At 33.7% G+C, this 57671-nt stretch carries 47 protein-coding genes and 1 pseudogene (1 of these 48 running past the window's edge); 17 read left to right on the top strand and 31 right to left on the bottom strand.

The window, feature by feature from the left end:
- A pseudogene (locus LPB88_RS00005) lies at window positions 1-132 on the top strand (HlyD family secretion protein); the annotation flags it as partial.
- A gap of 42 nt (window positions 133-174) precedes the next feature.
- The gene (locus tag LPB88_RS00010) at window positions 175-1815 is read left to right on the top strand and encodes a S41 family peptidase (protein ID WP_230711756.1); all 1641 of its coding nucleotides are present in this window, start codon (window positions 175-177) and stop codon (window positions 1813-1815) included.
- 70 nt (window positions 1816-1885) lie between these two features.
- Here the strand turns inward: LPB88_RS00010 and LPB88_RS00015 are convergent, their stop codons facing one another.
- The 3 genes from LPB88_RS00015 to LPB88_RS00025 all read right to left on the bottom strand — a co-directional run bounded on the left by LPB88_RS00015 (window position 1886) and on the right by LPB88_RS00025 (window position 3796).
- The gene (locus LPB88_RS00015; RefSeq protein ID WP_230711757.1) at window positions 1886-2593 is read right to left on the bottom strand and encodes a tRNA1(Val) (adenine(37)-N6)-methyltransferase; all 708 of its coding nucleotides are present in this window, start codon (window positions 2591-2593) and stop codon (window positions 1886-1888) included.
- Between the two features lie 90 nt (window positions 2594-2683).
- Window positions 2684-3208 carry a ribosome maturation factor RimM gene (rimM, locus tag LPB88_RS00020; protein WP_230711758.1) on the bottom strand — a complete coding sequence of 175 codons (525 nt, stop codon included), beginning with the start codon at window positions 3206-3208 and terminating at the stop codon, window positions 2684-2686.
- Between the two features lie 15 nt (window positions 3209-3223).
- Window positions 3224-3796 carry a 30S ribosomal protein S16 gene (locus LPB88_RS00025; RefSeq protein WP_089350004.1) on the bottom strand — a complete coding sequence of 191 codons (573 nt, stop codon included), beginning with the start codon at window positions 3794-3796 and terminating at the stop codon, window positions 3224-3226.
- 197 nt (window positions 3797-3993) lie between these two features.
- Between LPB88_RS00025 and LPB88_RS00030 the strand changes: the two genes are divergently transcribed.
- Together LPB88_RS00030 and LPB88_RS00035 are read left to right on the top strand one after the other, a co-directional pair.
- On the top strand, window positions 3994-4485 hold the full coding sequence (locus LPB88_RS00030) for a DUF6252 family protein (protein WP_230711759.1): 492 nt from the start codon (window positions 3994-3996) through the stop codon (window positions 4483-4485).
- 131 nt (window positions 4486-4616) lie between these two features.
- A complete protein-coding gene (locus tag LPB88_RS00035) occupies window positions 4617-4976 on the top strand; it encodes an RNA-binding protein (protein WP_089350002.1) in 360 nt (119 codons plus the stop codon).
- 140 nt (window positions 4977-5116) lie between these two features.
- On the opposite strand, the gene leuB is transcribed toward LPB88_RS00035, so the two are convergent.
- The 5 genes from leuB to leuC all read right to left on the bottom strand — a co-directional run bounded on the left by leuB (window position 5117) and on the right by leuC (window position 10882).
- Window positions 5117-6178: a 3-isopropylmalate dehydrogenase gene (gene leuB / locus LPB88_RS00040; protein WP_230711760.1), complete on the bottom strand. Its 1062-nt coding sequence runs from the start codon at window positions 6176-6178 to the stop codon at window positions 5117-5119.
- 121 nt (window positions 6179-6299) lie between these two features.
- A complete protein-coding gene (locus LPB88_RS00045) occupies window positions 6300-7820 on the bottom strand; it encodes an alpha-isopropylmalate synthase regulatory domain-containing protein (RefSeq protein ID WP_230711761.1) in 1521 nt (506 codons plus the stop codon).
- A gap of 43 nt (window positions 7821-7863) precedes the next feature.
- Window positions 7864-8652 (bottom strand): methyltransferase domain-containing protein, encoded by a 789-nt coding sequence (locus LPB88_RS00050; protein WP_230711762.1) that lies wholly within the window; start codon window positions 8650-8652, stop codon window positions 7864-7866.
- A gap of 133 nt (window positions 8653-8785) precedes the next feature.
- Window positions 8786-9382 (bottom strand): 3-isopropylmalate dehydratase small subunit, encoded by a 597-nt coding sequence (gene leuD, locus LPB88_RS00055; RefSeq protein ID WP_230711763.1) that lies wholly within the window; start codon window positions 9380-9382, stop codon window positions 8786-8788.
- 105 nt (window positions 9383-9487) lie between these two features.
- Window positions 9488-10882, bottom strand: a complete 1395-nt coding sequence (leuC, locus tag LPB88_RS00060; RefSeq protein WP_230711764.1) for a 3-isopropylmalate dehydratase large subunit — start codon at window positions 10880-10882, stop codon at window positions 9488-9490.
- A gap of 665 nt (window positions 10883-11547) precedes the next feature.
- On the opposite strand from leuC, the gene dnaE reads away from it, so the two are divergent.
- Together dnaE and LPB88_RS00070 are read left to right on the top strand one after the other, a co-directional pair.
- A complete protein-coding gene (dnaE, locus tag LPB88_RS00065; RefSeq protein WP_230711765.1) occupies window positions 11548-16086 on the top strand; it encodes a DNA polymerase III subunit alpha in 4539 nt (1512 codons plus the stop codon).
- Window positions 16087-16263: 177 nt separating this feature from the next.
- On the top strand, window positions 16264-17229 hold the full coding sequence (locus LPB88_RS00070) for an outer membrane beta-barrel protein (RefSeq protein ID WP_230711766.1): 966 nt from the start codon (window positions 16264-16266) through the stop codon (window positions 17227-17229).
- Between the two features lie 91 nt (window positions 17230-17320).
- Here the strand turns inward: LPB88_RS00070 and LPB88_RS00075 are convergent, their stop codons facing one another.
- The 4 genes from LPB88_RS00075 to LPB88_RS00090 all read right to left on the bottom strand — a co-directional run bounded on the left by LPB88_RS00075 (window position 17321) and on the right by LPB88_RS00090 (window position 23679).
- On the bottom strand, window positions 17321-18313 hold the full coding sequence (locus LPB88_RS00075) for a Gfo/Idh/MocA family protein (RefSeq protein ID WP_230711767.1): 993 nt from the start codon (window positions 18311-18313) through the stop codon (window positions 17321-17323).
- Window positions 18314-18618: 305 nt separating this feature from the next.
- Window positions 18619-20727, bottom strand: coding sequence for a prolyl oligopeptidase family protein (locus LPB88_RS00080; RefSeq protein ID WP_230711768.1), 2109 nt, complete (start codon window positions 20725-20727; stop codon window positions 18619-18621).
- A gap of 233 nt (window positions 20728-20960) precedes the next feature.
- Window positions 20961-23168 (bottom strand): TonB-dependent receptor, encoded by a 2208-nt coding sequence (locus tag LPB88_RS00085; RefSeq protein ID WP_230711769.1) that lies wholly within the window; start codon window positions 23166-23168, stop codon window positions 20961-20963.
- A gap of 157 nt (window positions 23169-23325) precedes the next feature.
- Entirely contained in the window at window positions 23326-23679 is a 354-nt protein-coding gene (locus tag LPB88_RS00090) for a hypothetical protein (protein ID WP_230711770.1), read from the bottom strand.
- 222 nt (window positions 23680-23901) lie between these two features.
- Between LPB88_RS00090 and LPB88_RS00095 the strand changes: the two genes are divergently transcribed.
- Entirely contained in the window at window positions 23902-24609 is a 708-nt protein-coding gene (locus tag LPB88_RS00095; RefSeq protein ID WP_230712177.1) for a porin family protein, read from the top strand.
- On the opposite strand, the gene LPB88_RS00100 is transcribed toward LPB88_RS00095, so the two are convergent.
- The gene (locus tag LPB88_RS00100) at window positions 24604-25209 is read right to left on the bottom strand and encodes a hypothetical protein (protein WP_230711771.1); all 606 of its coding nucleotides are present in this window, start codon (window positions 25207-25209) and stop codon (window positions 24604-24606) included. The two genes, LPB88_RS00095 and LPB88_RS00100, sit on opposite strands and share 6 nt — an antisense overlap.
- Before the next feature lie 268 nt (window positions 25210-25477).
- Between LPB88_RS00100 and LPB88_RS00105 the strand changes: the two genes are divergently transcribed.
- From LPB88_RS00105 to LPB88_RS00125, 5 genes are all read left to right on the top strand, one after another.
- Window positions 25478-27949 carry a bifunctional UDP-N-acetylmuramoyl-tripeptide:D-alanyl-D-alanine ligase/alanine racemase gene (locus LPB88_RS00105; RefSeq protein ID WP_230711772.1) on the top strand — a complete coding sequence of 824 codons (2472 nt, stop codon included), beginning with the start codon at window positions 25478-25480 and terminating at the stop codon, window positions 27947-27949.
- A gap of 69 nt (window positions 27950-28018) precedes the next feature.
- Window positions 28019-28393, top strand: a complete 375-nt coding sequence (gene mscL, locus LPB88_RS00110) for a large conductance mechanosensitive channel protein MscL (protein WP_230711773.1) — start codon at window positions 28019-28021, stop codon at window positions 28391-28393.
- Between the two features lie 169 nt (window positions 28394-28562).
- Window positions 28563-29552, top strand: a complete 990-nt coding sequence (locus LPB88_RS00115; RefSeq protein ID WP_230711774.1) for an aspartate-semialdehyde dehydrogenase — start codon at window positions 28563-28565, stop codon at window positions 29550-29552.
- 132 nt (window positions 29553-29684) lie between these two features.
- Complete coding sequence (locus LPB88_RS00120) at window positions 29685-30092, top strand: immunity 22 family protein (RefSeq protein ID WP_230711775.1); 408 nt, start codon at window positions 29685-29687, stop codon at window positions 30090-30092.
- A gap of 59 nt (window positions 30093-30151) precedes the next feature.
- Complete coding sequence (locus tag LPB88_RS00125) at window positions 30152-30649, top strand: SMI1/KNR4 family protein (protein ID WP_230711776.1); 498 nt, start codon at window positions 30152-30154, stop codon at window positions 30647-30649.
- A gap of 86 nt (window positions 30650-30735) precedes the next feature.
- Here the strand turns inward: LPB88_RS00125 and LPB88_RS00130 are convergent, their stop codons facing one another.
- The 4 genes from LPB88_RS00130 to LPB88_RS00145 all read right to left on the bottom strand — a co-directional run bounded on the left by LPB88_RS00130 (window position 30736) and on the right by LPB88_RS00145 (window position 33306).
- Window positions 30736-31053: a 2Fe-2S iron-sulfur cluster-binding protein gene (locus LPB88_RS00130; RefSeq protein ID WP_099710409.1), complete on the bottom strand. Its 318-nt coding sequence runs from the start codon at window positions 31051-31053 to the stop codon at window positions 30736-30738.
- Window positions 31054-31114: 61 nt separating this feature from the next.
- A complete protein-coding gene (locus LPB88_RS00135; RefSeq protein ID WP_230711777.1) occupies window positions 31115-31600 on the bottom strand; it encodes a hypothetical protein in 486 nt (161 codons plus the stop codon).
- 216 nt (window positions 31601-31816) lie between these two features.
- Window positions 31817-32056 (bottom strand): NifU family protein, encoded by a 240-nt coding sequence (locus LPB88_RS00140; protein ID WP_089349979.1) that lies wholly within the window; start codon window positions 32054-32056, stop codon window positions 31817-31819.
- 119 nt (window positions 32057-32175) lie between these two features.
- A complete protein-coding gene (locus tag LPB88_RS00145) occupies window positions 32176-33306 on the bottom strand; it encodes an Mrp/NBP35 family ATP-binding protein (RefSeq protein WP_230711778.1) in 1131 nt (376 codons plus the stop codon).
- A 424-nt stretch (window positions 33307-33730) separates the two neighbouring features.
- On the opposite strand from LPB88_RS00145, the gene LPB88_RS00150 reads away from it, so the two are divergent.
- Window positions 33731-35350, top strand: a complete 1620-nt coding sequence (locus LPB88_RS00150; RefSeq protein WP_230711779.1) for a murein L,D-transpeptidase — start codon at window positions 33731-33733, stop codon at window positions 35348-35350.
- A 109-nt stretch (window positions 35351-35459) separates the two neighbouring features.
- On the opposite strand, the gene LPB88_RS00155 is transcribed toward LPB88_RS00150, so the two are convergent.
- The 3 genes from LPB88_RS00155 to LPB88_RS00165 form a co-directional block, all read right to left on the bottom strand.
- A complete protein-coding gene (locus tag LPB88_RS00155; protein WP_230711780.1) occupies window positions 35460-37886 on the bottom strand; it encodes an ABC transporter permease in 2427 nt (808 codons plus the stop codon).
- A 111-nt stretch (window positions 37887-37997) separates the two neighbouring features.
- On the bottom strand, window positions 37998-38705 hold the full coding sequence (locus LPB88_RS00160; protein WP_230711782.1) for an ABC transporter ATP-binding protein: 708 nt from the start codon (window positions 38703-38705) through the stop codon (window positions 37998-38000).
- A 181-nt stretch (window positions 38706-38886) separates the two neighbouring features.
- Window positions 38887-40140, bottom strand: a complete 1254-nt coding sequence (locus tag LPB88_RS00165) for an efflux RND transporter periplasmic adaptor subunit (RefSeq protein WP_230711783.1) — start codon at window positions 40138-40140, stop codon at window positions 38887-38889.
- Window positions 40141-40297: 157 nt separating this feature from the next.
- Between LPB88_RS00165 and LPB88_RS00170 the strand changes: the two genes are divergently transcribed.
- Both LPB88_RS00170 and LPB88_RS00175 read left to right on the top strand, forming a co-directional pair.
- On the top strand, window positions 40298-41644 hold the full coding sequence (locus tag LPB88_RS00170) for a sigma-54 dependent transcriptional regulator (RefSeq protein ID WP_230711784.1): 1347 nt from the start codon (window positions 40298-40300) through the stop codon (window positions 41642-41644).
- Window positions 41645-41841: 197 nt separating this feature from the next.
- On the top strand, window positions 41842-43167 hold the full coding sequence (locus LPB88_RS00175; protein ID WP_230711785.1) for a PAS domain-containing sensor histidine kinase: 1326 nt from the start codon (window positions 41842-41844) through the stop codon (window positions 43165-43167).
- Between the two features lie 182 nt (window positions 43168-43349).
- Here the strand turns inward: LPB88_RS00175 and LPB88_RS00180 are convergent, their stop codons facing one another.
- The 5 genes from LPB88_RS00180 to LPB88_RS00200 all read right to left on the bottom strand — a co-directional run bounded on the left by LPB88_RS00180 (window position 43350) and on the right by LPB88_RS00200 (window position 47467).
- On the bottom strand, window positions 43350-43676 hold the full coding sequence (locus LPB88_RS00180; protein ID WP_230711786.1) for an MGMT family protein: 327 nt from the start codon (window positions 43674-43676) through the stop codon (window positions 43350-43352).
- Between the two features lie 135 nt (window positions 43677-43811).
- Window positions 43812-44447 carry a LysE family transporter gene (locus LPB88_RS00185; protein ID WP_230711788.1) on the bottom strand — a complete coding sequence of 212 codons (636 nt, stop codon included), beginning with the start codon at window positions 44445-44447 and terminating at the stop codon, window positions 43812-43814.
- 41 nt (window positions 44448-44488) lie between these two features.
- Window positions 44489-45166, bottom strand: a complete 678-nt coding sequence (gene trmB, locus LPB88_RS00190; RefSeq protein ID WP_089350263.1) for a tRNA (guanosine(46)-N7)-methyltransferase TrmB — start codon at window positions 45164-45166, stop codon at window positions 44489-44491.
- A 164-nt stretch (window positions 45167-45330) separates the two neighbouring features.
- Entirely contained in the window at window positions 45331-46713 is a 1383-nt protein-coding gene (locus tag LPB88_RS00195) for an ammonium transporter (RefSeq protein ID WP_089349969.1), read from the bottom strand.
- A gap of 262 nt (window positions 46714-46975) precedes the next feature.
- Complete coding sequence (locus tag LPB88_RS00200) at window positions 46976-47467, bottom strand: nuclear transport factor 2 family protein (RefSeq protein ID WP_230711789.1); 492 nt, start codon at window positions 47465-47467, stop codon at window positions 46976-46978.
- A gap of 277 nt (window positions 47468-47744) precedes the next feature.
- Between LPB88_RS00200 and LPB88_RS00205 the strand changes: the two genes are divergently transcribed.
- On the top strand, window positions 47745-48410 hold the full coding sequence (locus tag LPB88_RS00205) for a hypothetical protein (RefSeq protein WP_230711791.1): 666 nt from the start codon (window positions 47745-47747) through the stop codon (window positions 48408-48410).
- A gap of 334 nt (window positions 48411-48744) precedes the next feature.
- On the opposite strand, the gene wrbA is transcribed toward LPB88_RS00205, so the two are convergent.
- On the bottom strand, window positions 48745-49905 hold the full coding sequence (wrbA, locus tag LPB88_RS00210) for an NAD(P)H:quinone oxidoreductase (protein ID WP_230711792.1): 1161 nt from the start codon (window positions 49903-49905) through the stop codon (window positions 48745-48747).
- A 458-nt stretch (window positions 49906-50363) separates the two neighbouring features.
- On the opposite strand from wrbA, the gene LPB88_RS00215 reads away from it, so the two are divergent.
- A complete protein-coding gene (locus LPB88_RS00215; protein WP_230711793.1) occupies window positions 50364-51020 on the top strand; it encodes an NAD(P)H-binding protein in 657 nt (218 codons plus the stop codon).
- 55 nt (window positions 51021-51075) lie between these two features.
- Here the strand turns inward: LPB88_RS00215 and LPB88_RS00220 are convergent, their stop codons facing one another.
- The 5 genes from LPB88_RS00220 to LPB88_RS00240 all read right to left on the bottom strand — a co-directional run.
- The gene (locus tag LPB88_RS00220) at window positions 51076-51390 is read right to left on the bottom strand and encodes an HPF/RaiA family ribosome-associated protein (RefSeq protein ID WP_089349964.1); all 315 of its coding nucleotides are present in this window, start codon (window positions 51388-51390) and stop codon (window positions 51076-51078) included.
- 422 nt (window positions 51391-51812) lie between these two features.
- Window positions 51813-54962, bottom strand: coding sequence for a DEAD/DEAH box helicase (locus LPB88_RS00225; protein ID WP_230711795.1), 3150 nt, complete (start codon window positions 54960-54962; stop codon window positions 51813-51815).
- Window positions 54959-55354, bottom strand: coding sequence for a (deoxy)nucleoside triphosphate pyrophosphohydrolase (locus LPB88_RS00230; protein ID WP_255673667.1), 396 nt, complete (start codon window positions 55352-55354; stop codon window positions 54959-54961). Before LPB88_RS00230 ends, LPB88_RS00225 begins: the two co-directional genes overlap by 4 nt.
- Before the next feature lie 95 nt (window positions 55355-55449).
- A complete protein-coding gene (locus LPB88_RS00235) occupies window positions 55450-55920 on the bottom strand; it encodes a hypothetical protein (protein WP_230711796.1) in 471 nt (156 codons plus the stop codon).
- Between the two features lie 478 nt (window positions 55921-56398).
- Window positions 56399-57671 carry the 3' portion of an AsmA-like C-terminal region-containing protein gene (locus LPB88_RS00240; protein WP_230711797.1) on the bottom strand. 1187 nt of this gene lie beyond the right edge of the window, so 1273 of the gene's 2460 nt are visible here — the last part of the coding sequence; the start codon falls outside the window, past its right edge; the stop codon is at window positions 56399-56401.

Here is a 57671-nt window from a genome sequence, read left to right on the forward strand (position 1 = left end):
TTGGAAACTTCCTATAAAAAACAAATTGTATTTCAGCAGGAAATGAAAGGGAGCGCCGAAATTGTAACCGAAGATTTACGATTGATAGAGAGAATTTTGTATCAGTTTAAAAGTATTTTCGAGCAAGTTTAAAATTAACCATAACTATTTAACTAACCATAACCGTTTTTTCGAATGAAGAAAATTTTTCTTTTAGTTCTTGTTTTATTATTTCAAATTTCTTTTTCAAAACCAATAACCGAAACCCAAAAATTAGCCGCAACCTGCAAAATTTGGGGCTTTCTAAAATATTATCATCCAAATGTGGCTGACGGGAGCAAAAATTGGGATGAACAATTATTTCAGGTTTTACCAAAAATTGAAGAAGCGCAATCGGCAGAAGCATTTTCTTTAGTGATCGAAAACTGGATTACTTCACTAGGAGAGGTAAAAGCATATAAAACTGAAAAACCTGCTTCAAAAGTAAATTACTTTGATAAAAATTTCGATTTGTTGTGGATCTCAAAGAATGATTTATTCTCAAAATCACTTTCAAAAAAACTAAAATTTATTGAAGAAAACAGAATTCAGGGAAAGCAATATTATTATACATCAGATCCTTATATAAAAGTTCAAAACGAAGTTAAATATCCTGATTTCAAATGGACAGATAAGAATCTTCGATTATTAGCCTTGTTTAGATATTGGAATCAAATGGAATATTTTTTTCCTTACAAATATAAAATGGATCAAAAATGGGATGCTGTTTTAACCGAAATGCTTCCAAAATTTGTAACTACTGAATCAGAGATGGATTTTGTTTTGGCAATGCGTGAAATTTCAATAAAATTAGACGACACTCATGCTTCTACTTCTACAAATAAGCTTTATGATTATTTTGGAGATAAATTTGTTGCTTTTGATGTTGCATTTATTGACAACAAGGCTGTTGTTGTCAAGTTTAAAAATGATTCATTGGCTAAAAATGACGATGTTAGAGTTGGAGATGTCATCACAAAAGTAAATGGAAAAACCGTTGCTGATTTAATTAATCAAAATCTTAAATATGCGGAAGGATCAAACGAACCTGCAATTTTAAAAAATATTTATTGGGCTGTTTTTAATGGAAAAACAGAGTCGATCGAAATTGAATTTAGCAGAGAAAACAAGACTTCAGGAAAAACAATTAAAAGATATAAATATCGTGATTTAAGGATTCAATTTCCAGATAAAGAAAAATGGAAACTTTTGAAAAACAACATCGGATATATTGATGTTGAATCAATTAACGAAAAAGAACTTCCTGGTGTTATGAAGCAATTTAAGAACACAACAGCTATTATTTATGATGCGAGACATTATCCTCAGGAACCTAATATTGAAGAAGCTCTTGCAGAATATTTATATCCGGAAAATAAAGCTTATGCAAAATTTATTGATGTGGATTTAACTTATCCCGGACGTTTTATTTGGAGAGAGGATCAAAAAACAGGCAAAACAAATCCGGATTATTATAAAGGCAAGGTAATCATTCTGGAAAATGAATTTACTCAAAGTCACGGAGAACATTTGGTAATGTGCTTGCAGGCTGCTCCAAATGCGACAGTTATTGGAAGCCAAACAGCAGGTGCTGATGGTGGAGTTTGCAAATATGAAATTATAAAAGGGTACAATACAGTATTTACCGGTTTTGGTATCTTTTATCCAAATGGAAAAGAAACACAACGTATTGGTATTGTTCCTGATATTGAGATAAAACCAACTATTTTAGGTATTCAACAAGGTAAAGATGAGGCTTTGGAGCGAGCGATTCTTTTTGTTAAGAATGGAGAATAATTAATATTTAAAAAATAACGGATTTTTAAGGTAACCTTTGACAAAGTTCTAAACTTTGTCAAAGATGCTTTTACATCTTCAAATAAAATTCTTTCGTCAATTCAATATATTCGGGAGTATAAACGTGTCTGTCGATTTCGATAATTAATTCATCGATTTCAATTTCAGAGGTTTCATTTCGGCTAAAAGCCAATAAACTGCGTTTGATTTCAGATTTTGGAGTTCCTTTTACTCTTGTAATTTTGGTTGGATATAATTCTGATTCTTTAGCTAAAGCGATAAAATTTTCTTCTTCTTTAAATGGAATAATTAAAGCAAATATTCCGTTTTCAGAAAGTAGTAAATCGGCAGCTTCTATTAATTCCTCAAATGGCATTGCATCTTGAAAACGTGCTAAATCACGTTGCTCATTATCTGTTTTATAATCTTCAGCATAGAATGGAGGATTAGAAACAATCAAATCGTATTCGTCTTCCGGTTCTTCAATAAACTCATCTAAACCGGCATGAAAACAGAATAAACGATCTCCCCAAGGTGAGTTTTCAAAGTTTTCTACAGCTTGTTCATAGGCATCTTCGTCAATTTCAAGAGCGTCAATTTGTTGAGCATGAGTTCGTTGAGAAAGCATTAGAGCAATAATCCCGGTTCCTGCACCAACATCTAAAATACTAAACGGATTGTGATTTATCGGAGCCCAGGCGCCAAGTAAAACACCATCGGTTCCTATTTTCATAGCGGTTTTGTCTTGTTTTACAGAAAATTGCTTAAACTGAAACATTTTGATTTATGATTATAGGTTAATAATTGGGTTTTTTAGAAATTAAATATAATCTAAAAATCCAACAATCTAAGAAGTCTAAAAACCTAATTAAAGGTACATTTCAACAAGCCCTTCTGGCAAATTCATAATTACCTTTTTATTCTCACGATCAATTTTTACAAGGAAATGGTCGATCATCGGAATTAACATTTCGACTTCGCCATTCAAAACTTCAAAAAGAGGTTGGGCTGTAGTATCGTTTACGGCAACAATTTTCCCAAAAACACCTACTCGTTGATCTTCAATTTCAAAACCTATTACTTCGTGGAAATAAAATTTGTTACCGGAAAGTTTTGGTAACATATTTAAAGGAAGATAAATTGCATTGCCCATAATAGCATCTGCATCTTCTTCGGTATTCATATCTTCAAAACGAATTCTAAGAAAGTCGTTTTTGTGTAGCGAGCTTTTTTCAATAAAAAAAGGAACCAAGTGTTTGTTGCATTCAACAAACACTGATTCCAAGTTTTCGTATAACTCAGGTTCGTCCGTGTCTAAATAAGCCAGAACTTCACCTTTGAAACTAAATTTTTTAGCGATTTTACCTAAATAAAAACATTCTTCTTTACGCATTCTCGCTAAATATAATTATGCTTCAGTTGTTTCGTTATTTTCTTCAGCAGCAGGAGCTTCTTCAGTAGCAGCTTCCGCTTCAACTTCAGCAACTTCTTCTTCAACTGCAGGAGTTGCAGCAGCGATAGCGTCAGCTTCAGCCTGAGCTGCAGCAGCTAAACGTTTAGCGTTAACTTCTTGTTCTGCTTTAAAAGCTTTAGCTTTTGCATCAGCTTGCGCTTTTGTTAAACCGTCTTTTTTAGCATCAACTTTTCCAGCTTTAGCTTCTAACCAAGCAGCTAATTTTGCATCAGCTTGCTCTTGAGTTAAAGCACCTTTACGAATACCTCCATCAAGGTGGTGTTTCAATAAAGCACCTTTGTAAGAAAGAATTGCTTTAGCAGTATCAGTTGGTTGTGCACCATTGTGTAACCATTTAACTGCACTATCAAGGTTTAAGTCGATAGTTGCTGGGTTTGTGTTTGGATTGTAAGTACCGATTTTCTCTAAGTATTTACCATCTCTTTTTGAGCGTGCATCTGCAGCTACAACCCAGTAAAAAGGTTTTCCTTTTTTACCGTGTCTTTGTAATCTAATTTTTACTGACATAATCGTATGATTAAATTTTGAGGTACTCGACCTCTGTTAATTAAGGGCGCAAAGATATAATTTTTTTGTGAATAATGCGTTTCAAACTTTATTAATTATGTCGAAAATAGATTTTTGTTCATTTTTTGCCGTTTTTAACTCCGTTTTTTAAATTATATATCTTAAATGCGGTATTTTTGCTCCAAATTCATTCTAATATGAAAAAATATTTTTACTTAATATCATTTGTCTTATTACTAACATCTTGCACTGAAGATGTGAAATTCAATAATCCGGCGTTTCAAAGTTTAAAAGACAATGTTTTTTGGAGAGCTAATGCTTATAAAGCTTATAGTGGAGATGGCGGCACTATGATTATAGAAGGTTCTTTGGGATATGAAAAAGTATTATTGCAAACAGCATCTCCAATGAAAGGGACTTATCTTCTTGGTGTTAATGATGCTTCGAAAGCGATTTATTCTAATACGTTTCCTGCTCAGTTTGTAGCATTTTCTACAGGTACAAAAGGAGTAGACGGACAGATTGTTATTACAGAATATAATTTAGAAAATAAGACAATTTCCGGGACATTTAAGTTTAATGCTATAAACGAAAACATAAATGATACTGAAAATCCAAAGATCACTTTTACCGAGGGTGTTTTTTATAAAGTTCCAATTCAGTTTAGTGAGATAACGAATCATTTGTAATTTCATTTGCGATGGATTGATTTTGTTACTTTTTGATTTTTTAAATCAAAATAAAAACATAAATAAACTAATATATAGTAGATTAGAGAAAAATAAGACTACATTTGCTACATTATTATAAATAAGTACATATGAACATTTTTGTTGGAAGCCTTCCATTCAGTATTGAGGAAGCAGATTTAAGAGAGTCTTTCGAGGCTTACGGAGCAGTAGATTCAGTTAAAATCATTACTGATAAATTTACAGGAAGAAGCAAAGGTTTTGGTTTTGTTGAGATGCCAAACGACGCTGAAGCTCAAAAAGCAATTGATGAATTGAACGGAGCTACTGTTCAAGGTCGTGCAATTGTTGTTAATAAATCTGAGCCAAAGCCTGAAGGTGAAAGAAGAAGCTTCAACAATAACAGCCGTGGTGGAGATTCACGCGGAGGTTATGGTGGAGGAAACAACCGTGGTGGAAATGACCGTGGTGGTAACAGAGGAGGATATTAATATTTTTTTCTAAATATATAAAAGGGATCAATGTAAATTGATCCCTTTTTTTATGCCGTAAATTTTGTTTCAGGTTTTATTTGTTTCAAGTTTCAAGTTGGAAAACCTGAAACTTGAAACCTGAAACAAACAAAAATTAACTATAAGTTAGCTACAAGCCAATCTCCAACTTCGCTGGTTTTGTAAGCTTTAGTTCCTTTTGCAGCTAAATCTTCTGTAACTATTCCTTGCTCTAATGATTTGTTTACAACGGCTCTGATAGCTTCGGCTTCGTCTTTTAGTCCAAAAGCATCTTCGAACATCATTGCCGCAGATAAAATAGTTGCCAACGGATTTGCAATATTTAATCCTGTTGCCTGAGGGTAAGATCCGTGGATTGGTTCGTATAACGAAGTATGTTCTCCAACAGAAGCAGAAGGCATTAATCCCATAGAACCAGAAATTACAGAAGCTTCATCAGTTAAGATATCTCCAAATAAGTTTTCTGTAATCAATACATCATAAGAGTTTGGCCATTGAACCAAACGCATCGCAACAGCATCAACAAACTCGTAAGAAACAGTAACTTCCGGATAATCTTTTTCCATTGCCTGAACCGTTTCTCTCCACAAACGTGAAGTTTCCAGAACGTTAGCTTTATCAACGCAACATAATTTTTTGCTACGAGTCATCGCTAATTCAAAACCTTTTTTAGCCAAACGTTGAACTTCGGCTCTTGTGTAAACACAGTTGTCAAAAGCAGTTTCTCCGTCGTCTCTTCTTCCTTTTTCTCCAAAGTAGATTCCACCTGTTAATTCTCTTAAGAAAACCAAATCAGTTCCTTCGATTCTTTCTCTTTTTAAAGGAGAATTGTCAATTAAAGAAGGAAATGTAAAGGTCGGGCGTACGTTAGCGAACAATCCTAATTTTTTACGCATCAACAATAATCCCTGCTCCGGACGAACTGGTGCGCTTGGATCGTTATCATATTTCGGGTGACCAATTGCTCCAAATAAAACAGCATCAGCAGCCATACAAATTTCGTGAGTTTCGTCAGGATAAGGAACTCCAACGGCATCGATAGCACATGCTCCTGTAAGAGCCGGTGTCCAGGTTATTTCGTGATTGAATTTTTTTGCAATAGCATCAGATACTTTTACAGCTTCATTAATTACCTCAGGACCAATTCCGTCTCCTGCTAAAAGGGCTATGTTAAATTTCATTTTTTTTTAAGTATTTTGTTTGTTATTTAGGTTCAAAGAGGTAAAGGTTCAAAGGCTCAAAGTTTAAGGTAACAAAGAGAAAACCTTTGTGCCTTTGTTACTCTGAACCTTTGTCCCTATATTAAGGAATCACATTCAACATTTTTTGGGTTGCGATAATAGCTGCAACCGTTTGATCTGAATCTAATCCTCTTGTTTTAAATTCTTTTCCGTTGTTTGTCCAGGTTATGATGGTTTCGCATAATGCATCAGAGCTACTTCCTGGTGGAATTCTAACAGCATAATCAATCAATTTTGGGAGTGTTAGTTTTTTACTTTTATAAATTTTGGATAATGCATTCATAAAAGCATCAAACTGACCGTCGCCTTGTGCATTTTCTTCGATGATTTCGTCATCAATTTTTAGAAGTAAAGTTGTAGACGGACGCATTCCTTTTGAGTGCATTAATACATACGACTCAATTGTAATTTTATCTTGATAAGTATGACTGTCCAAAACATCTGAAATAATGTATGGAAGGTCTTCTTTGGTAACGGTTTCTTTTTTGTCGCCCAATTCGATAATTCTTTGGGTAACCAATTTCAAATCTTCCTGATTTAATTTTAAACCTAATTCCTGAAGATTTTTTTCGATATTGGCTTTACCTGAAGTTTTTCCTAAGGCGTATTTTCTTTTTCTCCCGAAACGTTCCGGAAGTAAATCATTAAAATATAAATTGTTTTTATTATCACCGTCAGCATGGATTCCAGCAGTTTGTGTAAAAACATTGTCACCAACAATTGGCTTGTTGGCAGGAATTCTATATCCTGTAAAGGTTTCGACCAGTTTGCTTACCGTATAAAGAGAAGTTTCTTTAATATTGATACTAACTTCTGGTAAATAATCATTTATAACAGCAACCGTGCTTTCAAGTGGTGCGTTTCCTGCTCGTTCTCCCATTCCGTTTACGGTAACGTGAAGCCCGTTTATGCCTGCTTTTACGGCTTCCATAACATTTGCGATACTTAAATCGTAATCGTTATGAGCATGAAAATCAAAATGAATTTGAGGATATCGAGCTCTTATTTTTGAAAGAAATTCAAAAGTTAAAGATGGAATTAAAACGCCTAAAGTATCAGGAAGTAAAATTCTTTTAACCGGTTGAGTGGCTAAGAAATCCAGAAATTGAAAAACATATTCAGGAGAATTTCGCATTCCGTTGCTCCAGTCTTCCAGGTAAACATTCGTTTCAATATTATTTTCTTTCGCTAAAGCAATGATTTGTGCAATTTCAGCAAAGTGTTGCTCTGGAGTTTTCTTTAATTGATGTGTCAAGTGATTCATTGAACCTTTGGTCAACAAATTTTGAACTTTAGCTCCAGCTTTTTTCATCCATTCTATTGAAACGCCTCCGTCTACAAACGAAAGTACTTCAATACGATTAATATAACCTTTCTCGGTTGCCCAAGTTGTAATGCCTTTTACTGCTTGAAATTCTCCTTCGCTTACGCGAGCCGAAGCAATTTCGATCCTATCAATATTTAATTCCTCCAACAACAATTGCGCAATGGTTAGTTTTTCTGCAGCAGAAAATGATACTCCAGAGGTTTGTTCACCATCACGGAGCGTCGTATCCATTATTTCAATTTTTCTTTTTTCCATATTGATTTTCTATATTTCTTTAAAAAGTGAATTATAGTTATTTTTATATTTTTCCTCTTACTTCGTTTAGCTTCATAGTCATCGAAAGGGCTGAATTTTCTATCCAGTCATTGTATTCTTCGATTGCCTTCAATCTTAATTCATCTTCTAAATAACCTTCCTCGACCATTTGTCTGGATCCGGCAACTTTGGACCAAATACCTATTTTCGATTTAAAATCAGCATCTGCCTGAAGGTAAGCTTCATCTGAATTTATTTTTTCGATAGAATGAAAACCTGCTTCTTTTAATAACAGAGGTAAATCTTCTCCTATTTTATTGTTCATTCCGGCATCTGCCCGCCATTTCAAAAAAGTTTTATAAAACTCCTGCATGCTTTCTGGCGGCAACGGATTCCAGATTAAATTGGTGTGATCATAATCCAGAATTGATATTTGACCGTTTGGCTTCAATAATGATTTCATTTTTATTAAAGCTTCTTTTGGGTTGCTTAACCATTGCAATGTTCTGGCTGAAACAATTAAATCAAATTTTATATCCGGGTTGTAATCAAATAAATCAACAGCAATTAATTCTAAATTAGCAACTGATTGATAAGATTCCTGACCGCTTTTTATAAAGCTTTCTGTATTGTCAATGGCAATAACTTTTCCGTTTGGGCCAATATTATTTGCAATGTCTTTTGAAATTGAACCTGTTCCGCAGCCAATATCTAAAACGGTTATTCCGGGTTGTAAAATCTGAGTCAGATTTCTATAATTTTTGGCTAAACTTCTATCGTTGAATATTTTTGTTGCATTTTCGTCTCTTTCAATATGTTTATTGCCTTTCATTTACAATAGGATTATTTAAAACTTATTTTTTTGTCGGATTAATTTCTGAAATATTCTTTCGATCGATTTCATTTAGAAAGACCCGACAAGCTTTGAAACCTGTCGGGCCTAATAGACTGAATGAGATTTCTTTTTAGTAAGGAAGTTTATCGGCGAAAGCCACAATATCTTCTTTAATATTTTGTAAATAATCAATGTCATCAAAGCCATTAATCATATTGTTCTTTTTGTATCCGTTAATCGCAAAAGATTCTGATTGACCAGTTGACAATAAAGTAATCGTTTGGTTTGGCAAGTTGATTTCTAATTCAGTTTTAGGATCAGCTTCTATTGCTTTAAAAATGGTATCAGCAAATTCAGGGCTAACCTGAACTGGAAGAACACCAATATTTAAACAGTTTCCTTTGAAGATATCTGCAAAGAAACTAGAAACTACAGCTCTAAAACCGTAATCGTAAACTGCCCACGCAGCGTGTTCTCTTGAAGATCCTGAACCGAAGTTTTTTCCTCCAACAAGGATTTTTCCGCTATAAGTTGAATTGTTTAAAACGAAATCAGCTTTTGGAGAATCGTCTCCATTATATCTCCAGTCTCTAAAAAGATTGTCTCCAAAGCCTTCACGTTTTGTCGCTTTCAGGAAACGAGCCGGAATAATTTGATCTGTATCTACGTTCTCAATTGGCAGTGGCACTGCACTGCTGGTAAGTATATTAAATTTATCGTATGCCATTGTTTTTTGCTTTAGGCTGTAGGCTGTAAGCTTTAGGCTTTTCCTACAGAGTATTTATGTAATGTGTTTTTTGCTTAAAGCCTATTGCTTATAGCGTAAAGCTTCTTAAAAAAGCTCTCTCGGATCTGTTAGTTTTCCTGTAACGGCAGCAGCAGCAGCCATAATCGGGCTTGCTAATAATGTTCTTGAACCAGGACCCTGACGACCTTCAAAGTTTCTGTTTGATGTACTTACTGCATATTTTCCGGCTGGAACTTTATCATCGTTCATTGCCAAACATGCTGAACATCCAGGCTGACGTAATACAAAACCAGCTTCTGTAAGAATATCCAAAATACCTTCTTCTTTAATCTGAGCTTCAACAACGTGAGAACCCGGAACTAGCCAAGCGGTAACATTATCTGCTTTTTTTCTTCCTTTTACAATTTCGGCGAAAGCCCTAAAATCTTCAATACGACCGTTTGTACAACTTCCTAAGAAAACATAATCAATTGGTTTTCCAATCATAACATCGTCTTCCTGGAAGCCCATGTAAGCAAGCGATTTTTTATACGTTTCCTCACCACCTTCAACTTGATTGGCGTTCGGAATATGTTTTGAGATACCAATTCCCATTCCAGGGTTAGTACCATAAGTAATCATTGGTTCAATGTCTGAAGCTTTGATGTTTAATTCGGCATCAAAAACAGCATCATCATCCGTTTTTAGAGTTTTCCAGTATTCAACAGCTTTTGTCCACGCTTCACCTTTAGGAGCATATAAACGTCCTTCAAGGAAATCAAAAGTAGTTTGGTCAGGAGCAATCATTCCACCACGAGCACCCATTTCGATACTTAGGTTACAAACGGTCATACGGCCTTCCATAGTCATATTTTCGAAAACATCTCCGGCGTATTCAACAAAATAACCAGTTCCTCCAGAAGTAGTTAATTGAGCAATAATATAAAGAGCGACGTCTTTTGGACCAACACCTTTACTTAATTGGCCGTTTACGTTGATACGCATTTTCTTTGGTTTTGGCTGCATAATACATTGTGTAGAAAGCACCATTTCAACCTCAGAAGTTCCAATACCAAAAGCAATCGCTCCAAAAGCACCGTGAGTAGACGTGTGAGAATCTCCACAAACAATAGTAGCACCTGGCAAAGTAATTCCGTTTTCAGGACCAACTACGTGTACAATTCCATTTTTAATGTGACCTAATCCCCAGTGCGAAATTCCGTATTCGGCAGCATTATCTTCAAGAGCCTTAAGCTGATTTGCTGATAGTGCATCTTCAACTGGTAAATGTTGGTTTATGGTTGGTGTATTGTGATCTGCAGTTGCAAAAGTACGTTCTGGGTATAAAACCTTAACGCCTCTGGCTTTTAATCCTAAAAAAGCAACAGGACTCGTAACTTCATGAATGAAATGACGGTCAATAAAAAACACATCTGGTCCATCTTCAATTTTACGCACTACATGTGAATCCCATACTTTGTCAAATAATGTCTTACTCATTTTTTATTTTTTTTAATTGTAATTTCTATAATCACAGCAATTCCTGATAATAGCAAAACAAAATTAGAAAAAGATACAAAGTGGTCAATTTCAATATTTCATTATATACGATACCCAAACTAAAATACAAATTGCGATTCGCTTTTTATAAAGTCAGTTTGGTTATAAAATGAGCCCTAAATTGCTTTTGCTTTTCTTTTTTTGCTTAATTTTTATCTAATTGCTTTTAATTTTAATAGTTTGCAAATTTACCTCATAATCACTATAAAATATAAGATTTCATTCGAAAAAATGTAACAAATTAGGTAAAAATAGTAATAATTGTTAGTTTTGAATTTGTTTCTTGGTTTTTGATATTTCAAATAAAAAGCCTTTTTGCTGATGCTGAAGAAAGATTTCAGAGTAAGTTTTTTTATGATTTTTTAATTGAAATACTACGACATCCAAAGAAGTGATTTTTATGAAATTTTATGTATTTTAAGAGAAAAGTTGATTAGTTGATAAGAATGATTTTTTGAACATTAATCCGTTTTCTTTCTCCAAAAAATGACTAAATTTGAACTTCCTCCATTTTATATTTTAAGTTTTTTTATAGTTCATAGAATCAATGATTTATATCGATAAACACTTAGAATTTGGAGCTTTAATTTTGCCTATTTGAACCTATGTACTTAATATTCGATACCGAAACTACTGGATTACCAAAACGTTGGGATGCTCCAATAACCGATTCTGATAACTGGCCTCGCTGCATTCAGATCGCATGGCAGCTTCATGACGAAATGGGACAATTGATCGAACATCAGGATTACTTGGTTAAACCTGACGGATTTAATATTCCGTATGATGCCGAACGTATTCACGGAATTTCGACCGAATTGGCTGAAGCCGATGGAATCACGCTGGCTGAAGTTTTGGAGAAATTCAATATAGCTTTAAGCAAAACCAAATTTATTGTTGGTCAGAATTTAGGTTTCGACGTTAATATCATGGGAGCCGAATTTCATAGAATGGGAGTTGATTCTCCTATGAGTTCAATGCCGGTTCTAGATACTTGTACAGAGGTTACGGCTTCATTATTACAACTTCCCGGAGGTCGTGGAGGTAAGTTTAAATTACCAACTTTAACAGAATTACACAGTTATCTATTTAATAAACCTTTCGCAGAAGCGCACAATGCAACTGCCGACGTTGAGGCAACTACGCGTTGTTTTCTGGAGTTAATTAGAAGAGAGGTTTTTACCAAAGAAGAACTGGATGTTCAGAAGGATTATTTCAAGGAATTTCAGAATAGAAATCCTCAGGAATTTCCATTAATTGGATTAAAACACATCAATTTAAAAGCAGCTTCTGATAAAATCAGAGAGCAGCTAAAAGCTTTAGAATCGGTTGGTAAAGAAACCACAGTTTCACATTCTGACAGAGAAGATTTTAAAGAGGCAAAATATGCGCATTTACACAATCATACACAGTTTTCGGTTCTTCAATCAACTATAGGTATTGGGAATATTGTTGCGGCTACGGCCAAAAACGGAATGCCTGCCGTTGCCATGACAGATACCGGAAACATGATGGGAGCTTTCCATTTTGTGAGCGCTGTAATGAACCACAATAAAGCTGCATCCGGAAAAAATAAAGCTTTGGTTGATGCTGGTGAAGAACCAACAGAAACCGAAATAAAACCAATTGTAGGTTGCGAATTTAATGTCTGCGATAATCACTTAGATAAGAGTAAAAAAGACAACGGAAATCAGGTTGTATTGTTAGCCAAAAATAAAAATGGCTATCACAATCTGGCAAAAATGTCGTCGATCGCTTTTACAAACGGATTTTATTATGTTCCGAGGATTGATCGAAAAATTATCGAACAATACAAGGAAGATATCATGGTTTTGTCCGGAAATTTATACGGGGAGATTCCGAGTAAAATTCTGAATATTGGTGAAAACCAAGCCGAAGAAGCCTTGATTTGGTGGAAAGAACAATTTGGCGATGATTTCTATCTGGAGATTATGCGTCACAATCAGGAAGATGAAAATCGTGTAAATAAAACCCTGATTGAATTTTCTCAAAAACATGATGTCAAATTAATTGCGACAAATAACACCTATTACTTAAATAAAGAAGATGCCAATGCGCACGACATTTTGCTGTGTGTAAAAGATGGTGAAAAACAAGCTACACCAATTGGTCGTGGTCGTGGATATCGTTACGGATTACCCAATCAGGAATACTATTATAAGTCAGGAGAAGAGATGAAAAAACTCTTTGCCGATTTACCTGATTCGATTATTAATATACAGGAAATTGTCGATAAGGTTGAGGTTTATTCGCTTTATCGTGATGTATTGCTTCCTAAATTTGATATTCCAGAAGAGTTTGTAGTTGTAGAAGATGAGGCTGATGGTGGCGTTCGTGGTGAAAATAAATACCTGCGACACTTAACAATGGTTGGGGCTCAAAAACGATATGGCGAGATTACAGAATCGATTCAGGAACGTTTGGATTTTGAGTTATTGACCATTTCGAATTCAGGATATCCAGGTTACTTTTTGATCGTTCAGGATTTCATTGCCGAAGCTAGAAAAATGGACGTTTCGGTTGGTCCCGGTCGTGGATCTGCTGCGGGTTCTGCCGTGGCGTATTGTTTAGGAATTACCAATATTGACCCTATTAAGTACGATTTGCTTTTTGAGCGTTTCCTGAATCCTGACCGTGTATCGATGCCCGATATTGATATCGATTTTGACGACGAGGGTCGTGGTCGTGTTATGGATTACGTAATTAATAAATACGGTCAAAATCAGGTTGCGCAAATTATTACGTATGGTAAAATGGCAACCAAATCTGCGATTCGTGATACGGCGCGTGTATTGGATTTACCATTATTTGAAGCCGATAGAATTGCAAAACTGATTCCGGCAATGATGCCATCAAAATGGAATCTGGCGCGTTTTATTTCTGAAAGCGAAGAGGAGGTTAAAAAAGCGCTTCGTTCTGATGAGTATGATAATGTAAAAGAATTAATCGCCATTGCCAATGAAGATGATTTGGCTGGAGAAACGATTCAACAGGCAAAAATCCTTGAAGGATCAATGCGAAATACTGGAATTCACGCCTGTGGTGTAATCATTACGCCATCGGATATTACGAATTTCGTTCCTGTGACCACTGCAAAAGATTCTGATTTATATGTAACACAGTTTGATAACTCGGTTGCAGAAAGTGCAGGATTGCTGAAGATGGACTTCTTGGGTCTGAAGACCCTTACGCTGATAAAAGACACCGTTAAACTGGTAAAATATAGAAACGGAATTGACTTAGATCCGGATACTTTCCCGATTGATGATGTCGAAACGTATGCACTTTTCCAGAGAGGAGAAACGGTTGGAATCTTCCAATACGAGTCGCCCGGAATGCAGAAATACATGAAGGATCTGAAGCCAACGGTTTTTGGAGATTTAATTGCAATGAACGCCTTATATCGTCCGGGACCTTTGGAGTATATTCCGTCTTTCGTAAGAAGGAAAAATGGGGAAGAAGAAATCAAATACGATTTAGATGCGTGTGAGGAATATTTAGGAGAAACCTATGGAATTACGGTTTACCAAGAGCAGGTAATGCTTTTGTCGCAATCGCTGGCTGACTTTACAAAAGGTGAGGCAGACGTTTTGCGTAAGGCGATGGGTAAGAAGCAGAAGGACGTGCTGGATAAAATGAAGCCTAAATTCGTTGAACAAGCAGCAAAAAAAGGCCATGATGCAAAAGTATTAGAGAAAATCTGGAAAGACTGGGAAGCATTTGCGAGTTATGCCTTCAACAAATCGCACTCGACTTGTTATGCCTGGATTGCTTATCAAACGGCATATTTAAAAGCGCATTATCCGGCAGAATATATGGCGGCGGTACTTTCGAATAATATGAATGATATTAAACAAGTATCATTTTTTATGGAAGAATGTAAACGAATGGGATTACAGGTTTTAGGACCGGATGTCAATGAATCCTATTATAAATTTACGGTAAATGATGAATATGCAGTACGTTTTGGAATGGGCGCTATCAAAGGTGTTGGTTCCGGAGCTGTTGCAACTATTGTAGAAAACAGAAAAGACGGAAGATATAAGTCGATTTTTGATTTGGCAAAACGTATTGATTTGCGTTCAGCCAATAAAAAAGCAATCGAAAATCTAGCACTTGCCGGAGGTTTTGATTCGTTTGAAGGAACGACCAGAGCGCAATATTTTCATGATGATGGTGATGGAATTACGTTTTATGAAAAAGCAATTCGTTACGGATCGAAGTTTCAGGAAAACGAAAATTCATCGCAAGTAAGTTTGTTTGGAGAAACAAGTGAAGTGCAAATTGATGAACCTGTTGTGCCGCCATGTGAAGACTGGAGCACGATGGAAAAACTAGCCAAAGAAAAGGAAGTTGTCGGAATTTATATTTCCGGACATCCTCTGGACGATTTTAGATATGAGATGAAATACTTCTGCAACGCCCGATTAGAAGCCTTGAAGAGTATGAACGAATATGTGGGTAAAAATCTAAATTTTGCCGGAATCATAAATAACGTTCAGCATCGTGTGGCCAAAAACGGAAAAGGCTGGGCGGTATTTAATTTAGAAGGATATGATGAAAGTTTTGAGTTTAAGATTTTTGGTGAAGAATATCTAAAGTTCCGCCATTTCCTGATTCAGAATAATTTTGCTTTCCTGAAAATTTTAATAAAAGACGGTTGGGTAAATCACGATACAGGTAAAAAATCAGATCCAAGAATGCAATTTGTTGAGATAAGACAATTGCAGGATATTCTGGAGGCTTTTGCCAAGAAATTGATTTTATTATTGAATATAAAAGACTTGCAGGAAGAGTTTATACATAATCTGAGTCAATTATTTAATGAAAATAAAGGAGATAATTCTGTGACATTTGAAATCATGGAGTTGGAAAAAATTAAACGTCTGGTTGAGGTCGAAACGCCAACTGATTTTGAAGAAAGCGATGATGCAGTTTTTGCAGATGAAGCCGAAGATGGCGATACGGCACTTGAAGAAACTAAAATTCAAGAGGTAAATGAAGTTGAAGAAATAAAAGTGGTTACAAAACTATCGATGCCAAGTCGTAGGTTAAAAATTAAGATTTCGACGGAGTTATTGCAGGAATTGGAAAAAATGCAGATTAATTTTAAGCTAAATTAAATTTTAACAGTTAAAATTTGATAGGATACATTTTTTTTTAGTTAAAAATATGCATGCATAATACTTTTTTAGTAATATTGCTCAAAATTACAACGATTTCGTTCTAAGTCTAACAATGCAAACTATAAGATTATGTTAAAATAATCTATGTTTGTATAAATTAATTAAATCAGAATTATGAAAAAGAACCTATTTTTATTAGGATTATTAGTTTGCTCTATGGCCACAATGGCGCAAACAGAAAAAGCAGATAAACCAGAAACTTGGTATTTTAAATTAGGAGCATCTTATTTTAACCAAACTGCTTCAACAGAATTTCCTGTTGTAGGAGGTCAATTACCAAATAGAGATGTTTATGCTGGTACTTTAACTAACAATAAATTAGTTTCAAGAGAAAGTGTTACAGGTTCTTTTGGACAAGGTTTCAGATCAGGAATTACTGCAGGTTATCGTTTTTCTGCTCGTTTAGGAGTTGAGATGTCTGCAAATTACTATGTTAGTAATGAGAAAACTATGGCTCAAACTACAAATAGACTTGCTTCTTATAACCCACAGACAACTGTTGCAACTTATGTAGATTTTACAGCTAATGGAGAAATTAAAGCTTTTGATTTAGCTCCTGCAATTGTAATGTTCTTAGGTGAGTCTCATGGTTTTGAACCATATACAAAAGTTGGGGTTATTGTTCCAATTCACGGTACATTAGATATTAAAACAGATAGAACTTATACGTCTTTTGTAGGTGCTAATCAAGTTGCAGCAACAAATGCTTATTCAAAAGATGTTGTAAAACCTAATGCAACACTTGGTTTTATGGCAGCTTTAGGAACATCTTATAAATTAGGAAGCCATATTTCTGCTTTTGCTGAATTAGAATACCGTAACTTTACTGTACATGGAAAAACTAAAGAAACTACAATTTATACTGAAAATGGTGTAGATAAATTAAATGCTACAACAAGCTTTAGAGCTGGTTCAACAGCTTCAAATCATACAAATTATCAAGATCATTTAGATGTTAATTCTAATAATGCTTTAACTAATCCAAATGGAGTTGATCAAACTAAACCAATGGATGAATTAAGTTCTTACGTTGGAATTTCAGGTTTAGGATTAACTTTAGGTCTTAAATACAGCCTATAATTTTAGAGAAAACTATACTTTATAACAAAGAGGATATTCAAATGAATACCCTCTTTTTTTTTGCACAATCTGTCCATCGCAATGATGAATATTATTTAGAATCCCTAAATTCCTTTAAAACCTGATCAATAACCCAGGTTGTTCTTGCGGCAGAATTTCCTTTTGAAGGATTAATTCCTTCTTTGCCTAGAATTTCTGCAACAACGGTTTCAATAAGTGGCTGCTGAATATGAAGTGGATTTTCAATTGTAATACTTTCTTTTTCGCCGTTTAAATATTCAATATGAATTGGATCATTTCCGAAAGTAGAGAAAGAGATTTTTCCTTTATCGCCAACAATATCAGTATTGTCATAACGCTTAAAACTGGCGAAATTCCATAAACCGGTTCCGTGAATTCCGTTTTCGAATAAAAAAGACATCGAAACTGAATCTTCGGCAGGATATGCTTTAAGTTGCGAACTAGCATGTCCTCGAACAGATTTTATGGGACCAAGTGCAAAATCCAGAAAATCTAAAGTATGACAAGCCAAATCAACAAAAATTCCACCTCCGGAAATATGCGGTAAAACCGTCCACGGAAGATTGATTTCGTCGTCGTATCGTTGTTCAAACGGATGGAATAAAACACAGTTTACATGTCTTATCGTTCCTATTTTATTTTGATCGATTAGTTCTTTTATTTTTAGGAATCTTGGTAAACGTCTTCTGTAGTATGCTACAAATAATGGTACGTTATGTTCTTTACAAACGCTAATCATTTCGTTGCATTCCTCGAAGTTTAAAGCCATTGGTTTCTCCACATAAACAGGTTTTCCTGCTTTAGCACACAAAATAGTATATTCTTTATGAGATGATGGAGGAGTTGCGATATAAACAGCATCAACTTCGGGATCATTGATTAAATCAGCAGCATTTGAGTACCATTTAGGAACGTTGTGGCGTTTGGCATAATCTTCGGCAAGAGCCGCATCTCTGCGCATTACAGCAACTAAAGCTGAGTTTGGAGTTTTCTGAAATGCAGGCCCGCTTTTTACTTCGGTTACATTACCACAACCTATAATTCCCCATTTTACAATTTTCATTTTTTGGTGTTTTATAATTAATTCAAATTTAAAAAGGTTTGCCACGAATTGCACTAATTTCCTTGAATTTTTATTTTTGTTACTGTTTAAAAAAAATTGGCCACGAATTTACGAATTATTCTTTCACGCAGATTTAGCAGATTTAGGCAGATTTATTTGATTTAATAAATTGAAAATCTTTTTATATCTGCTTAAATCTTTTTTAAATCTGCGTGAAACAAAACTTAAGCTGATTGCAAAAAAAATAACCACGAACTCACAAAAAATAATTCGTGAATTCGTGGCTATAAAAAACAGACTAAAGTTTACTTTTTAGGTAAAGCTTTAAATCCCATATTGTAAAGTGTGAACGCTTGAATGTCTACGTTTTCCTGAATTGTTGCCGCAACAGATTTTCCTGCTCCGTGACCCGCTTTTACATCAATACGAATCAAAACCGGATTATTACCTGTTTGTTTATCTTGCAATTCAGCAGCAAATTTAAAACTGTGTGCAGGAACAACACGATCATCGTGATCACCGGTTGTAACCATAGTTGCTGGATATTGAACGCCTTTTTTAACGTTTTGAACCGGAGAATATCCTTTAAGGTATTCAAACATTTCTTTGTTATCCTGAGAAGTTCCATAATCGTAAGCCCAACCTGCACCTGCCGTAAAAGTATGGTAACGCAACATATCCATTACACCAACAGCCGGTAAAGCTACTTTCATTAAATCAGGACGTTGTGTCATTGTTGCACCAACTAATAAACCACCGTTAGAACCTCCGCGAATCGCTAAGAAATCAGATGAAGTATATTTTTGAGCAATTAAATATTCGCCGGCTGCGATAAAATCGTCAAATACATTTTGTTTTTGCAATTTAGTTCCTGCATCGTGCCATTTTTTACCATATTCACCACCACCTCTTAAATTGGCAACAGCATAAACACCGCCATTTTCCATCCAGACAGCGTTTGCAATGCTAAAACTTGGCGTTAAGCTAATATTGAAACCACCATAACCGTAAAGAATAGTTGGGTTTTTACCGTCAAGTTTTAAACCTTTCTTATACGTGATAATCATTGGGATTTTAGTTCCGTCTTTAGAAGTGTAGAATACTTGTTTAGACTCGTAATCGTCACTTTTAAAATCAACTTTAGGTTTTTGGTACACTTCAGATTTACCTGATTTTGGTTCCAGAGAATAAATTGTTCCCGGAGTTGTATAATTGGTAAAACTATAATACAATGTTTTTTCGTGTTTTTTTCCGCCAAATCCACCTGCAGTTCCTACTGCCGGAAGTTTGATTTCGCGAACTAATTTTCCGCTATAATCGTATTGTTGTACAAACGAAACAGCATCTTTAGTATAATTGGCAAAGAAATAACCACCACCAGTTGAAGGTGATAAAATGTTTTGAGTTTCTTTAATAAAATCCTTCCAGTTTTCAGGTTTTGGATTGTTTACATCTACAGAAACCACGCGGCTATTAGGCGCATTTAAGTCGGTTTCGATAAACAATTTATTTCCTTCATTTTCAATAATAGAATTCGAACTGTTAAAGTTGTCAACGATAGTAATAATAGGACTATTAGCAACGGTTAAATCTTTAATATATAATTCGTTTCCGTAAGTCGAATTTGCTGCGGTAATAACTAAAAAACGATCATCTTCGGTAACCGAACCACCAACATATCTGCGTTTTTGGTCTGCGCCAAAGATTACTTTATCTTCTTTTTGAGAAGTTCCTAATTTATGGAAATACAATTTGTGCTGATCTGTTTTTGCAGACAGCTCGCTTCCTTTCGGTTTATCATAACTAGAATAATAGAAACCTTCGTTACCGTGCCATGATACACCGCTAAATTTTACATCGACCAAAGTGTCTTCCAGAACTTTTTTAGACAATGCATCAATGATGATTACTTTTCTCCAATCGCTTCCGCCTTCAGAAATAGCATAAGCAGCTTTCGATCCATCTTTAGAAAAATCTAATCCGCCAAGCGAAGTAGTTCCGTCTTTAGAAAATGTATTAGGGTCTAAGAAAACTTCTTCTTTACCATCTTGACCTTTTCTGTAAACAACTGATTGATTCTGAAGTCCGTTATTTTTTGAATAATAAGCAAATTTTCCTTCTGTAGATGGTGCACCAATTTTTTCATAGTTCCATAATTTTTCCATGCGCTTTTTCAATTCTTCACGGAAAGGAATCTTATCTAAATAGCCATAAGTAACTTCGTTTTGTGCTTTTACCCAAGCTCCGGTTTCGGCTGATTTATCATCTTCAAGCCAGCGATAAGGGTCACTAACTTTAGTATCAAAATAAACGTCAACAGTTTCTCCTTTTTTAGTTTCAGGGTAATGATCTTTATTTTGCCCGAATGAAATTCCTGCGGTTGTGATAGCCATTATAAGAAAGGTTTTTTTCATAATTTAAATTTAACAGTTGTAACAAAAATAACGCTTTTTGTGAGATAGGTAAATATTTAGCCGCAAAGTACGCAAAGTATTTTATGCCAAGGGCGCTTATTTATTTTTCGCAAGGCTTGCCAAGTTTTTTTATTTAAATCTCGCAAAGGCGCAGAGACGCAAAGAAAATAAACTTTGTGATTTTGCGTCTTTGCGAGAAATAAGTAAGCCCACTTTGCGGTTAAATAATAAAATTACAAGTTGAAATTAACTCCCAGAACGATGTTTCTTCCAATATTAGGAATACCGTCTGTTTTTAATCTTGAAAGGTGTGCAATGTATTTTTTATCGAATAAATTGTTTCCGTTCAGGTTCACATCAAAAGCATGTTTTCCTAGTTTAACGGTTCCGCCAAAACCAAGATTTACTAATGTATATCCGTTTGAAGCCGTTTCAAAACCGCTAACATTATTTTGATTAAAAGTCGATGAAACATTTAAAGAAGCATATCCTTCTTCAAACCAATCTTTGATTTTGAACTCCGTTCTCAATGTATTATTCCAATTGTTTGCTGGAATTAAAGGCAAATAATCACCATTTTGTTTTTTACCGGTTACGGTTTCAAAGCTAGTCTCAAAATGCAACCAATCTAACGGATGCGGATGAAAATGCAAACCAACTTCACCACCATATAAATTGGCATTATCCTGAGTATAAGCAAAAACATTATTGTCTTCACGAACTTCTCCCGTTGGCGAAGTGTAGATGTAATTGTTTATGTGATTGTAAAATCCGTTAATGAAAAACTCAAAATGCGTGTTTTTGTATTCTAAATTCAAATCTGTCTGAACGTTTTGTTCCGTTTTCAAAGCAGCATTTCCAATTTCATATCGGTTAGTTCCTTCGTGAACTCCGTTTGAAGTTAATTCTGCTAAGTTTGGCGCTCTAAATCCTGTCGCAACATTCAATCGAAGCGTTAACGGATCTGCTAGTTTTGTTTTATATCCCAAAGAAGCATTAAAACTGTCAAATGATCGGTCTAAAGCTTGGAAATACCCCTCTTCGCCTTCAATTCCGTGTGCAATAGAAGTTATTTTTCTGTTGTCAAAACGCAATCCGGCTTGTAAAACATTAGTTCCCCATTCGTAATTTGCAGTTCCAAAAGCACCAAAATCATTTGTTGTTGCATCAGGAATTAAATATTCTTCTCCGGAGTTTTTGTTTGTTTGATGCATTCCCTGAACGCCAAAAATAGTTTCTATTTTACCAAATTTCGGAAAATGATATTTAGCATTATAATTAAAAGTATTCAGTTTCATGTGAAGAGAAGCCTCGTTACTGTCTTCAAACTCGCTTCTGTCATTGGCGATATAACCTAAATCAACATCTAATTTTGAATTTTCAAAAAAGATCACGTTGTTTAAACTCAATAAATGGTTGAAGATTCCTTGTCTCGGAAATTCGGTGTTTTTGCTTGAAGATTGTTCTCCAATTCCATTATCCGGCATTCCAAGATCCAGTTTGTTGTAGTTGTATCTCAAAACACTAGTAAAACTAGAGTTGCTGTATCCAATTCCGGTTTTAAAATCGGTTTCATTATAACGAGTGTTTGTTACACGTTCTCCATCGGCAATTTTATAATCAGAATGCGTGTTGAAGCTTCCGCGAGCCAGAAATTTCCAATTATCAGTAGAAGTTTTTAATCCAATAGAAGAATTACTTCCTTGTGTATTAGTGAAATATTTTTGACTGAAATTTGCTTTAAACGTATTCGCGTCAGCAAATTTCTCCGGATTAAAATACAAAACTCCACCCAAAGCATCAGAACCATATAATAAAGAAGCAGGGCCTTTTATAACTTCAACACTTTCAATTCCGGCATCGTTTAAACCTAATCCATGCTCATCTCCAAACTGCTGATTTTCGATACGAACACCTTGCGAATAGACCAAAACACGGTTTCCGCTAAGACCACGAATTACCGGTTTCCCGATAGAAGTTCCTGTCGAAATTTGTGAAACTCCCGGAATCGTTGCCAAACCTTCGATTAAAGTTGAAGTTCCTTTTTGCTGCAATGTTTTAATGCTTTCATGCTCGACTTTCATTACGTTTTGCGATTGCAATTTGTTGAAAGGCGTTGAAACCACAACTTCATCCATTTCAAAAATAGATTCTGTAAGTGTCACATCCAGGGTGTTTTGTTTTAATAATTTATTGATCGTTTTATTTTGAGTTGTATATCCAACAAATGTAAAAGCAAGTCGTAAACTTCCGTTTGGAAGATTCTTAAATTCGTATTTTCCGTTTTCATCAGTTTTGATTCCTTTGTGTAGTTCAGGCGCATAAACAGAAACGTTTGACATAGGCTGGTTTTCAAGATTTGTTACTGTTCCTGAAACCGAATTTTGAGCCGAAAGCAGGCTCGAAAACCCTAAAATAAGGGCTAATATTATTTTTTTCATTTGAAAATGATGCTATAGTTAATTGATTTTCCTTTTAAAATAAAAACTAAAAAGAATAGTGAAATTTGCCGATCCTGAAAGTTTCAGAATGGGAAAATGGACTAATTTTTTTTGATTAGATTAAAAATATTTTGATTGTATTTCGAGTAATCGAAACCTAAGAAACTATAGTTTGCGGAGGACCACGCAATAAATAAGCACTTTCTGAAATTGAAAATACTTTTTCTGAAAGAGCAAAGAAATAAGGAATTTCATTGTTGAAAGTATGAAATTGAAAAGCAAATTCTTGAGGAACAACATAACTTCCAAAAGCAAAATGACATACATAACATAAGTCATAATTATGATGCTGATGCGTTATTTCGCCATTTGGATCATTGTAATCGTGATGACACTGTTTTTCTGAAAGTTGCTTTACAATATGCTCATAACTGTGTATCGACTGAAACAATATTGAGAACAATATTGTTAGAGCGAAAGAAACACTTAATATGAGCTGTTTTTTCTTCATAACATTGCAAAGGTATAAAAGAGCAGTGAAAAAATGCTCTGTTTTTTAGATTCTGTTGCTTGTTTATTGAAAAAAGTGCAACAAATGGTTTTATTCGTCGTAAAAAAGAGAATAATTACTTTCTAATAGTCTCCTGAACTGGCATTATATTATATTTGTAAGTAAAATAAATATACCTTAAAATACGTTTACTTGAAAAACTCTTTAAAACCAAAATACGATATGCGATTCCTTTTTAGTTGTTTGTTTTTAGTATCGTTTTTTAACGTTTTTGCACAAGAAGATGTTAAGACAGAAGTAAAACCTCCTGTTAAGATAGATTCATTATACCGTGAAGATCAGTTTTATTTTTCGGTTACTTATAACCTTCTGACTCAGATTCCGGAAGGACTTAAGCAAAATAAATTTTCTGCCGGACTTTCTGCCGGATTTCTGCGTGATATGCCCATCAATAAAAAAAGAACCGTTGCAATTGCCGCAGGTTTAGGGTTAAGTTACCAGAATTATTATCAAAATTTGACTATTTCTCAAGTACCAAGCGGAGGTTTGGCTTATGAAGTCAGTGATTATAATGATATTACCTCAAATAGATACCGTCAGTATTTAGTAGATCTTCCAATAGAGTTTCGATGGAGAAATTCGACTTATGAAAGTTATAAGTTCTGGAGAATTTACGGCGGATTTAAATTAAGTTATGTTTTCTCTAATAAATCGGTATTAGACAATGGAGAAGGAAAGTATAAAGTAGCTAATAATCCGGATGTAAGTAAATTTCAATACGGCGTTTATCTGGCTGCCGGTTACAATACCTGGAATGTTTATATTAATTATGGTTTAAATACTTTGTTTAAAAAAGATTTAAAAACGTCTTCCGGACAAAGTATCGATGTGAGAACTCTCAATGCAGGATTAATATTCTACATATTATAACCACAAATACAAGAATAACAATTGTGGTAATATCCCAATAAACGTCCCAATTAATAATTCATTAGGCGAATGAGCTTCCATTTCTAATCGGGAAGAGGCAACAACTCCTGTCAATAAAATCAAAAGAGCTGACCAATAAGGATTCTGCATTTGCAGATGAATATTCAATCCAATTACAAAAATCGTTAATCCGCTAACAGCCATCATGTGCAAACTTGCTTTAATGTTAAAAAGTGAACACATTAAAGCCAAAATGGTACTAAACAAAGCACCCAGAAAAAAGAAATGCAGCTCAGGATAACGGGTAATTATGATGCTTCTTTTTACCAGTAAAATATATAAAAAACATTGCAGAACAAGCGGAATTTTGCGTTGCGAAGTTTCGTGAATCATTACCGATTTTACATGTCCTGTTGAACGCAGTAACATGAAAAACAAGATTGGAACTAAAATGGTAATGATCAGAATTTGAAATAAAACATAATATTTTTCCTGATTGGTAAAGATGTCATCTTTGCAAAAAAGATAAAACAAAGTGGCATACATCGATATGAAAATCGGGTGTAGGATATAGGAAAATATAGGAAGTATTTTTTTCAAAACGTTGCATTTAGTGGCGTCGAACAAATATAAACAAATAATGTTTTTGCCACGAATTATTTTTTTTTGTCACAGATTACGTGGATTAAAATGATTTTTTCTTTTGCCACGAATTTCACGAATGAGCACGAATTTAATTAGTGAAAATTAGTGAAATTCGTGGCTAACTTTTTTAATCTGGAGCAAAAAAACACCTGTAAAGAATTAGTGAAAATTTGTGAACTTGGTGGCAATCCTTTTTTTAAATTTGACAAAAGAAATTTTCTAAATGAGCATAAACTTAAAAAGCCTAATCCCAGTTCTTGATGCCGAATGGATTGGCTCAGACACTGATATTTTTGTTGATCATATTTCGATTGACAGTCGTTCGCTTCAAAACGGATCGCAAACCTTGTTTTTTGCCTTATCAGGCGTTAATAACGATGCTCATTTGTATATTCCTGAACTTATAGAAAAAGGCGTTCAGAATTTTGTTGTGCAGTATATTCCTGAGAATTGCTCCGGAAAAGCAAATTTTCTGGTGGTCAAAAACTCCTTAGATGCTTTGCAGGAATTTGCGAGTTATTACAGAGATCTTTTTGATTTTCCTGTTATCGGCCTGACCGGAAGTAACGGAAAAACGATTGTAAAAGAATGGCTTAATTTTTTACTGAGCCCGGATTATAATATTATCAGAAGTCCTAAAAGTTACAACTCTCAGGTTGGAGTCCCATTGTCGGTTATTGCCATTAATGAGAAACACAATTTAGGCATTTTTGAAGCCGGAATTTCTACGGTAAACGAAATGATTAATCTGGAGAAAATCATAAAACCTACGATTGGTGTTTTGACGAATATTGGTTCTGCGCATGACGAAGGTTTTCAGAATCTGGAACAAAAAATCAACGAGAAATTATTGCTTTTCAAAAAATCAAAAGCAATCATTTATCAAAAAAATGAAATTGTCGATTTGTGTTTGAAGGATTTTTTAAAAGAAAATGATTTAAAAGACAGAAAGATTTTCTCGTGGAGCTTTACAGATAATTCGGCCGATGTTTTTATTCTGAAAAGAGAACACAAAAACGACGTAACAGTTATTCAATATCAATATAAAGAAGATGTTTTTAGTTTAGAAATTCCTTTTAGCGATTCTGCTTCAATAGAAAATGCCGTTTCCTGTTTATTGGTTTTGCTTTATTTTGAATATGATTTTGCTACGATTCAAAACCGTATGCAAATGTTGTATCCGGTGCGAATGCGATTAGAAGTTAAAAACGGAATCAACAATTCTAGTATTATCGATGACAGTTATAGTTCCGATTTTCAGTCGTTAAAAATTGCGTTGGATTTCTTGGAAAGTCAGAAAAAAAAGAACGCTTCAAAAACAATTATCTTGTCGGATATTGTTCAAAGCGGATTCTCAAATGAAGAATTATATACTAAGGTTGCGCAACTTATTGCGGATAATAAAGTAGATCGGGTTATAGCAATTGGAGCAACTATTTCTTCTTTTGCGGCTAAATTTTCGAATTGTATAACTTTTCCAAATACAGCCGAATTTATTGCTCAGATCGATAGCTTAAATTTCAATAATGAAACCATTTTAATAAAAGGGGCAAGGTCGTTTCAGTTTGAGCAAATTGTTTCTTTACTTGAAGAAAAAACACATGAAACGGTTCTTGAAATCAATATGGATTCGATTAGTCATAATCTGAATTACTATAAATCAAAATTGGCCGATGATGTAAAAATCATGGTGATGGTAAAAGCTTTTGGTTATGGAAACGGCGGATTGGAAATTGCAAAATTGCTCGAACATCATAAAGTAGATTATTTGGGAGTGGCTTTCGCCGATGAAGGAATCTCGCTTAAAAACGGCGGAATAAAATTGCCAATTATGGTCTTGAATCCTGAATCCACTAGTTTTCCTTCGATAATTCAGTATCAGTTAGAACCAGAAATTTATAGCATAAAAGGATTAAATGCCTTTTTGAAAATTGCCCGCGAAAAGAATTTAAAAGATTTTCCGATTCATATAAAACTGGATACCGGAATGCATCGTTTAGGTTTTGAAGAAGAGAACTTAAATGAATTGATTGAAACTTTAAAAGGAAATTCATCTGTAAAAGTAAAAAGTGTCTTGTCGCATCTCGCAACAAGTGATGAAGTGAAGCATTTTGAATTTGTGCTTTCGCAGATTGATCTTTTTGATAAATTATCTTCAAAATTAATTTCAGAATTAAATATAAACCCAATTCGTCATATTCTAAATACATCAGGAATCAGCAATTTCCCAAATGCGCAATTTAATATGGTGCGCTTAGGAATTGGTTTATACGGAGTTTCTAATGATCCGGCAGAACAAAAATATCTGGAGAATGTTGGAACTTTAAAATCTATAATTTCTCAGGTTCGTACTATCCCAAATGGTGATAGCGTAGGTTATGGACGTCGTTTTATGGCTGAGAAAGAAACTAGAATTGCAACAATCCCAATTGGTTACGCAGACGGAATTTCGAGATTATGGGGAAATCTGGTTGGTTATGTGTTAATCAAGAACCAAAAAGCACCAATTGTAGGCAGTGTTTGTATGGATATGCTTATGGTTGATGTAAGCCATATCGATTGTAAAGAAGGAGATTCTGTTATTATTTTTGGCGAAAGCCCAACGGTTATAGAAATGGCAGAAGCGCTGAAAACCATCCCTTATGAGATTATGACAAGTATCTCGCAACGTGTAAAACGGGTATTTTTTAGATAATTGTAAGAAATCTAAAGAAAATTGCGTATTTTCGATACTCATTTTAATTATAAACAAAAAGAGACAATTATGGGATTTTTTTCTGAATTTAAGGAATTTGCAATGAAAGGCAACGTAGTTGATTTAGCTGTCGGTGTAATCATTGGAGCTGCTTTTGGTAAAATTGTGAGCTCATTTATCGAAAATGTAATTACACCGTTGTTATTGAAACCAGCTTTAGATGCGGCGCATTTGTCTACTATTGAGGAATTAACGGCTTTTGGAGGAGTAAAATATGGTTTATTTATTTCGGCCGTAATTAACTTTGTAATTGTTGCTTTTGTGTTGTTTCTCATCATCAAGGGAATTAACCACGCTAAAAAGAAAAATGAGGTTGCTCCGCCGCCAGCAGGACCAACTCAAGAAGAGTTACTAACGCAAATTAGAGATTTGCTTAAAAAATAATTCCGCTACACTATGTCTAACTTAACCGTTCCTTGATTGGGGCGGTTTTTTTTATTTTTGTTTGATTTATAACATTTTGTTATTTTTTGTGAAGCGTCTTGTTTTGACTTTTATATTGTATACTTTTGCATTATAAATTAGATTTAATTCATACTATAAAAATATAAAAATGAGAATAGCCGTTGTAGGTGCCACTGGTATGGTTGGCGAGATAATGCTTAAAGTTTTGGCGGAAAGAAACTTTCCTGTTACAGAATTAATTCCTGTTGCTTCTGAGAAATCAATAGGAAAAGAAATTGAATATAAAGGAACAAAATATAAAGTTGTAGGAATGCAAACGGCAGTTGACATGAAAGCTGATATCGCTGTTTTTTCTGCAGGAGGAGATACTTCATTAGAATGGGCTCCAAAATTTGCAGCAGCCGGAACAACTGTTATTGATAATTCATCGGCTTGGAGAATGGATCCAACAAAAAAATTGATAGTTCCGGAAATCAATGCTACAAGCTTAACAAAAGAAGATAAAATTATTGCAAACCCAAACTGCTCAACTATTCAAATGGTTTTGGCATTGGCTCCATTGCACAAAAAATACAACATTAAAAGAATCATTGTTTCTACTTATCAATCTATCACCGGAACTGGTGTAAAAGCGGTAAGACAATTAGAAAACGAGTACGCTGGAATTCAGGGAGAAATGGCTTATAAATATCCAATCCACAGAAATGCGATTCCACATTGCGATAGTTTTGAAGAAAACGGATACACTAAAGAAGAAATGAAATTAGTTCGTGAAACTCAAAAAATCCTTGACGATAAAACAATTAGAGTTACGGCTACTGCAGTTCGTGTTCCTGTTGTTGGCGGACATAGTGAGGCAGTAAATGTTGAGTTTACAAATGATTTTAATGTAAATGAAGTTCGTGAGATTCTTCATAACACTGATGGAGTAGTGGTTCAGGATAATTTGGACACATTTACTTATCCAATGCCATTATATGCAGAAGGTAAAAATGATGTTTTTGTTGGAAGAATCCGCCGTGACGAAAGCCAGCCAAACACTTTAAACATGTGGATTGTTGCTGACAATTTAAGAAAAGGTGCTGCGACAAACACAATTCAAATCGCTGAATATTTAATTGCAGCAGGTTTGGTATAAACTAGAGAATAAAGAAAATTGTTATAAAGAGAAAGCCGTAATTACAGAAATGTAATTGCGGTTTTTTTATATAGAATTATGAAGAACTATAATTAAGAAAAGATATTTTTGTTCTATTAAAACGGTGAAAGTATGAGAACAGAAACTAGCCATTTTTGGTTTGGACAATTTACATCAGAAGAAGCATATTTTGATTTTTTGGGTGAAAATGAAACTTATTATGAAGATGAAGATGTAATTGAAGATGAAAAATACATATCGGAATTTGCAAAATCTCAAAATGAGAACTTTTTAGATCATGACTTTATGGAAAGTGGTTTTGAAAATGAAGAGGTCTCCTTTAAAGAAAAATTCAGTCCATATTCTTATTCTGAAAAATGGATTACAGAAGCTAAAGAAAGATTAGTCAAACAAAATCAAGATCCGGAAAAAGTTAATACGGTTGTATTTATTTCAAAAGATCAGATCGAAAAGCCAATTTCGATACAGAATTCAAAATTTGAGTTGATATACATTGGTCAAATTGAATATGAAATTTGAATGTAGGACAGAAATGATTTTAGTAAAAATCTTATCTTAGCTTTATAAATGCAAAACGTATGAACTTCAATAACTATAAAATAATCCCCAACTATAAAACAAATGAAACAGATTTATTCCTTGCCGACGAAGAAGATATTCTGGCTTGCGAAAAAACATTAAACATTGTTTTTGATAATGATTATAAAGAATATGTTTCAACTTACGGAAGCGGAATTCTTGGCGGAACTTATGTGCGAATCTATCTTCCGGAAACTATAATTTTGACTTTGGCAGAATGGAAAAGCCGTATAACCGAATATTGGTTTTGGGATGAAGGTCCAGCTGTTTTGACAAAAGATGAAGTTCTAAATTCTGTTAGAATCGGAGATACTTATGATGGCGATGAAATTATTCTTCTTAAAAATGAATATTTCGTTTTGCCAAGGCACAGCGAAATGATTTATAAAGCTGGAAATACGCTGGAAGAAATGATAACCTGGTTATGTTCGTCAGGAATCTTAACCGAAGCATTTTCTGAAAGAGAATTTGAACCCTTTGATCCAAATGATCTATAGTAAAGCCCAAATAAAAAATTCCAAATTCTAAAGCAACATCTGTTGTTATTGGAATTTGGAATTTTAAAATATTAAAAATTTCTTATTTAGTATTCAGGAGCCAATTCTAGCTCTAGTCCTTCTAATTCTGTGGTAATTGGTATCTGGCAGCCTAAACGACTATTAGATTTAACATAAAACGCCTCCGAAAGCATGGCTTCTTCTTCATCCCCCATTTCTGGTAATGCAATATCATTAAGAACGTAACACTGGCAAGAGGCACACATTGCCATTCCTCCGCAGGTTCCTTCAACAGGAAGTTCGTATGCTTTGCATAACTCCATTATGTTCATTGCCATATCAGTTGGAGCTTGTAACTCGTGTATAACTCCTTCTCGATCTTTAATCTTTATTAATACATCCATTTTTATTATTTGGAATTTTACTGGTTAGGATTTTATGACGTGAAAAAATCCTTTATTCTGGTTAACTAGTTGATTTTAGGCTAAATGCGTACTCTTTTCTATTGTTGTTGCCATCTTTAAGGCGCATTTTTACACCAATAATATTTCCGCCTTTTTCTAATATTGTAACAATTGCCATAATAGAATAATAATCTTTATCGGATTGAAAGATTAATGCTCCTTCGTAAGTTGAATTTAAAACACCTTGCTTATCTGTTTGAGAAGATATTTTTCTAGGATGAGCAAATTCAGCTGCACTGTAAGTGGCTTTATTACTGAATTTTGCTTTTCCTTCACAAAAGTCATATAAAAAATCATAGTTTCCAACTCTCAAAGTACCTTCTTCACTTTGTCCATTAGTTGAAAAAACGATTTGTCCTGAATATTGAAAATCAGACCATTCTTCAGATTCATTTACCCATGCTTTATCAGCAATCAGAGTTTGGCCTTGCTGGGCATAATTTACAGATACAAATAGCAATAATAAAAGAGCGTAAAAATTCTTCATAGATTTAAGGTTTTAGGGGTTATTTTACAAATTTAAGTTAAATATGTAGTAATTACTTAACTAAAAGTCTTAAATCTTTATGTTATTTTTTGCTGAATTCGCAAATTAGTGCTTTATTTTGATTGTTTTTTCTGAATTTTACAATTTAAACAACTTAAACACTATTATTCTTGTTAATTATGCATTGGCAAAAAAGCAGAAAAAAAACTGCTTTTGCTACATAATATTAACCACAGTTTCTATTTGTGGAGCATATTTTTTTATTGTTGTTTCGACTCCTGCTTTAAGTGTCATTTGGTTTACGCTACAGCTAATGCATGCTCCTTCAAGACGAACTTTGACATGTTTGTCATCGTCTATAGAAACTAGTGTAATGTCTCCTCCATCAGAATTTAAAAATGGTCTGATTTCGTCTAGAGCCAATAATACGTTGCTTGTTAATTCTTCTGTTGTCATAATTTTATCAATTGGATAATTAGTCAATTAGATAATTAGAAAATTCACTTTGAAGTAAAATTATCTAATTATCTAATTTTCATATTATCTCATTAGTTTTATCTCAATTATCTAATTTTTTATTTCTTTACTGCTGAACAACCCGCCATTGTTGTAATTTTAATAGCTTCTGTAGCAGGTAAGTTAACGTTTCTGTTTACTACTTCTTGTACAATATTTCGAGTTATTTCTTCAAAAACAGTTTCGATTGGTGAGGCTGTTTGTAAAGCTGCTGGACGCCCGTAATCTCCTGCTTCACGAATTGATTGTACAATTGGCACTTCTCCTAAAAATGGTACATTTAAATCTTCTGCAAGATTTTTTGCTCCTTCCTGACCAAAGATATAATATTTATTGTCAGGTAATTCTTCAGGTGTAAAGTAGGCCATGTTTTCAATAATTCCTAAAACAGGAACATTGATATTGTCTTGCATGAACATTGCAACTCCTTTTTTAGCATCGGCAAGAGCCACGGCTTGAGGAGTACTTACTACTACAGCTCCTGTAATAGGCAATGATTGCATGATCGAAAGGTGAATATCTCCGGTTCCAGGAGGTAAATCAATTAGCATAAAATCTAATTCTCCCCAATCTGCATCAAAAATCATTTGGTTCAAAGCTTTAGCAGCCATTGGACCTCTCCAGATTACAGCCTGACTTGGAGCTGTGAAAAAACCGATAGAAAGTATTTTGATTTCATAACTTTCAATTGGTTTCATTTTTGATTTTCCGTCAACGGTAATTGAAACTGGTTTTTCGTTTTCTACATCAAACATAATTGGCATAGAAGGACCGTAGATATCAGCATCCAGAACTCCAACATTAAAACCCATTTTTGCAAGTGTTACGGCAAGATTTGCTGTAACTGTAGATTTACCAACTCCACCTTTACCAGATGCCACGGCAATTATATTTTTGATTCCCGGAATAGCCTTTCCTTTTATTTCGTTAGGATTTTCCTTGGCTTCCACTTTAATATTTACTTTAACTTTTGCATCAGAAGAGATCAGGTCATGAATCGTTTTTTTGATATCATCTTCGGCTCTTTTTTTAATGTGCATTGCTGGGGTATGTAATAGTAAATCTACTACAACTTCATCACCAAAAGTTAGTACATTGGTAACAGCACCACTTTCAACCATATTTTTTCCTTCTCCTGCTATAGTGATAGTTTCTAAAGCTTTAAGAATTTCTTTCCTATCTAATTTCATTTTAATCGTCTGTTTTCTATTGAGGGAAACCAATTTAACAACTGTGTTTATTTAAACTGATTTCAGACTACAAAGATAACAGATTATGTTGGGATTCAAACCCTTTTAAATTGTATTTATTGATATTAGGATTAGTCAAAATGATTCTGAATGATTGAGTTTCTTTTCTTTTTGAATAAAAAGCGCATATTTTTTATTTGATATTAAGAAACGAAGGTGTTTTTTAGAGTTAAAATAGATGAATTTTTAAGATAAATTTTCAGAATTGAATGATTAAAAAGTCAATAATCTTAGCTATATTTGAGTACCCTAAATTGACGATTTCTTATTTTTTGAAAAGTATATGGAAACTTGTTTTTGGGTGAATTATGGGTTTTCGGTATTTTTTGAATAAAATTATCTTCTAAAATTTAAATCTAAAAATATGCGAAATTTTACTTCTTTGTCTGTAATTATTGCCGTTAGTTTTCTGATATTTTCTTTTGAATCTTCAGCAAAAAATATCCATATAAAAAATAAAATAACGGAATCTAAAAACATCCTTGTCGATAATTATTATGTATCGAATGTTGTTATCAATGCAGAATCAATTAATGAGTTTTACAAAAAATATCCCAAACTAAAGAAATACCAAAATGACGTTTTAGATCTTTATAAAAAGAAAGAATTTAAGTCGATTTGGTACGATGATAAAAACATTAGTGAATTTGGATCTTTATTGTACCAAAAAGTGCGACAGCTCAATGAGCAGGGTATTAAAGCAACAATGCCTTACAGAGATCTAATAGATGACATTTTTAACGAAAATGTAACGGAGGATTTGTCTCAGATAGACACAGAACTTTTATTGTCTAACATGTATGTGTTTTATGCGAGCAATGTTTATTCAGGAGTTGATCCAGTTACTTTAAAGAAAATTGGTTGGTTCTTGCCTACAAAAAGTATTTCGTACACAAAGATATTAGATTCTCTTATGGTCGATCCTGACAGATTAAACAAAGACGAGAATCTATTGTTTGGGCAATATTATAAACTTAAAGCAGTCTTAAAAAAATACCGTACAATCGAGAAAAATAATCTTTGGAAAAAGATAGAAATCGATAGCGCCAATTATAAAGATTTAAAACCTTTTGACAGCGGCGTTGCAGTAAAACAAATTAGAGAACGCTTGTTTGTTGTGGGAGATCTGGCGCAAGATTCTAAAAGAGATGTGTATGACGAAGAGATGATGGCCGGTGTTTTAAAGTATAAAAAAAGATACGGACTTAAATTAAATTATACTTTGACCAAAGAGCATATCGACCAAATGAATGAGCCAATTGGTAAAAGAATCAAGACTATAATGCTAAATATGGAGCGTTGTCGATGGATACCGGCAAATTTGGCGCAGGCAAATGAGTATATAATGGTCAATATACCATCGTTTAGGCTGGTTTATGTTAAAAACGGGAAGTATGATTTAGTTACCGATGTTTTTGTAGGAACGAGAATGACCGAAACTGTGATTTTTAGTGGAATGATGGACAGAATTGTATTTAGTCCGTATTGGTACGTTCCACAGAGTATCGTTAAAAATGAATTGAAATCGAAAATAGCCGAAGACAAAAACTATTTGGCAGATCATAATATGGAGTGGAATGGCGGAAATGTGAGACAAAAACCCGGGCCAAAAAACTCGTTAGGATTAGTCAAATTTATGTTCCCAAATGCAAATGATATTTATTTGCATGATACGCCTGCACAAAGTTTGTTTGATTTTGAAAAACGTATTTTTAGCCACGGCTGTATCAATGTAAAAGGAGCAAAAGACTTAGCTATTGAAATTTTAAAAGACGATCCGGATTGGCCAGTTAGCAAAATTGACAGCGCAATGAGCGGTGAAAAAGAAACGACTTGCAAACTGAAAAATAAAATTCCTATTTATATAGGCTATTTTACCGCCTGGGTAAGCGATGACGGAGAAATTGGATTTTATCCTGATGTATATGACAGAGATCCGCAGTTGGATAAATTACTTTATTCAGACGCTGTTGCTGCAAAATAAGGCATTCAGTAGTTGAACTTGACAAGTTTTCTGTTACTAAATATAAAAAGAGAAACCCGCCAGATTTTATTAATCTGGCGGGTTTCTTTAAAAAAAATGGTCTACAAGTTTATTCGTATTTTAAATATTTTAAAATGTCTATTTTGGTTACCTGATAGGCTTTAGTTAAAACAATTAATAAAGTCAAAAACAGTAAAGAAACTAATGCAACACTAAATGGAATAGCTGAAACTCCGATTCTGAAAGCAAAATTTTCCAGCCATTTTTGCAATAAAAGATAAGCAGGAACAATACCGATTGCAAATCCTATTAAGCAGAAAAGAACATATTGTTTTGATAATTCTTTTAATAAAATATCTGTTTCAGCACCCAAAGTTTTTCTGATAGCAATTTCTTTTAATCTTCTTTCCATTGAGAATGATGCCAGAGCAAATAATCCAAAAACTGCAATAATAATTACTACCAGATTTAGAATATAAAACAGATCTTTTTGTTTCACATTTTCTTCATAAGTTTTAGCAAAACCTTTGTTTACAAATTCATAATCAAACGGATAATCAGGATTGACATTAGTTTCCCAATATGTTTTTAGTTTAGCTAAAGTTTCCGTTAGATTATTTGGAGAAACTTTTACATAAACATTATCAAAGTTATTCCATTTTAAAGTTTTTATATTGATAAAAACCATTGGAGGAACTTTGTTTTGAAGTCCTGTAATGTGAAAATCTTTAACAACTCCAACAACTTTAAATTTTAAGTTTCCTTTTTCATTACCCCAGCCCGATGTTATTACGGTATTTATAGGGTTTTTAAGTCCTAATCGTTTGGCTAAAGTTTCATTTATTAACCAATTGTCAATAGTGTCTGAAGCAAATTTGGGAGATAAATCACGGCCTTCGACAACTTTAATTTTCATCATTTCGAGAAAGCCAAAATCCATTTCAACGTTTCGTGGCTGTACAAAAACACCATTGTGTGTAAAACCCGAGCTTGAGTTAGTACTGTTGCCAAAAGTACCTGCAAAAGTAGAGACATCCTGAACTCCTGACATTTTACTGATTTCTTGTTTTGTAGTAAAATATTTTTGAGCTTTTTTACTATAATCAGCCGAATTAAAAGGGATTCTGATGACCTGATTACCGCTAAAACCAAGATCCTTATTCATCATATAATCAACCTGAGAATTTACAATTAAAGCACCAATGATGAAAAATGCTGCAATCCCAAATTGAAAAATAAGCATCGAATTTCGAATCCAGATCCCACTTTTGCTTCTGGAGAAATTACCTTTTAAAACCTTTAAAGTTTCAAAGTTTGAGATATAAATGGCAGGGAAAATACCCGCAAGAATGATTACTAATCCAAATATTAAAATAAGTTGCAGGTAAAATTCGCCTCCATTCATGGTCAGAGTTTTGCCTAAAAAAGAATTATAATAAGGCAAAGAAAGTTCTACTATTGCTAAAGCAAATAAAATAGCAAGAATAACAATTATAGCAGTTTCAAATATAAATTGAGCAATAATTTGATTTTTACTTGCGCCAACAATTTTACGAACACCTACTTCTTTAGCGCGTTTTATAGCCGAAGCTGTTGCTAAATTAATGTAGTTTACAAGAGACAAAATCAAAATCAAAATTGATAATCCAGCCATGATATAAAGAAGCTGTAGATTTCCTTTTCCTTCAGGAGTTGTTGATCCGGAAGCTTTTGTACCATGTAGATGTAAAGTTTTTAACTGATCCAGAAGAATCTTGATTTCTCCATTTTCTTTTACATATTGGGCTACAGTCTGACCACTTTCTTTTGCGTCTTTTAAAGTCCTGTTGACATAATTAACATTATGCATTTTCTTTAAAACTACAGCAGGGTCAACATTTTTTTTGATTTTGACCATCATGCCATAATTGAAATTTCCCCAACTGTTAAGGTCTTGTTCACGCACAATTCCGCTAAAAACATAATTAGGTTCAATAGAAGAAGGTTTTATAATGCGATAAACAGCCTTTACGATATAAGATTTATTGTCATAAGTAATCGATTTTCCAATTGGATCTTCCTCTTTAAAAAGTAGTTTCGCTTGTTCTTCTGCAATAGCAACACTGTTTTTTTCTTTTAAAATATCTGTTTTAGAACCTTTTATTATTGGAAAAGGAAAAAAATCAAAAAAATTATCGTCCGAAACCATAATTTTTTTATCAATTACTTTTTGATTTTGATATTTTATAACAGACTGGCCATACCAAATGTTTAAAAAACAAATTTGCTCAATTTCAGGAATTGTTGCTTTGCAGGTTTGCCCGAACGGAATTGAACTCGTTGCCCAAGTGTCTCCAGTTGCACCAATTACATTCAGAACTTGATAAGAATTCTCTTTTTCAGGATTCCATTGATCGTATGCATTTTCGTTATTCCAATATAAAATTGCAAAAATAACTCCCGCAACTCCAATGCTTAATCCTAAAACATTTAAAAACGAAAACAGTTTGTTTTGCTTTAAATGATAAATAAATATTTTAAACCAGTTAAAAATCATCGCTTATATTTTTATAGTTTTTGATTCGTTTTTTAGATAATAGCCAATACTTTGCAAACAAATCCTACCAGGAAAGTGATTACAGTTATAATAAAATTGATCATTTTGAAATTATTTAGCGTCCATAAAAACATCTACATTTCTCTGATTTAATCGCTCAGAGAATATAACTCCATCTTTCATATGAATGGTTTTTTGTGAAAACGAAGCGTCATAATCAGAGTGGGTAACCATCAAAATTGTAGCACCTTTAGCATGCAAATCAGTTAAAAGTTCCATAACCTCATTACCATTTTTACTATCCAGATTCCCCGTTGGCTCATCGGCAAGAATGATTTTCGGATCGTTAACCAAAGCTCTTGCAACAGCAACCCTTTGTTGTTGTCCTCCTGAAAGCTGCTGCGGATAATGTTTTAATCGGTGTGAAATATTAAGCTTCTCAGCAATCGCTTCAATTTTTTGTTTTCTCTCCGATGCTTTTACATTGTTATAAAGCAAAGGCAATTCGATATTATCATAAACAGAAAGCTCGTCGATCAGGTTAAAATTCTGAAAAATGAACCCAATATTTTCTTTACGAACCTGAGCTCTTCCTTTTTCCTTTAAACCAATCATTTCCTGATTCAATAATTTATAACTTCCATCATTGGCACCGTCCAAAAGTCCGATGATGTTTAATAAAGTAGATTTTCCGCAACCAGAAGGTCCCATGATAGTTAAAAAGTCCCCTTTTTTAATTTCTAAAGTAATGCCACTTAAAGCTGAGGTTTCTACTTCTTCGGTTCTAAAAACTTTGGTTAAATTTTGAATTGTTATCATATCTTTTTAAGGTTTTAATTGTTGTTGATTGTGTTTTTTGATTGATGATTGAAACTCTTTATTTTTTTGCCACGAATTACACGAATTCGCACTAATTATTTTTATTTTTTTTTCGCCTCGAAAATAAAAATTCGCGTTAATTTGTGAAATTCGTGGCGAACTTTTTAATCCGTTTTTGTGACTACTGTGACTGCGAATTACTAATCGACAATTCCTCGATATCTTTATAATCTGCATACGATGAGGTAATCACAGATTCGCCTTCTTTTAAGCCATCAAGAATTTCATAATACGAAGGGTTTTCTCTGCCCAGTTTTATGTTTCTTCTTTCTGCTTTATTGCCTTTTACTACAAAAATCCATTTTCCTGCAGTTTCCTGATTAAAGCTTCCTTTTGAGACAACTAAAGTTTTATTCTTTTCAGATAAAATCAATTTCACTCCAAAACTTAATCCGTCCTGCAAAACAATTTCTTCTTTAGAGGTAAAAGCCAATTCTACCGTAAAGTGGCCGCCTTTAACTTCAGGGATTACTTTGGTAACTAAAACTTCAAGCGTTTTTCCTTTAAATTCTACCTGACCTTTTAAACCTTCGCGAACTTTTTCCAAATAGAACTCATCAACGTCGGCAGCAAGCTTGTAACCTTTTTTCGAATCGATTTTCCCGATACTTTCTCCCGCCTGGAATGATTTTCCTAAAACAGGTTCAAAGGAAGTCAATCGACCGGTTTCCGGAGCCGTAATCAAAAAGTTCTTTTTGTTGTTTCTCAAAATATCCAAACTTTTCTCCATAGTTTGAATCGAACGATTGATTTGCGAAATCTGAACTTGATTTGTTTGTTTTTCCTTCTGAATGCTTTGCTGAATCGTTCTTTTGCGCTCTTCCTGAAAACGAAGACTTTCTTTAAACGTATTCCAGTCATTTTTAGAAATCACCTCTTTATCGTATAATTTAGCGTTCATATCGTACAATCTTTTGGCATCATTATAATCGTGTTCGATCAAAACCAAATCTTTATTAAGGTTCAATTCCTGATTTCTGATATTCAGTTTTCCGGTATTCAAATTGTTGATTTGCTCAATAATAGCCGTTTCCTGAGTTAGGTAATTAAGTTCAGTGTTTGGATTGTATAAACGTGCCAGCGATTGCCCTTTGGTCACCATTGCACCGTTTTCGACAAAAATTTCTTTTACAGATCCACCTTCAGTAACGTTAACCAACATTACATTTAGAGGTTCAACTTTTGCCTGAAAAACGACGAAATCTTCAAAAAAAGCTTTTTCAATTTTTTGAATCGAAAGCTCGTCCGATTTTACATTCAAGCTTCTTTTTGTGCTGAAAGAAAAAAAGATGATCACAGCCAAAACTAAAAAAACAGTAATTGCTATTGTGAGATATCTAAATTTTCTATTTTTACGAGGGATTACCTTATCCATTTTTTAAATAATTTACTGATAGTCAATAGGTAAATACTATGCCATAAAATTTATTATCTGTAAAGCATTGATTTTAAAGAAGCTTTAAAAACTATTAAAAAAAGGACTGTTCGATAATGAACAGTTGACCGTTCGATATCGAACAAAAAAAGACAGCATGCGAAAAAAACAAGCTCAAATATTAATCGTCGACGATCAGGAAGAAATTCTTTTTTCGGCAAAAATGATTCTCAAAAAACATTTCGAGACTATTTTCACGACAAATAGTCCCAAAAAGATCATTTCTCTTTTAAGCGAAAATGATATAAATGTGGTTTTATTAGACATGAATTATAGAATTGGTTTTGAAGATGGACGAGAAGGAATTCATTGGCTAAAAGAAATTAAAACACTTTCGCCACAAACCATTGTGATTTTAATGACCGCATTTGGTAAAATTGAAACTGCTGTTGAAGGAATAAAAATTGGTGCTTTCGATTATGTTTTAAAACCGTGGCATAACGAAAAATTGCTTGAAACAATTGATAAGGCTGTCGCCGAAAGCAGAAAAAACACCAAAAAAGCTGTAGTAGAAAAAACTGAGAAAAGGTACTTTGTTGGAACTTCGCAAAAAATAAAACAAGCCTATTCTATTGCCGAAAAAGTAGCTAAAACCGATGCAAATGTTCTAATTCTGGGCGAAAATGGAACTGGGAAGTATGTTTTTGCCGAGTTTATTCATCAGAATTCAGAGCGAAAAAAGCAGCCTTTTGTACACGTTGATTTAGGTTCATTAAGTGATAATTTGTTCGAAAGCGAGCTTTTTGGTTATGCCAAAGGCGCTTTTACAGATGCAAAAACAGATACAGCCGGAAGATTTGAAATGGCTTCAGGCGGAACTATTTTTCTGGATGAAATAGGGAATATTCCGCTTCATTTGCAAGCTAAATTATTGCATGTTTTACAAACAAAAACAGTTACTCGTTTAGGCGAAAGTAAACCAAGACCGCTAAATGTTCGCATTATCGCTGCAACAAATAGTGATATAAAAGCTGAAGTAAAAAATAAAACATTCCGCGAAGATTTACTGTATCGAATCAATACAATGGAAATTCATTTGCCATCATTACGTGAGCGAAAAGATGATATTGTTCCGATGGCTCATTTTATTCTCGATCAAATTGCTGAAAAATACAATCAGGAAAATTGGCAATTCGAAGAAAATGTAGCGCCATATTTAGAAAAATATCCGTGGAAAGGAAATGTGCGTGAAATGGAAAATAAGATCGAACGCGCCTTAATTTTAGCCGATAACAATACAATCTTTATACAGGATCTGGATATTTTGAATTTTGAAGATTTTCAGGAAAACGATGAAAATCCGTTATCTGAAATGGAAAGAAATGTAATTGAAAAAGCCTTGTTTAAACACCACGGAAATATCAGTAAAACCGCCGAAGAACTTGGTTTGTCAAGAGCTGCATTATACAGAAGAATTGAAAAATACGATTTGAAAAACTCATAAAATAAAAAATAGTTTTGCACAGATTAAGAGATTAGAATGATTCTTAAAATTTGTTTCACGCAGATTCTGCAGATTTAGGCAGATTTTTTATTTTAATCTGTTTTAATCTGCTTCAATCTTTTTAAGATCTGCGTGAAACAATTTTTTTTAATCTTTTATCCCGATAGCTATCGGGAGTCGCAATAAAAAATAAAAACATGAAAAACTGGAAGTTTTATAATGCATTGTTTGTGAGAGTATTGTTTGTAATGATGCTCTTTTTCTTTTGCGTTTTTTTGATTTATAAGATGTTTTATTACAATGCGCTTTTAGTTGGTTTTTTTGTCATTGTAATGTTATTTGAGATGTACTTTTTTGTCAAAAACAGATTGTTGTTTTATGATAAAACATTGCTTTCTATATTAAAAAACGACTTTACAACTAATTTTTCCGAAGCCCATAAAAAGGATAGTTTCAAAAACTTATATCTTTTGTATGATACTTTAAAAGTACAGCAACAAGAGCAAACTTCAAAAGAACTTGTTTATCAGTCTATTTTAAATAGTATTGATACCGCGGCTTTAATCCTAGAAAAAGAAAATGAAGAATGGAATATATTTTTGATGAATGATTGCTTTTCGAATTTATTTAAAGTGCCAAAAGTCAGCCATTGGAAATACCTTAAAAATTATTTGCCATCACTTTGTACTGAAATTGAAAACGTAGGCTTCACGGACTTAAAATCAGCAATTTCGATTAAAATTGAAGAACAGGATTTGCAGACTTTTATGCTTCAAACCTCGCATGCAAAAACGTATAACAAAGAATATTTTATAGTTTTATTAGACAGTATTCAGCGTGTAATCGAGAAAAAAGAGAAAGAAGCCTGGATTAATCTGATGAAAATTATTTCGCATGAATTAATGAATTCCCTAACGCCAATTCGTGCGCTTTCGCAGAATTTACTCCACATAGTCGATCAGGAAAAATTAGAAGAAGACGATTTTGAAGACATCAAAAGCAGTATTTCGACCATTATAAATCGAAGCGATCATTTGCAGGTTTTTGTTGAAAATTATCGAAAATTAGCCATGCTACCGACGCCAACAAAACAAATGACGCCAATAAATGCGCTTTTTGAAGATTGCCTCCGAATCATGAGTCCGATTTTAAAAGCAGAAAACATTGAATTTGTTAACGAGATTCACAGCTCGCGTTCGATTTTAATTGATAAAAACCAAATGGAGCAAGTGATTATTAATTTGATCACGAACAGTATTTATGCTTTGAAAGATAAGAGTGAAAAGAAAATGTTTTTGTCCAGTTACACTGAAAATAATCGCTTTTTCATTGTCATTTCTGACAACGGAAAAGGAATTGATCCGGAGATTAGAGACAAGGTATTTCTGCCATTTTTCACTACTCGAAAAGATGGCGCCGGAATTGGTTTAACGCTTTCTAAGAATATTATAGAAGCACACGGCGGTTATCTAAGTTATCAAACCGACGAAGATAAAACGAGCTTTGTGATTTGTTTGATTTGATATTCTTCGATCATCTTTGTCAAAGTTTCAAACTTTGACAAAGATTTACATCTAAATTTATTATGCACATTTTGTCATCCCGAGGAACGAGGGATCTCCGCAAGTAGCTCGACAATTTAGGAAAATACTTTGTGTTAGTTTCTTGCGGAGATCCCTCGTTCCTCGGGATGACAAGATTGTGCTTAGAATTCAACTTCAGGTGTCCAAAAGTGTTTTTCTAAGTCTATAATTTGATTGTTTTCTACAACAATACCTTCGCTTTCCAGTAATTGCTGCATTAAATTAGTTCCATCAAAATGATGTTTTCCGGTCAAAAGACCTTTTCTGTTTACAACTCTGTGCGCAGGAACATCATCCATATTATGACAAGCATTCATGGCCCAACCCACCATTCGGGCAGAACGTGCGGTTCCTAAAGCTTTCGCAATAGCGCCATAAGAAGTTACTTTTCCGTACGGAATTTGTCTTGCAATCGCATAAACCCTTTCAAAAAAATTATCTTCAGCCATACGTTTAAATTATTTTACCATTAAGATATTAAGTTTCATGAAGTAAGAGCTTAATTTTTGATCTAAAAACAATTAAGAAAGTTAGGTTTTTACAAAGTACTGCTTAATTTTTCTTAATTTCTTAATGGTTTAATCTTATCCGAAATAGTAATTCAAGATATTAAAAAGTGTCCCTACAGCAATTAAACCTGTAATGCTTCCTATGATAGTATTCATGTTTCGCATTAGATAATCGGTTTTCTTTTCAATTCTTCCAAAGAAACCAATATAGCTGTATAAAGCAGCAAATGAACCCAAAACAGATCCCAATACAAAAGTAAAAATAATGTTGTGTTCGAATGCAAAAAGATGATAGGAGGCCAGAGTAACACTCACGACAACATAATATGGAATCGGAAAAAAGTTCAAGCCCGAAAGTAACATACCTAAAAAGAAACGACTCTTTTTACTGCTCTTTTTAATTTTTGATTTTTTTGCTTTAGGCTCTTTGGCGACAAACAAAAAGTAAATCGTTAAGATAGAGAAAATCACAAATCCAACTTCGCGTAACAGCGTTACAACATCCGGACGATTGTCAATTACCTGCGCGAATAAAACGGCAAGTGAAACCTGAAAAAAGATCACTAAAACAGCTCCGACAACAAACCATAAAGCATTCTTTTTACCCTCTTTCAGATTTACTTTGGCTGCGGTCATGTTGATTAATCCAGGCGGAATAATCCCAATGAAAGCGGCAAGAAAACCTGAAAGTAATGGGGTAAGTAATGCCATTCAGTTATTTAATGGGTTTGAAAATTCGTTTTAAAATTAAATTAGTCTTTAATTTTAAAGCGAATATACGTAATTGCCTTGTTAATTTCTAAATATTGTTTCTCGTAAAAAGTCTGAAAAGCAGTAACTTCTTCCGGACTTCCTTCATTTGTATATACGTTGTGGTTGGCATATAAAACCTCGTGCCCTTCACCATGCAGTAATCCCAGTGTATAGCCGTGCATAAATTCACTGTCGGTTTTTAAGTTTACGACACCGTCTTTTTTAAGAATTCTTTTGTATAATTTCAAGAATTCAGAATTGGTCATTCTGTGTTTTGTTCTCTTGTATTTGATTTGCGGATCCGGAAAAGTAATCCAGATTTCATCCACTTCATTTTCGGCAAAAATATGATTGATTAATTCGATTTGAGTTCGAATAAAAGCAACATTATGCAAGCCATTTTCTACAGCGGTTTTTGCACCTCTCCAGAAACGAGCCCCTTTGATATCAATTCCAATAAAATTTTTGTTAGGATATCTTTCTGCTAATCCAACAGAATATTCTCCTTTTCCACATCCTAATTCTAAAACTAAAGGATTATCATTTTTAAAGAAATCAGAGTTCCATTTTCCTTTTAAAGGCATTAAATCGCCTACAACTTCTTCTCTGGTTGGTTGAAAAACGTTTTGAAACGTTTCGTTTTCTCTGAATCTTTTTAGTTTATTTTTACTTCCCACTTTTACAAAAATTTTCAGCAAAATTAAGGAATATAAACGAATGATTACAGAGCAATTGTGTTTAAATTTTTTGCCACGAATTCCACAAATTTTCACGAATTAATTTTCATGGTTTGAGCGAAAAAAAAATTAGAGAAAATTCGTGTAATTTGTGGCAACCTTTTTTATCCGTAATGTGCTTCCGTAATTGGTTTTAATTTAGGATCAAGCGTTTCATCGTGTTGTGATAAATCCAATCCAATATGTTCGTTTTCTTCTGAAACTCGTAATGGAATAATAAAGTTCGTTACTTTAAACAAGAAATAAGCTCCGAAGAAAGTAAATAACGAAACCAGAACCAATGCCATCATGTGGTGTGCAAAAACATTCCATCCGCCGTGTAATAAACTTGCGTCTTCGCCGTGAGCAAAAATAGCCGTAAGAATCATTCCCATAATTCCGCCTACACCATGACAAGCAAAAACATCAAGCGTATCATCAAATCTTTTAGAGAAACGACAGTTTACAACAGAGTTTGAAACTAATGCCGTAACAAACCCGAAGAACATACTTTCAGGAACCGACACATATCCTGCGGCAGGTGTAATAGCAACCAAACCTACAACAGCTCCAATACAAGCACCAAGTGCCGAAACTTTTCTACCATTCATACGATCAAAGAAAACCCAGGTTAACATGGCTGCAGCCGATGAAGTTGTTGTTGTTGCAAAAGCCATTGCAGCAGTTCCGTTGGCAGCAAGAGCAGATCCGGCGTTGAATCCGAACCATCCAAACCATAACATTCCGGTTCCTAACAATACAAACGGAATATTGGTTGGTATATGTTGGCTATTTTTTCTTTTTCCTAAAACCAGAACTCCCGCCAAAGCGGCAAATCCTGAACTCATGTGTACTACAGTTCCTCCGGCGAAATCTTTTACGCCAAAATAAGTTCCTAAAATTCCTGTTGGATACCAAACCGAATGGCACAAAGGCGCATAAATAAAAATGGTAAACAAACTAATGAATAGTAAATACGATATAAAACGAACACGCTCTGCAAACGAACCTGTAATAATTGCCGGAGCAATAATGGCAAATTTCATTTGGAACAAAGCAAATAACATAAACGGAATCGTGCTTGCCAATTGTTTATGAGGCAAAACGCCCACATAATCCATAAAAGCAAAAGTCCTTGGATCGCCAAAGAAACTATAAAAGTGACCTCCCGAACTAAATCCTACGGGATCTCCAAAAGCCAAACTAAAAGCAACCACAACCCATAAAAGAGTTACAACGCCCAAACAAATGAAACTTTGCAACATGGTCGAAATCACATTTTTTCTACCCACCATTCCTCCGTAGAAAAACGACAATCCGGGAGTCATAATCAAAACCAGACAACAAGAAGTTAACATCCAGGCAACATCGGCAGGTACAATATGATCGGTTGTGCCAAATTCTGATAATACATAACTATTTTGAGTAACAGTTGGCCAAAATGCGCCCGTAATACAAACAATACTTATAATAATAAAGGAGATGATCCAGCGTTTTTCTATTTTCATTTTTCAAATACTTTATTTAACCCTATTTTTTTTGGGGTCAAAGTTAAAAAAAAATAAAGATTTTGATTTCGAGGGCTATTAAAATAGAGGTGTTGTTTTTATTTTAGTTAATATTGTAAAATTCGAACCGTTTTTTTGAGACAATCTTATTTTGAACTTCCAAATAATGGGTAATATTGTCAATTATATTATAATTAAATTGATATCAGATCTTCTAAAGTGCTAGAAAAGTTAGGATTATAATAAGAAAGCTCAAAAATGTTTATTTTTTCTTTAGCTTCTCAATCAAAACATCTTCGATTGGTGCTTTTACTTTAATCACTGCATTAATATCATCATTCGGGATTGTCATCGATAAAACATAATGTTGAATTTTCCATTCTTTCCCCACTTTAACCAAAACACCAGAACCGCGGCAAATTTTCATTTGAGTATTTAGCAATTCATCAAACCAGGCAATTTTTCCGGTTTTATCAAAAAAGATATGACGTTCAAGCGCCGTAAAATTCCATGTAGTTCCTTTGTCAAAATACGGTTTTGCCCAAACGCTAAAGTCTTTTTTAATCCAGTTTTCAGTAGCATCCGTTCCAATGAAAATTGCATCATCGGCCATTAAATTAAAATAAGCGTCAAATTTCACATCGGCAGCCGCTTTGTGCCATGAATCGATGGTTTGATTGACTTTGTCTTTTTCAGAAGTTTGTGCATTTGCAAAAGAGGCAACGAACAATAATAGTAAAATTGATTTTTTCATGATAAGTTATAGTTTGGTTTAAAGTTAGGAAATATTCTTTTAAAGGTGCAAAGGTTCATAGGTTCAAAGGTGCAGAGTTTTTTTGTTGGGTTAATTTAATCTCGCAAAGTCGTAACGTTTTTTTTTCTAAATTTTAAAACTTAGCGCCTTAGCGCCTTAGCGCGAAATTTTCGACGCAAGTATAAAATCGAAATCTCCACAAAATCTTAAATTTTCTTATATCACTTATATGATACAATAGGATTTAGTATATTTGATAGCTTTAAAAATAGACATCATGAATCCAAAAATACTTATCACCTCAATATTTGTAACTTCCTTGGTTTTTACTTCTTGCAAGAAAGAATTAGAACCACAAGAAAGTACACCAACCTCTGAGTTAGTTAAATTGGGATTGGCAAAAGACACTGCTAAAACACAATCAGTAGTTCAAACTCCGGTTGCTACAAACCCGAATACGGTACTGGGAGAAACGAAAGGATTAAATCCTGCACACGGACAACCCGGACATCGTTGCGACATTGCAGTTGGAGCGCCATTAAATTCGGCACCAGCACAACAAGGACAAGCTACAGCACAGCCTACGCAAACCGTTCAGGTAAAACCAAGTCAGCAAAATGTAGTTACTACAACAACTGCGGCGCCGGTAAAAGTAGCCAAAGGAATGAATCCTGCCCACGGACAGCCTGGACACAGATGTGATATTCCGGTTGGAGCACCTTTAAATTCTCCGGTTGCGGCCAAACAACCTGCAGCTAATACAGCACAAAGTGGAAGCACTTCGCAAACATTTACAGTTACACCACCACCAGCAAATAACGCTGTTCCGGCTTTATTAAGTACCGAAAAGCCAGTTGTAACAGCCGAAGGAATGAATCCGCCACACGGACAAGCAGGACATCGTTGTGATATTGCCGTTGGAGCACCATTGCCAAAATCATAAAATAATGTCCATAAAAATAATCTGGGCGTGCCACCAATAAAAAAAGGGACTGACTTTGCAATCGCATAGTCGCCCCTTTTTTTATTGCTGTCGGGCTATTCGTTCCGCCGCGGCGGACATTTCTATCCCAATGTCATTAAGTTAAGCTTTTAGAAAATAAAATTATTGCAAATAAAATCCGTTTTATCCGCGTTTTTACGAAGTAAATCTGTTTTATCCGCGTCAGAATTAGACGCTGATTTTTACTGATTCGCTAAAGCGAAAACGCTGATAAAAACGGATTTTTCTAATTACTTTCTTGATTAAACCGTTAAAAAAAATTATAATTTTTCTTTTATTCAATTTCAAAAATCGCCTGAATCTCTACAGCCGAATTTATTGGTAAAGAAGCCGCACCAATTGTAGCTCTTGCATGTTTTCCTTTTTCTCCAAAAACCAACGCCGTCAAGTTCGAAGCCGAATTCATAATTCCCGCATGTTGTGTATATTCGGGAGTAGTATTAAAATATCCTGTCAATTGCACACATTGTTTTACTTTGTTCAAATCGCCTCCGCAGGCTTCTTTCAAAACTGCAATAACATTTAGCATTGTTTGATATGTTGCTTCTTTGGCTTGATCGTCAGTAACTGTCGCGCCAACTTTACCCGGATTTAGGATTTTTCCATCTTTCAAAGCCACCTGATTAATATATACTTTATGATCTGAAATCGTAAACGGAACATAATTCCCAACAGGTTTTGGCGCTTCAGGAAGAACAATATTATTGTCTTTTAATGTTTTGTTGATATCGATTTTAGTTTCAACCGAAGTTGTTTTTACAGCTTTTATATTCTCTGTATTTCTCAATCCAGATGCTGCTCTTGCCAAAGCTTTTCCTTGTTCTTTAGCCAAATTCAATTCGCTTTGCGACGGACGAGTTCCAACAGATCCAGCCAATGAAGTCGCTCCAAAAGGAGTATTTCCCTGAGGAACAGTTTTATCTAACGTCGCCGTTCCCATAATTCCGGTAGGTACGATAATCATTCCGTGAGAAGCGAGAATATTCCAAAAAGATAAAATTGCAGCTTCTTTTCCTGCTCCGGATCCTGCAGACATAAATACAGTTGCTGGTTTTCCTTCTAAAGTTCTCGATGTCCAAAGCGGAATACTTTGGCTGAAAAAGTAATTCATATCGGCGCTAATATTCGCAAAATGAACAGGACTTCCAAAAGCGATTCCGTCATAATTAGCCAATTCGTCAATAGTTGCAATTGGTAATTTCTCTACGTCAGCGTTTAGTTTTTCTTTAGAATTAATCGAAGGAACTCTTTTTATGGTTGCTTTTGTATTTGGATATTCCTGAATTCCTTCGGCAATAGCTTTTGCCATTTTATAAGTTCCGCCGTTTTGAGAATAGATCAAAACAAGAACATTTGTTTCCGAAGATTTTACTTGTGCATTTACGCCAAAACTTAACAAAATTGCCGTTAGTAATATGAGTAGTTGCTTTTTCATGAGTGTTTTTTTAAATAATATATTGTAGATAATCCCAAGCAATGCGCTTGTTTTCGATTGAGAATCAAGATCGTTTTTTGGGATTGCAAATTTACTTCTTACAATCCTGAAAAGCGTTATTATTATGTTAATCGTTCTGTTTAAATGTACATTGTTGTGCGAAAGAAAAAGGTTTCTATGTATTTAAATAATTCATTGAGTGTGATTATTAAAATTTAATTTAACACATAGAAACATAGATTTTGAATCTGTAAAAAGAGTATAAAAAGAAACAAGTTTCTTGAACATAGCAGAACTCTGTGCCTTTTAAATAAGTGAAATGCCTTTTTTGAGTGCGCAGAATCTATGCTTCTATGTGTTAAAACAATTACACCCAACGGGTTTAAATAATTCGATTGTAAAGGATTAGTTATAAAGTAATTCAATAATTTTACAACTTACAGCAAACAAACCATCGTATGAAAAAAGCAATTGTGTACGGAGCAAGCGGACTTGTAGGATCATATATTCTAGAAAGTTTATTGAATGATATCAATTATGAGCAAATAATAATCGTGGTCAGGAAAGATCTAAACATTCAGCATCCAAAACTAAAGACTTTAATAGGCGATTTTCATTCTTTGGCAAATGTGGTGAAAGGCATTTATACTGACGAAATTTTTATCGCACTTGGAACCACACAAAAGAAGACACCCGATAGAAAACAATACTATCAAATAGATCATGATTATCCCATTTTGGCAGCGCAATTAGCCAAAGAGAACGGAGCAAAATCAGTTTTCTTGGTTTCTGCCATTGGAGCAAATGCGAATTCGTCTGTTTTTTACGTAAAAATGAAAGGCGAAACCGAGCGTGATATTATTAATTTGAGTTTCGATCATACCTATGTCTTTAGACCTTCGATGATTCTGGGAAACAGAAAAGAAAAACGAACGCTCGAAAAAGTTTTGATCTCGATTTTTAAAGTTATTAATCCGTTATTTATTGGGAAATTCAGTAAGTATAAAGGAATAGAAGCAAAGGATATTGCCCAATCGATGGTCAAAGCTGCCAATAAACTCAACGATCCGGTTAAAATATTAGAGTGGGAAGAAATGACTGCTTTACTAAAATAAAAAATGGCATTATCTTAATCAGATAATGCCATTTTTGCATTTGTTTGTATCTGAATTAATACTCTTTCATTTTTTCGAAAGTCGTAGTAAGTGATTTTTTTGCTTTAGCCAGCGCACCTTGAAAAGCCTTTTCGAGCGTATCGGCGTGTTCTGTAACTGTTATGGGTTGTAGTTTTGCTGTACGAACCTCGATCACACATTTTTTATCGTGTAAGCTGAATTTTTCTCCGTTTTCATCTCCAAAATGTACTTCGATGCGGGTTATTTTTTCCTCAAAACGCGTTAAGCCTTTTTCTAATTCTCCAGAAAAATAAGCTTCTAATCTTTCGTGTCCTTCGATGTTCTTGTCTGTATTGATTTGAATTTTCATATGGCTTTATATTTAATGATTGTTTCTCAAAGCTATCTTATTTAAGACAAAAAGACAAGTGAGTTAATAAAACATTATGAAAATAATTACAAGATTTATGCGCAATTTTTGTCATTTCGTTGAAGTTGAAATCTGCACAATTTTGTCAGGCTGAGCGAAGTCGAAGCCCCGCAACAATTGTAACGTTAAGGGCTTATTGCATTTGCGATTTAATAATACAAGAATTTAGATTCTTTTAATTTTAAATTTTGTTATGTGATCGCAAACATTACATTTTACAGAACTATTATCATCTACAAACATATCTATTTCAATTTCATAATCACAAACAGGGCAATTGTAAATAACGTCTATAATTTTTATAGGCGGATTAAGTATGGTTGGGATTTCTAAAATTGAATATTTTATCATGTTTTTTAAAATTAGCCTATTGACATTTTTGCAGACTCTTTCCAAAGATAATTTGGCATTGGTTCATTTAACTCCCATTTTATATTCATAGGTTTTGAACCTTCAGTTTCTTTAAAAATACCTTCGCCAATAAATACATATCCAAGTGTATTTCCATTTTCGTCTTTTCCTTTTTCTCTAATAAAAAGCAATATTTTTTTATTGCTTTCAATATGTTTTATGTATGAAACTCCTTTACTAGTTTCTGGTCCATAAGTATTGTGAGATTGCCAATGAAATAACGTTTCACTTATAGCGTAATCCTCATACATAGTTGTAGGTGAAAAATTTTCTTCAGATTTAATCAAATTAATAAAGAGTATTTCTGTGTTTAAACTTTTATTTTCTGCTGCACCTTCTCTATTAGATGATTTTTTATCAAATGTACTCAAACGGAAAGCTGCTAATATTTGATCTCTTGTATATCTAGCATGTAATTTTAAAGGTTGTTCATAAGGTAATTGGATATCAATTTCTTTAAAACCAATTTTATCAATTAATATTTCTAAAACTTCTATAATCTCATTAACAAGAGTCTTGTTCTTTCCTATTTGAATTATACTTTTCTCTAAAGAATCGAATCCCCCGGCATTTTGCCATACATCATAATGTAGCATTAACAACATGGTTTTTTGGTTTTCATCGAAATCATCAATTCTAATATTAAAACCTTGTTTTGCGATCGTTAAAATGAAATTAAAATAACTTGTTGAGTTTGTAGAAAGCCATTTATTACTTATTGCAGAATAAATTTGTTTTTCATTTATACTTTCAAAATCATCAATTATTCCTGCTCGTTGAAGTAATCTTGACCAACTATCTTTTTTGTAAATTGTTTCAATAGATATATGATAGAATTCAATAAAATTATTTAAAGTTAAAGGCAAATTAGTTTGATGCTGAAAATTTATGATTTTAGTTACCAATTGATTTACATTTAGCGATGTAGCTTTTCTAATGTTTTCAAGAATTGTTTCTTTTGTTTTTTTCTCCAAAACAATGGAACAACCTAATGGTAAATGGGGGAAATCATCTTCAATTTCTTTTTGGACTGAGGTTGTAGTTTTACCAATTAATGCTCTAAACTTATTTTCGAAATCATATTCTGGTCTTGAATTTCCAACAAAATCTAAAACAGTCAAACAATCTTTACCTTCTGCCAAACGTAAGCCGCGACCTAATTGTTGAAGAAAAACGGTTAAACTTTCTGTTGGTCTTAAAAACAAAACTGTATCAATTTCAGGAATATCTACACCTTCATTGAAAATGTCAACTACAAATAAATAATTGAGTTCTTTTTTCTTGAATTTCTCTCTTATTTGGTCCCTTTCGTTAGTATTTTCAGCTGTTAAGTAAGCTGCTTTTAATCCTGCTAAATTGAACTTTTCGGCCATAAAAACAGCATGTTCAATTTTTACACAAAAACCAATAGCACGAATATCATTTATATCAGTGACATATTTATTAAGACTGTTAATTATCTCTCCAACACGGATGTTATTTTTAGTATATAACGCTGTCAATTCGCTTGCAACATATTTACCATTTTCCCATTTAACATTTGTTAAATCAACGCTATCAGTAATTCCAAAATATTGAAAAGGACTTAAGAGTTTTTTGTTTAATGCTTCAGGAAGTCGAATTTCCGCTGCAATACGGTTACAGAAATCATCTAGGATATTTTCATTATCCATTCTTTCTGGAGTTGCAGTTAATCCTAATAAGATTTTAGGTTTAAAATAATTTAGAAAAGGTCTGTAACTTGAAGCTGATCCATGATGCGCTTCATCAAGAATAATAAAGTCATAATATTCAGGTGAAAGGTTTAAATCTTTTAGTCTCTTATTTAAAATTTGTACTGATACAAAAAGATATTCATAAGAATTTGGCTCAATACCATCAACACATAAATCCCCAAAGTTATTATCTTTTAAAACTCCCTGAAAAGTTGCTTTTGCTTGTTGTAGAATTTCTTTTCTATGTGCAACAAAAAGTAATTTAGAAGATTTATTATTAGTTCTGAAATTTTTATAATCAAATGCAGATATTACAGTTTTTCCTGTTCCAGTAGCAGCTACCAAAAGATTTCTATATCTATTATGAATTGTTCTTTCAACTTCTAGTTTTTCAAAAATTTCCTTTTGATAAGGAAAAGGTTTAATGTCAAAATAAGCCGTAGTAAAAGTGTATTCTTTTGAAAATCTACCTTGTTTAAGAGCATCAACTAGTTTTTCAGAATGGATATTTTCATCGTATAATTCAAAGTCTGCATTTTGCCAATACGCTTCGAATGTTTTTTTAAATTTATCAATAATATGTCCAACTTCTTTAGTTGTAACTTTTAGGTTCCATTCTAGTCCGTCAGTTAAAGCTGAGCGAGAAAAATTCGAAGAACCAATATAACCTGTATGAAAACCTGTATTTCTTTGAAATAAATAAGCTTTTGCATGTAAACGTTCATTTCCTGTATTGTATGAAACCTTTACTTCTGTATTCTCTAACGATGCCAAGAATTCAACTGCTTTAGAATCTGTAGCACCAATATATGTAGTTGTAATTACTCTTAGTTTTCCTCCTCTTTCTGTAAATTCTCTTAATTCGCGTTCAAGAATTCGAATACCTTTCCATTTAATAAACGAAACTAATAAATCAATTTTATCTGAAGATAAAATCTCTTTTCGTAATTCACTTTCTAAAGTTGTTCCTGCATTTCCTCCAGTAAAAAGCTCGCTATGAATTAGTCTAGTGTAAGGTGTAATTTCTTTTAAATGTAGATCTAAGTCTTTAAAATGAGCATCGACTTTTGTAAATACAGCATTCAATATTTTTCCTTCTGTTTCAATTAAATCACCTTCAAACTCTTCGTTTTTTAATTCATCTCTTAATAGTTGAATTATTTTATTCGAAATTTTTATTTGATTATCGATTAAGTCAATTTCTTTTTGTTTAGGTAAATTTTCTAATGCATATTTGATGACTTTGCCAATATGTTGTGATAATAATTGAGATGCTTCGGCTTTGTCTATTGAAGTCTTTTTTATTTGAAATGTATCTTTATCTAATTCGTTTATTTTGTAGTTTATTAGCTTGGTAACTAATTCTTCATATAATCCTTGGTTCATATTTCAAGTTTTAAAAATTCTTCAACGATTGGTAGATCTGCTTCTGCCCAATCAAGATTTAATAATTCAGATCTTTTTAGTAATCTGTAATCTTTATGCTCTGCTAATTTAATTTCGCCTGAAATATATTGAACTAGGAAAGGAATTAAATTGATTTTGAAAGTACCGTAATCATGAATGTTATTTGATAATTTTTGCAAGACTTCAATATTGATATTTATTTCTTCTTTGATTTCTCTTTTGATACAATCTATTTCACTTTCATTAATTTCTAATTTGCCGCCAGGAAATTCCCATTTTAAAGGTAATTTCATTTTTTCATTTCTTTGCGCAACGAGAATTTTTTTCTCCTTTAAGATAATCGCACAAGTAACATTTATGATTTTAGACATTTTTAATAATGCGATAAATGATTTATAAGTACTAATTTGATAACGAAGTTTAATATTAGTGAAATATAATCATATTAACTATTCTTATTAATTTTTTAAGAGTTAAGATTTTCAGGATACATAATATTAAAGTAATTTTCAAATGCTTTGCAAAGTAGTTCTTTGTCTACTTCAAATAACCTGTTCCTGATATTCCAATCTTTAATGTACTCTTTATCACTTTCGCAAATTTCTTCACCCACAAGTTTTCTAGTTAGTATATCGCTTAGTAAAACAGTGTCACAATGGTAATAATTTGGATAATATTTCTCAATGAATGACCAATAATCAAATTTATCGTCATCTTCTTTTTCTTGAGTTATTTTCTCTTCGAATTCCTTGATTACTTCAAATTCAAGCCAACCCATTGCTTCACCAATTCCTTTATAAAATGCATTTCTTTCTGCTCGAGATTCAAAATTGTATTTTTTTAAGTTGATGATTTTTTCAAAATCATTTAAAGGTTCATTATTATGAAATTTCTTTACTGGGTCTTTTCCGAAAATTATTTCTGCTAAATATTTCATTTCTTGATAACGGATTTTTGTTATTTTATTCTAAAACACAATTAATTCAAGTTTAGCCTTTAGACGATAATTTACTCGCTTACAATTGACCTCATTAAATTTTAGTTTTCAACGTGATATTAACCATTAGTTTTGGCTTATTTCTATAAAAAACGCCAATCATTTCTGACTGGCATTAATTAATATTTTTGAAAGTTCTTATGAAACCAAAAGCCCTAGCCCTGATGGGAACGGCATCCTTTTGTGGCGGTCCCGATAGCTATCGGGAGCCATAAAAGATATAGTGGACAGCAGGAAATAGCTCCTTAAAATTAAATCCCAATATTTTAAATTCCAAATCCCAAAAAAAAGCAAATTTTTGTAGAGTTTCTTGCGAGGATTTCTCCTTGCGTCGAAATGACAAAATTGTGGTTACTTTTTGTGTTAATCCATTCATCGCAGTTTGAATTGACAAGATGTGTGGAAATATGTGTTATAATTATTTTCCTTTTTCCTTCTTCCCCCATTTAATTTTCATTTTTCCTTCATCATCCAAAGCAATCAAATGCAGAACAATTCCGCGGTCGCGAACGGCGTCACGTTCGGCTTTGGAGGCTAGTTTGGCGTCGTTTTTGGAGTTTCGGAGTGGGATTGTGAGGGCAAGATTGGTGCCTCGTCCGAAAGAGTAAATCCCGTTGGCGTCGAAGTTAAGGACGCTTGAACTAATAGTTAGATTGTTAACATCGACTTGTTCACCGCGCATGTTGAGGTTTCCGGACAAATCACTAAAAGTAATGTTCTTGACATCGCGAAACGGAAATGCAAATTTTCCAATCTTTACGATAGGTTCAAAGTTGAGCAAAGCGCCCTGATTGACATTAAAAACAAGTTTTCCGTGCATGGAATTTGTAATCAATTCGCCTTTACTATTAATTAATCCGCTTACATTGGCAGTGCTGCTGAGTTTTCCTTTAATGTTGCTTGGAGAAAAAGACTTGATTCCGAAGTTGTTAAATGATCTTAAAAAACTTGCAATATCTACCCGATTTACATGTGCATTCGAACTAAAATTGAAGTTGTTGCCATTTGGCGCAACTATGGTACTAAAAGTAATGCTTCCGCCAGAAGTTTGCAGAGAACCGTTTTTGATAATAAGCTTGGAATCGATCATCTGGATTTCGGCCTTGGTATTGGTTGCGGTTAGTTTATTGTAATTGATTTTGTCGGCTTTGAAATTGATATCTACGATGCATTTTTCGATGGCATTGCGCAATTGATGCGACATTGTGTTTTTTTTAGGCGTTTCTTTGTTTTTTTGCGAATTCGCCAAAACGCCCAGAAATTGTTTCAGGTCGATATTTGGGCAGTAAATATCCCAGTTTACAACCATTTTCTCTGGGGCATCATAATACAAATTGAGAAAATTATCAATTTTGCCTTCAATAGTAAAGGCGTTTTTATTGTGTTTGTACGTGATTTTTTTAATCAACAAAGCCTTTTCGGTAAAGTCGAGCTGAACGTTAATTTTTTCGGCGTGAATGTTTTTCGGAATAAAATGAAAAGACACATTCTGAACATTTACACCACCTATAAAACGTGGTTTGGTGATAAACAAATCGACGATATCAAACTGAAATTTAAGGTTTGCTTTGGCGTGACCTTCAGTAAACTGAATCCATTTGTCGTTGCTTGCTTCATTTAGTTTTGTAACATCAAAATCTGAACTTACATAACCTGTTGCCAATGGTTTTTCGAGATTATTGATCGACAAT

It is taken from the genome of Flavobacterium sp. JAS (genome assembly GCF_020991455.1).
Lineage (GTDB): Bacteria > Bacteroidota > Bacteroidia > Flavobacteriales > Flavobacteriaceae > Flavobacterium.

What these genes read in the sequence shown, in the direction of transcription:
- LPB88_RS00170 (WP_230711784.1), top strand. Translation starts at nt 40,298, where the DNA reads ATGCGAAAAAAACAAGCTCAAATATTAATCGTCGACGATCAGGAAGAA.
- LPB88_RS00035 (WP_089350002.1), top strand. Translation starts at nt 4,617, where the DNA reads ATGAACATTTTTGTTGGAAGCCTTCCATTCAGTATTGAGGAAGCAGAT.
- LPB88_RS00155 (WP_230711780.1), bottom strand. Translation starts at nt 37,886, where the DNA reads ATGATTTTTAACTGGTTTAAAATATTTATTTATCATTTAAAGCAAAAC.
- LPB88_RS00230 (WP_255673667.1), bottom strand. Translation starts at nt 55,354, where the DNA reads ATGTCTAAAATCATAAATGTTACTTGTGCGATTATCTTAAAGGAGAAA.
- LPB88_RS00215 (WP_230711793.1), top strand. Translation starts at nt 50,364, where the DNA reads ATGAAAAAAGCAATTGTGTACGGAGCAAGCGGACTTGTAGGATCATAT.
- LPB88_RS00200 (WP_230711789.1), bottom strand. Translation starts at nt 47,467, where the DNA reads ATGAAAAAATCAATTTTACTATTATTGTTCGTTGCCTCTTTTGCAAAT.
- LPB88_RS00150 (WP_230711779.1), top strand. Translation starts at nt 33,731, where the DNA reads ATGCGAAATTTTACTTCTTTGTCTGTAATTATTGCCGTTAGTTTTCTG.
- LPB88_RS00120 (WP_230711775.1), top strand. Translation starts at nt 29,685, where the DNA reads ATGAGAACAGAAACTAGCCATTTTTGGTTTGGACAATTTACATCAGAA.
- LPB88_RS00030 (WP_230711759.1), top strand. Translation starts at nt 3,994, where the DNA reads ATGAAAAAATATTTTTACTTAATATCATTTGTCTTATTACTAACATCT.
- mscL (WP_230711773.1), top strand. Translation starts at nt 28,019, where the DNA reads ATGGGATTTTTTTCTGAATTTAAGGAATTTGCAATGAAAGGCAACGTA.
- LPB88_RS00130 (WP_099710409.1), bottom strand. Translation starts at nt 31,053, where the DNA reads ATGGATGTATTAATAAAGATTAAAGATCGAGAAGGAGTTATACACGAG.
- LPB88_RS00070 (WP_230711766.1), top strand. Translation starts at nt 16,264, where the DNA reads ATGAAAAAGAACCTATTTTTATTAGGATTATTAGTTTGCTCTATGGCC.
- LPB88_RS00125 (WP_230711776.1), top strand. Translation starts at nt 30,152, where the DNA reads ATGAACTTCAATAACTATAAAATAATCCCCAACTATAAAACAAATGAA.
- LPB88_RS00015 (WP_230711757.1), bottom strand. Translation starts at nt 2,593, where the DNA reads ATGTTTCAGTTTAAGCAATTTTCTGTAAAACAAGACAAAACCGCTATG.
- LPB88_RS00045 (WP_230711761.1), bottom strand. Translation starts at nt 7,820, where the DNA reads ATGGAAAAAAGAAAAATTGAAATAATGGATACGACGCTCCGTGATGGT.
- LPB88_RS00180 (WP_230711786.1), bottom strand. Translation starts at nt 43,676, where the DNA reads ATGGCTGAAGATAATTTTTTTGAAAGGGTTTATGCGATTGCAAGACAA.
- LPB88_RS00050 (WP_230711762.1), bottom strand. Translation starts at nt 8,652, where the DNA reads ATGAAAGGCAATAAACATATTGAAAGAGACGAAAATGCAACAAAAATA.
- LPB88_RS00220 (WP_089349964.1), bottom strand. Translation starts at nt 51,390, where the DNA reads ATGAAAATTCAAATCAATACAGACAAGAACATCGAAGGACACGAAAGA.
- LPB88_RS00145 (WP_230711778.1), bottom strand. Translation starts at nt 33,306, where the DNA reads ATGAAATTAGATAGGAAAGAAATTCTTAAAGCTTTAGAAACTATCACT.
- wrbA (WP_230711792.1), bottom strand. Translation starts at nt 49,905, where the DNA reads ATGAAAAAGCAACTACTCATATTACTAACGGCAATTTTGTTAAGTTTT.
- leuB (WP_230711760.1), bottom strand. Translation starts at nt 6,178, where the DNA reads ATGAAATTTAACATAGCCCTTTTAGCAGGAGACGGAATTGGTCCTGAG.
- LPB88_RS00095 (WP_230712177.1), top strand. Translation starts at nt 23,902, where the DNA reads ATGCGATTCCTTTTTAGTTGTTTGTTTTTAGTATCGTTTTTTAACGTT.
- LPB88_RS00235 (WP_230711796.1), bottom strand. Translation starts at nt 55,920, where the DNA reads ATGAAATATTTAGCAGAAATAATTTTCGGAAAAGACCCAGTAAAGAAA.
- LPB88_RS00010 (WP_230711756.1), top strand. Translation starts at nt 175, where the DNA reads ATGAAGAAAATTTTTCTTTTAGTTCTTGTTTTATTATTTCAAATTTCT.
- LPB88_RS00105 (WP_230711772.1), top strand. Translation starts at nt 25,478, where the DNA reads ATGAGCATAAACTTAAAAAGCCTAATCCCAGTTCTTGATGCCGAATGG.
- LPB88_RS00205 (WP_230711791.1), top strand. Translation starts at nt 47,745, where the DNA reads ATGAATCCAAAAATACTTATCACCTCAATATTTGTAACTTCCTTGGTT.
- LPB88_RS00185 (WP_230711788.1), bottom strand. Translation starts at nt 44,447, where the DNA reads ATGGCATTACTTACCCCATTACTTTCAGGTTTTCTTGCCGCTTTCATT.
- LPB88_RS00090 (WP_230711770.1), bottom strand. Translation starts at nt 23,679, where the DNA reads ATGAAGAAAAAACAGCTCATATTAAGTGTTTCTTTCGCTCTAACAATA.
- LPB88_RS00025 (WP_089350004.1), bottom strand. Translation starts at nt 3,796, where the DNA reads ATGTCAGTAAAAATTAGATTACAAAGACACGGTAAAAAAGGAAAACCT.
- LPB88_RS00195 (WP_089349969.1), bottom strand. Translation starts at nt 46,713, where the DNA reads ATGAAAATAGAAAAACGCTGGATCATCTCCTTTATTATTATAAGTATT.
- LPB88_RS00225 (WP_230711795.1), bottom strand. Translation starts at nt 54,962, where the DNA reads ATGAACCAAGGATTATATGAAGAATTAGTTACCAAGCTAATAAACTAC.
- LPB88_RS00085 (WP_230711769.1), bottom strand. Translation starts at nt 23,168, where the DNA reads ATGAAAAAAATAATATTAGCCCTTATTTTAGGGTTTTCGAGCCTGCTT.
- leuC (WP_230711764.1), bottom strand. Translation starts at nt 10,882, where the DNA reads ATGAGTAAGACATTATTTGACAAAGTATGGGATTCACATGTAGTGCGT.
- LPB88_RS00080 (WP_230711768.1), bottom strand. Translation starts at nt 20,727, where the DNA reads ATGAAAAAAACCTTTCTTATAATGGCTATCACAACCGCAGGAATTTCA.
- rimM (WP_230711758.1), bottom strand. Translation starts at nt 3,208, where the DNA reads ATGCGTAAAGAAGAATGTTTTTATTTAGGTAAAATCGCTAAAAAATTT.
- LPB88_RS00165 (WP_230711783.1), bottom strand. Translation starts at nt 40,140, where the DNA reads ATGGATAAGGTAATCCCTCGTAAAAATAGAAAATTTAGATATCTCACA.
- dnaE (WP_230711765.1), top strand. Translation starts at nt 11,548, where the DNA reads ATGTACTTAATATTCGATACCGAAACTACTGGATTACCAAAACGTTGG.
- LPB88_RS00075 (WP_230711767.1), bottom strand. Translation starts at nt 18,313, where the DNA reads ATGAAAATTGTAAAATGGGGAATTATAGGTTGTGGTAATGTAACCGAA.
- LPB88_RS00160 (WP_230711782.1), bottom strand. Translation starts at nt 38,705, where the DNA reads ATGATAACAATTCAAAATTTAACCAAAGTTTTTAGAACCGAAGAAGTA.
- LPB88_RS00135 (WP_230711777.1), bottom strand. Translation starts at nt 31,600, where the DNA reads ATGAAGAATTTTTACGCTCTTTTATTATTGCTATTTGTATCTGTAAAT.
- leuD (WP_230711763.1), bottom strand. Translation starts at nt 9,382, where the DNA reads ATGGCATACGATAAATTTAATATACTTACCAGCAGTGCAGTGCCACTG.
- LPB88_RS00115 (WP_230711774.1), top strand. Translation starts at nt 28,563, where the DNA reads ATGAGAATAGCCGTTGTAGGTGCCACTGGTATGGTTGGCGAGATAATG.
- LPB88_RS00175 (WP_230711785.1), top strand. Translation starts at nt 41,842, where the DNA reads ATGAAAAACTGGAAGTTTTATAATGCATTGTTTGTGAGAGTATTGTTT.
- LPB88_RS00140 (WP_089349979.1), bottom strand. Translation starts at nt 32,056, where the DNA reads ATGACAACAGAAGAATTAACAAGCAACGTATTATTGGCTCTAGACGAA.